Source organism: Actinoalloteichus hoggarensis, assembly GCF_002234535.1.
GTDB lineage: Bacteria > Actinomycetota > Actinomycetes > Mycobacteriales > Pseudonocardiaceae > Actinoalloteichus_A > Actinoalloteichus_A hoggarensis.
The window spans coordinates 803704-860736 of record NZ_CP022521.1 but is presented as its reverse complement, the minus strand read 5'-3'; the positions used below and the strand labels follow the sequence as shown (position 1 = coordinate 860736).

At 71.4% G+C, this 57033-nt stretch carries 51 protein-coding genes, 1 pseudogene and 1 CRISPR repeat array (2 of these 53 cut by a window edge); of the genes and pseudogenes, 25 read left to right on the top strand and 27 right to left on the bottom strand.

The annotated features are described in order from the left end of the window. Window positions 1-570, top strand: partial view of a DNA recombination protein RmuC gene (rmuC, locus tag AHOG_RS04005; RefSeq protein WP_093940150.1) — the 3' portion only. 414 nt of this gene lie to the left of the window's left edge; the window shows 570 of its 984 coding nt (coding positions 415-984); its start codon lies off the left edge, out of view; its stop codon occupies window positions 568-570. 51 nt (window positions 571-621) lie between these two features. Further along, a complete protein-coding gene (locus AHOG_RS04000) occupies window positions 622-1662 on the top strand; it encodes a DUF6542 domain-containing protein (RefSeq protein WP_311770177.1) in 1041 nt (346 codons plus the stop codon). A 1054-nt stretch (window positions 1663-2716) separates the two neighbouring features. Here the strand turns inward: AHOG_RS04000 and AHOG_RS03995 are convergent. Then, window positions 2717-3691 carry a 4-hydroxy-3-methylbut-2-enyl diphosphate reductase gene (locus tag AHOG_RS03995; protein ID WP_093944132.1) on the bottom strand — a complete coding sequence of 325 codons (975 nt, stop codon included), beginning with the start codon at window positions 3689-3691 and terminating at the stop codon, window positions 2717-2719. 165 nt (window positions 3692-3856) lie between these two features. Between AHOG_RS03995 and AHOG_RS28250 the strand changes: the two genes are divergently transcribed. The 4 genes from AHOG_RS28250 to AHOG_RS03975 are packed head-to-tail and all read left to right on the top strand — an operon-like array spanning window position 3857 to window position 6685. Further along, window positions 3857-4690, top strand: coding sequence for a lipid droplet-associated protein (locus AHOG_RS28250; RefSeq protein WP_157736619.1), 834 nt, complete (start codon window positions 3857-3859; stop codon window positions 4688-4690). Next, window positions 4687-5991 carry an exodeoxyribonuclease VII large subunit gene (gene xseA / locus AHOG_RS03985; RefSeq protein ID WP_093940148.1) on the top strand — a complete coding sequence of 435 codons (1305 nt, stop codon included), beginning with the start codon at window positions 4687-4689 and terminating at the stop codon, window positions 5989-5991. Before AHOG_RS28250 ends, xseA begins: the two co-directional genes overlap by 4 nt. Window positions 5992-6044: 53 nt before the next feature. Continuing rightward, complete coding sequence (locus AHOG_RS03980; protein WP_245856549.1) at window positions 6045-6422, top strand: sugar ABC transporter substrate-binding protein; 378 nt, start codon at window positions 6045-6047, stop codon at window positions 6420-6422. 32 nt (window positions 6423-6454) lie between these two features. Next, window positions 6455-6685, top strand: a complete 231-nt coding sequence (locus AHOG_RS03975; protein WP_281258092.1) for an exodeoxyribonuclease VII small subunit — start codon at window positions 6455-6457, stop codon at window positions 6683-6685. Between the two features lie 1070 nt (window positions 6686-7755). Here AHOG_RS03975 and AHOG_RS03965 read toward each other — a convergent pair. The 3 genes from AHOG_RS03965 to AHOG_RS03955 all read right to left on the bottom strand — a co-directional run bounded on the left by AHOG_RS03965 (window position 7756) and on the right by AHOG_RS03955 (window position 10532). Next, complete coding sequence (locus tag AHOG_RS03965) at window positions 7756-8655, bottom strand: hypothetical protein (protein ID WP_093940146.1); 900 nt, start codon at window positions 8653-8655, stop codon at window positions 7756-7758. Then, complete coding sequence (locus AHOG_RS03960) at window positions 8652-9278, bottom strand: RNA polymerase sigma factor (protein ID WP_093940145.1); 627 nt, start codon at window positions 9276-9278, stop codon at window positions 8652-8654. Before AHOG_RS03960 ends, AHOG_RS03965 begins: the two co-directional genes overlap by 4 nt. A gap of 651 nt (window positions 9279-9929) precedes the next feature. Further along, window positions 9930-10532, bottom strand: coding sequence for a DUF4245 domain-containing protein (locus AHOG_RS03955; protein WP_093940144.1), 603 nt, complete (start codon window positions 10530-10532; stop codon window positions 9930-9932). Window positions 10533-11001: 469 nt separating this feature from the next. Here AHOG_RS03955 and glpX point away from each other — a divergent pair, with 469 nt between their 5' ends. The 4 genes from glpX to AHOG_RS03935 all read left to right on the top strand — a co-directional run bounded on the left by glpX (window position 11002) and on the right by AHOG_RS03935 (window position 14501). Next, window positions 11002-11997 carry a class II fructose-bisphosphatase gene (gene glpX, locus AHOG_RS03950; protein ID WP_245856826.1) on the top strand — a complete coding sequence of 332 codons (996 nt, stop codon included), beginning with the start codon at window positions 11002-11004 and terminating at the stop codon, window positions 11995-11997. Window positions 11998-12260: 263 nt separating this feature from the next. After that, window positions 12261-12518 (top strand): hypothetical protein, encoded by a 258-nt coding sequence (locus tag AHOG_RS03945; protein ID WP_157736618.1) that lies wholly within the window; start codon window positions 12261-12263, stop codon window positions 12516-12518. Window positions 12519-12718: 200 nt separating this feature from the next. Beyond that, window positions 12719-13204 (top strand): trypsin-like serine protease, encoded by a 486-nt coding sequence (locus AHOG_RS03940; RefSeq protein ID WP_093940141.1) that lies wholly within the window; start codon window positions 12719-12721, stop codon window positions 13202-13204. 430 nt (window positions 13205-13634) lie between these two features. Continuing rightward, window positions 13635-14501 carry a S1 family peptidase gene (locus tag AHOG_RS03935; RefSeq protein WP_157736617.1) on the top strand — a complete coding sequence of 289 codons (867 nt, stop codon included), beginning with the start codon at window positions 13635-13637 and terminating at the stop codon, window positions 14499-14501. Between the two features lie 45 nt (window positions 14502-14546). Here the strand turns inward: AHOG_RS03935 and AHOG_RS03930 are convergent, their stop codons facing one another. Continuing rightward, window positions 14547-15533 carry an NAD(P)/FAD-dependent oxidoreductase gene (locus tag AHOG_RS03930; RefSeq protein WP_093940139.1) on the bottom strand — a complete coding sequence of 329 codons (987 nt, stop codon included), beginning with the start codon at window positions 15531-15533 and terminating at the stop codon, window positions 14547-14549. 110 nt (window positions 15534-15643) lie between these two features. Between AHOG_RS03930 and AHOG_RS03925 the strand changes: the two genes are divergently transcribed. Then, window positions 15644-17068: a class II fumarate hydratase gene (locus tag AHOG_RS03925; protein WP_093940138.1), complete on the top strand. Its 1425-nt coding sequence runs from the start codon at window positions 15644-15646 to the stop codon at window positions 17066-17068. Window positions 17069-17153: 85 nt separating this feature from the next. Here AHOG_RS03925 and AHOG_RS03920 read toward each other — a convergent pair whose 3' ends face one another. Further along, window positions 17154-18278, bottom strand: coding sequence for a glycerophosphodiester phosphodiesterase (locus AHOG_RS03920; protein WP_093940137.1), 1125 nt, complete (start codon window positions 18276-18278; stop codon window positions 17154-17156). 350 nt (window positions 18279-18628) lie between these two features. Next, window positions 18629-19921 (bottom strand): DMT family transporter, encoded by a 1293-nt coding sequence (locus AHOG_RS03915; RefSeq protein ID WP_093940136.1) that lies wholly within the window; start codon window positions 19919-19921, stop codon window positions 18629-18631. A 46-nt stretch (window positions 19922-19967) separates the two neighbouring features. On the opposite strand from AHOG_RS03915, the gene pdxR reads away from it, so the two are divergent. From pdxR to AHOG_RS03900, 3 genes are all read left to right on the top strand, one after another. Further along, entirely contained in the window at window positions 19968-21482 is a 1515-nt protein-coding gene (gene pdxR, locus AHOG_RS03910) for a MocR-like pyridoxine biosynthesis transcription factor PdxR (RefSeq protein WP_093940135.1), read from the top strand. After that, the gene (locus tag AHOG_RS03905; RefSeq protein WP_093940134.1) at window positions 21443-22882 is read left to right on the top strand and encodes a GuaB1 family IMP dehydrogenase-related protein; all 1440 of its coding nucleotides are present in this window, start codon (window positions 21443-21445) and stop codon (window positions 22880-22882) included. Before pdxR ends, AHOG_RS03905 begins: the two co-directional genes overlap by 40 nt. A 135-nt stretch (window positions 22883-23017) precedes the next feature. Beyond that, entirely contained in the window at window positions 23018-23302 is a 285-nt protein-coding gene (locus AHOG_RS03900; protein ID WP_281258072.1) for a phage portal protein, read from the top strand. Between the two features lie 267 nt (window positions 23303-23569). Here the strand turns inward: AHOG_RS03900 and phoH2 are convergent, their stop codons facing one another. Together phoH2 and AHOG_RS03890 are read right to left on the bottom strand one after the other, a co-directional pair. Next, on the bottom strand, window positions 23570-24937 hold the full coding sequence (phoH2, locus tag AHOG_RS03895; RefSeq protein ID WP_376700063.1) for an RNA 5'-3' helicase PhoH2: 1368 nt from the start codon (window positions 24935-24937) through the stop codon (window positions 23570-23572). Window positions 24938-25406: 469 nt separating this feature from the next. Then, window positions 25407-26651 (bottom strand): DUF885 domain-containing protein, encoded by a 1245-nt coding sequence (locus AHOG_RS03890; RefSeq protein ID WP_093940131.1) that lies wholly within the window; start codon window positions 26649-26651, stop codon window positions 25407-25409. Window positions 26652-27232: 581 nt separating this feature from the next. On the opposite strand from AHOG_RS03890, the gene AHOG_RS03885 reads away from it, so the two are divergent. Then, window positions 27233-27493 (top strand): hypothetical protein, encoded by a 261-nt coding sequence (locus AHOG_RS03885; RefSeq protein ID WP_169725806.1) that lies wholly within the window; start codon window positions 27233-27235, stop codon window positions 27491-27493. A 362-nt stretch (window positions 27494-27855) separates the two neighbouring features. Next, on the top strand, window positions 27856-28509 hold the full coding sequence (gene trhA / locus AHOG_RS03880; protein WP_184451004.1) for a PAQR family membrane homeostasis protein TrhA: 654 nt from the start codon (window positions 27856-27858) through the stop codon (window positions 28507-28509). Between the two features lie 172 nt (window positions 28510-28681). Here trhA and AHOG_RS03875 read toward each other — a convergent pair whose 3' ends face one another. Continuing rightward, on the bottom strand, window positions 28682-29281 hold the full coding sequence (locus AHOG_RS03875) for a hypothetical protein (RefSeq protein WP_169725805.1): 600 nt from the start codon (window positions 29279-29281) through the stop codon (window positions 28682-28684). Window positions 29282-29366: 85 nt separating this feature from the next. Beyond that, the gene (locus AHOG_RS03870; protein ID WP_093940130.1) at window positions 29367-31469 is read right to left on the bottom strand and encodes a thioredoxin domain-containing protein; all 2103 of its coding nucleotides are present in this window, start codon (window positions 31467-31469) and stop codon (window positions 29367-29369) included. A 231-nt stretch (window positions 31470-31700) separates the two neighbouring features. Between AHOG_RS03870 and AHOG_RS03865 the strand changes: the two genes are divergently transcribed. Then, window positions 31701-32267: a Uma2 family endonuclease gene (locus AHOG_RS03865; RefSeq protein ID WP_093940129.1), complete on the top strand. Its 567-nt coding sequence runs from the start codon at window positions 31701-31703 to the stop codon at window positions 32265-32267. A gap of 182 nt (window positions 32268-32449) precedes the next feature. On the opposite strand, the pseudogene AHOG_RS28245 reads toward AHOG_RS03865, so the two are convergent. Next, window positions 32450-32596: pseudogene (locus AHOG_RS28245) on the bottom strand (DUF255 domain-containing protein); the annotation flags it as partial. Window positions 32597-32838: 242 nt separating this feature from the next. Between AHOG_RS28245 and AHOG_RS03850 the strand changes: the two are divergent. Next, window positions 32839-33717 (top strand): spermidine synthase, encoded by an 879-nt coding sequence (locus AHOG_RS03850; RefSeq protein WP_169725804.1) that lies wholly within the window; start codon window positions 32839-32841, stop codon window positions 33715-33717. A 926-nt stretch (window positions 33718-34643) separates the two neighbouring features. Here AHOG_RS03850 and AHOG_RS03845 read toward each other — a convergent pair. The 4 genes from AHOG_RS03845 to mca form a co-directional block, all read right to left on the bottom strand. Continuing rightward, the gene (locus AHOG_RS03845) at window positions 34644-37229 is read right to left on the bottom strand and encodes a polynucleotide kinase-phosphatase (RefSeq protein ID WP_093940125.1); all 2586 of its coding nucleotides are present in this window, start codon (window positions 37227-37229) and stop codon (window positions 34644-34646) included. Next, on the bottom strand, window positions 37226-38698 hold the full coding sequence (locus tag AHOG_RS03840) for a 3' terminal RNA ribose 2'-O-methyltransferase Hen1 (protein WP_093940124.1): 1473 nt from the start codon (window positions 38696-38698) through the stop codon (window positions 37226-37228). The genes AHOG_RS03845 and AHOG_RS03840 overlap by 4 nt, the downstream gene beginning before the upstream one ends. 142 nt (window positions 38699-38840) lie before the next feature. Continuing rightward, window positions 38841-39182, bottom strand: a complete 342-nt coding sequence (locus AHOG_RS28240; protein ID WP_157736616.1) for a hypothetical protein — start codon at window positions 39180-39182, stop codon at window positions 38841-38843. Further along, a complete protein-coding gene (gene mca, locus AHOG_RS03830) occupies window positions 39179-40060 on the bottom strand; it encodes a mycothiol conjugate amidase Mca (RefSeq protein ID WP_093944126.1) in 882 nt (293 codons plus the stop codon). Before mca ends, AHOG_RS28240 begins: the two co-directional genes overlap by 4 nt. 143 nt (window positions 40061-40203) lie before the next feature. On the opposite strand from mca, the gene AHOG_RS03825 reads away from it, so the two are divergent. Further along, a complete protein-coding gene (locus AHOG_RS03825) occupies window positions 40204-40683 on the top strand; it encodes a DUF4307 domain-containing protein (RefSeq protein WP_184450990.1) in 480 nt (159 codons plus the stop codon). A gap of 178 nt (window positions 40684-40861) precedes the next feature. Then, window positions 40862-41350 carry a transcription elongation factor GreA gene (gene greA / locus AHOG_RS03820; RefSeq protein ID WP_184450988.1) on the top strand — a complete coding sequence of 163 codons (489 nt, stop codon included), beginning with the start codon at window positions 40862-40864 and terminating at the stop codon, window positions 41348-41350. 344 nt (window positions 41351-41694) lie between these two features. Here greA and AHOG_RS03815 read toward each other — a convergent pair whose 3' ends face one another. Further along, window positions 41695-42195, bottom strand: a complete 501-nt coding sequence (locus tag AHOG_RS03815; protein WP_093940122.1) for an Lrp/AsnC family transcriptional regulator — start codon at window positions 42193-42195, stop codon at window positions 41695-41697. 159 nt (window positions 42196-42354) lie between these two features. On the opposite strand from AHOG_RS03815, the gene hppD reads away from it, so the two are divergent. Next, on the top strand, window positions 42355-43554 hold the full coding sequence (hppD, locus tag AHOG_RS03810; RefSeq protein WP_093944124.1) for a 4-hydroxyphenylpyruvate dioxygenase: 1200 nt from the start codon (window positions 42355-42357) through the stop codon (window positions 43552-43554). A gap of 662 nt (window positions 43555-44216) precedes the next feature. Here hppD and AHOG_RS03805 read toward each other — a convergent pair. The 3 genes from AHOG_RS03805 to ilvA all read right to left on the bottom strand — a co-directional run bounded on the left by AHOG_RS03805 (window position 44217) and on the right by ilvA (window position 48139). Continuing rightward, window positions 44217-44786, bottom strand: a complete 570-nt coding sequence (locus AHOG_RS03805; RefSeq protein WP_093940121.1) for a hypothetical protein — start codon at window positions 44784-44786, stop codon at window positions 44217-44219. A 638-nt stretch (window positions 44787-45424) separates the two neighbouring features. Further along, the gene (locus AHOG_RS03800; RefSeq protein WP_093940120.1) at window positions 45425-46294 is read right to left on the bottom strand and encodes an AraC family transcriptional regulator; all 870 of its coding nucleotides are present in this window, start codon (window positions 46292-46294) and stop codon (window positions 45425-45427) included. A gap of 642 nt (window positions 46295-46936) precedes the next feature. Beyond that, the gene (ilvA, locus tag AHOG_RS03790) at window positions 46937-48139 is read right to left on the bottom strand and encodes a threonine ammonia-lyase (RefSeq protein WP_093940118.1); all 1203 of its coding nucleotides are present in this window, start codon (window positions 48137-48139) and stop codon (window positions 46937-46939) included. 180 nt (window positions 48140-48319) lie between these two features. Between ilvA and AHOG_RS03785 the strand changes: the two genes are divergently transcribed. Together AHOG_RS03785 and AHOG_RS03780 are read left to right on the top strand one after the other, a co-directional pair. Then, window positions 48320-48580: a hypothetical protein gene (locus AHOG_RS03785; protein ID WP_157736615.1), complete on the top strand. Its 261-nt coding sequence runs from the start codon at window positions 48320-48322 to the stop codon at window positions 48578-48580. A 319-nt stretch (window positions 48581-48899) separates the two neighbouring features. Then, window positions 48900-49769: an SMP-30/gluconolactonase/LRE family protein gene (locus tag AHOG_RS03780; RefSeq protein WP_093940116.1), complete on the top strand. Its 870-nt coding sequence runs from the start codon at window positions 48900-48902 to the stop codon at window positions 49767-49769. 487 nt (window positions 49770-50256) lie between these two features. Next, window positions 50257-51077: a CRISPR direct-repeat array (repeat unit 28 nt; unit sequence GAGCCATCCCCGCGCGTGCGGGGCCGAT). A gap of 221 nt (window positions 51078-51298) precedes the next feature. Here the strand turns inward: AHOG_RS03780 and AHOG_RS03775 are convergent. The 4 genes from AHOG_RS03775 to AHOG_RS03760 all read right to left on the bottom strand — a co-directional run bounded on the left by AHOG_RS03775 (window position 51299) and on the right by AHOG_RS03760 (window position 52695). Then, window positions 51299-51781, bottom strand: coding sequence for a hypothetical protein (locus AHOG_RS03775; protein ID WP_093940115.1), 483 nt, complete (start codon window positions 51779-51781; stop codon window positions 51299-51301). Between the two features lie 100 nt (window positions 51782-51881). Beyond that, complete coding sequence (locus tag AHOG_RS03770) at window positions 51882-52079, bottom strand: hypothetical protein (protein ID WP_157736614.1); 198 nt, start codon at window positions 52077-52079, stop codon at window positions 51882-51884. 26 nt (window positions 52080-52105) lie between these two features. Next, on the bottom strand, window positions 52106-52492 hold the full coding sequence (locus AHOG_RS03765; protein ID WP_093940113.1) for a hypothetical protein: 387 nt from the start codon (window positions 52490-52492) through the stop codon (window positions 52106-52108). Continuing rightward, window positions 52489-52695, bottom strand: a complete 207-nt coding sequence (locus AHOG_RS03760; protein ID WP_093940112.1) for a hypothetical protein — start codon at window positions 52693-52695, stop codon at window positions 52489-52491. The genes AHOG_RS03765 and AHOG_RS03760 overlap by 4 nt, the downstream gene beginning before the upstream one ends. 152 nt (window positions 52696-52847) lie before the next feature. On the opposite strand from AHOG_RS03760, the gene AHOG_RS03755 reads away from it, so the two are divergent. Together AHOG_RS03755 and AHOG_RS03750 are read left to right on the top strand one after the other, a co-directional pair. Beyond that, entirely contained in the window at window positions 52848-53711 is an 864-nt protein-coding gene (locus tag AHOG_RS03755) for a helix-turn-helix domain-containing protein (protein ID WP_093940111.1), read from the top strand. A gap of 2 nt (window positions 53712-53713) precedes the next feature. After that, window positions 53714-53905 carry a DUF397 domain-containing protein gene (locus AHOG_RS03750; RefSeq protein ID WP_093940110.1) on the top strand — a complete coding sequence of 64 codons (192 nt, stop codon included), beginning with the start codon at window positions 53714-53716 and terminating at the stop codon, window positions 53903-53905. Window positions 53906-54034: 129 nt separating this feature from the next. Here AHOG_RS03750 and AHOG_RS03745 read toward each other — a convergent pair whose 3' ends face one another. The 3 genes from AHOG_RS03745 to AHOG_RS03735 all read right to left on the bottom strand — a co-directional run. Then, window positions 54035-55189: a mandelate racemase/muconate lactonizing enzyme family protein gene (locus tag AHOG_RS03745; protein WP_093940109.1), complete on the bottom strand. Its 1155-nt coding sequence runs from the start codon at window positions 55187-55189 to the stop codon at window positions 54035-54037. Between the two features lie 92 nt (window positions 55190-55281). Further along, complete coding sequence (gene arfA, locus AHOG_RS03740; RefSeq protein WP_093940108.1) at window positions 55282-56811, bottom strand: arabinosylfuranosidase ArfA; 1530 nt, start codon at window positions 56809-56811, stop codon at window positions 55282-55284. 153 nt (window positions 56812-56964) lie between these two features. Then, on the bottom strand, window positions 56965-57033 hold the 3' end of the coding sequence (locus AHOG_RS03735) for an arabinan endo-1,5-alpha-L-arabinosidase (RefSeq protein WP_245856547.1). It continues 1047 nt past the right edge of the window; only the last 69 of its 1116 coding nucleotides appear in the window; its start codon lies off the right edge, out of view; its stop codon occupies window positions 56965-56967.

Sequence of the window (57033 nt, the reverse complement as noted above, 5' to 3'; positions counted from 1 at the left end):
CGGGAGCGGGCCGATGCACTGCGCGTCCATGCCCGCAACATCCGCGCCAGAGCCGCGGAACTCGCGGGACGCGAGTACCAGCGCTGGGCCGACGCCGTCTATGGAGCCATCATGTTCGTCCCGTCCGACGCCGCCGTGGTGGCCGCCCTGGACTCCGACCCCCACCTGTTGCGATGGCTGCTCGACCGCCGCGTCTTCCTCTGCGGCCCGACCGGCTTCGGCGTGCTGGCCTCCGCCGCGCTGTTCTCGGCCACCGAACGAGCCCTCGCCGAGGACGTCGAACAGGTCCGACGCCAGGCGGCAGCGGCTCATCGCTCGGCAGGGGCCGCCGTCGACGCGGTGAACCTCTCAAGCACCCATCTCCAGAGATTCCTGTCCGCGCGCAGGCGGGAACTCGATGCCCTGGAGAGCTTTCGGGCCGCTACGGAGCCGTTGCGGGAGGCAGCCGCGAGTCCCACGGAACTGGCCTCGGTGCGACGCGATGAGACGGTCGCCGCCCTGATCCCGGCCGAACGGCGGTCGCCGCCGTCCACACCGCACGAACCGATCGGCTCGAATGGGGACGGCTGATGAATCCGGACTGAACGGCCAAGGACGACATTCACCCGACCTGCCGGGCCGGTGAAGTCCCAGGTCCGACCGAATCCATACGGTGAACAGATTACGGTGGACGCCGTGAGCGCCTCCCGCGACCGTGAACAACTGCTGTCTGCCGACGAAGAGCCGACAGAGATCCCTTGGGCCGAGCGATCGGCGTTTCGTGACTCCCGAGGTATCACCTGGTGGATGGCGATCCTGGTCGCGCTCGGCTCGACCTTGATCGGCACCCTCGCCGACGTGCTGTTCCTCGACGGTCCCCGGCTCGTGTCCCAAGTGATCTACGCCCTGGGCTGTGTACTGGCCGTGGCGTTGGTCCAGCGGCAGAGTCTGTTCGGGCCCATCGTCCAGCCGCCGCTGATCATCGGGGTGTCCTTCCCGCTGATCCTGTGGCTGACCGCCGGTCCGACGGCCGGCGACATGACGAGGATGCTCGTGAGGCTGAGCATGCCGCTGATCAACGCCTTCCCGGTGATGGGAATCACCACCGTGCTCACCGTGGGCATCGGTCTCGCCCGTTACTTCCTACAGCGGGAACCGCTGCGAGATGCGGAGGCCGAGCAGACTCCGACCGGAAAGAAGACCACGGACGCGGGCAGGCGCCCCGCCCGAGAGGCTGGTCGACGCGCGGACCGCTCGGAGACGTCGAGTCGAGCCGGGGCGGCGGGCTCCGCCTCGTCGAAGGCCAGGGCCGAGGGCAAGGGCAGGTCGGCTTCGGAGGCTCGGTCGGCGGGCCGTTCCGGCGGCGGGGCGAGCACGGCCCCGAAGGGGGCTCGTGCGTCCTCAGACAAGGCAGGGGCGACCCGGCGACCGAATCGGCCTGCCAGGCCGCGGGATGGTGAACCAGAGGAACGGCGTGGTGACGATTCTCGCTCGTCCGCGCCCCGCCGGACGAGCGCGGCGGGCAGGCCGCAGGGCAGTCGTGCGGCTCGCCCGGAGCCGCGGGCAGGCCGGCCCGCCCGCGCGCCCCGGGAATCGGACGAGTTCGACGGGCCGTCGGGCGGGCGCGGCAGGCCGGAGTCTCGGCGACGGCCGCCCCGCCGCCGAGACGATCTAGACGACTGAGCAGAGGGCTCGGGCGCGGCCTCGTCTTGTCGGCCGGTCTGGTCGACCGGGCGGCTTCTTCAGTCGCCCGGCCGCGCCGACGTCCCCGACGACGGCCGCCGGAACCGAGCCGCACCGGCTCGGACGCCTGGAGAACACCGCGTCGTCGGTGCTCCTGAGTCCATCCGACACAGGGCGTCCGGTGCCACAGGCGGCGTGCGGGGGCCGACGGTCCACGCCACGCAGGACATGGTGTCCGCTGGTCTCGGCCTCGGCGAATGGTCCGCCTGACCGATCAGCGGCGAACCGGTCGCTGGATCTCGCTCATCGGTACACCTTCAGCGAGGCGGTTCGGGGAGCCGACATCCGACGGGCCTGCGGCCTCGGCATCGCTGCACACCACGGCGGGACCTCACCGGCGCGACCCGTGGTTTCCGCGCCGAGCCTCACATCGATCGGCGGACGCACCTCTCATCGCGGACTCCTCCGAACCCGGCGGCCTCACCAGTCGACGAACGCGAGCCATCGGCCCGACGCCGATGTCGCAGGACCGCCGGTGCGCATCCGTCCTGCCGGAGTCAGGCCTGCTCAGTGCCTCGGGTGCGCGGATCGACGGCCGCTATGGCCATCGTCTGACAGCCTGCCCGGTAGCCGACAAGCGAGCACCTGAGCAGCCGCCTTCTCGGGGGTCTGCCCGCCGGGCGCAACTGGCCGAGCGGGATCCCCGGCCGGACCCGGACACGCGACCCGACACTCCGCCCGCCCGCCCCGGCTGCGCGGGGCCGGGCCCGACCGAGCCGGGCCGAACCGCGACCCGGCCGGACCGCGACCCGGCCGGACCGAGGCAGTGCGAACCGAACCGAACGGGCCGAACCGAACCGAACCGGGCCGACCCGAACCGGGCCGGAACCGGCGCGCCATCGTCGTGAGCGACACGCACGCGGCCCACCGGCACCCGGCCACAGGACACGAACGACACAGGGCACAGAGCGGAACGGCAGGGACGGTCGAAGGGACTCACCCCGCCCACGAACGAGCCCGGCAGTCCCGGCCCGGCAGCCGAGCCTCGGCGGCCTCAGCGAACGTCGGACATCGCCTGCCGGAGCTCTCGAGGCAGCGCGAAGGTGATCTTCTCGTTGGCGGTCGTGACCTCCTCGACCTCGCCCCAGCCACGCTCCGCGAGGTAGTCCAGGACACCAAGAACCAGCACGTCGGGCACGGAGGCGCCGCTGGTGACTCCGACGGTCGTCACGCCCTCGAGCCAGCTTTCGTCGATCTCGTGCGCGAAGTCGATCAGATGCGCGGCATCGGAGCCGGACTGCAGCGCGACCTCGACGAGTCGCTTCGAGTTCGACGAGTTCTGCGACCCGACGACCAGCACGAGTTCGCATTCGGCGGCCATCGCCTTCACGGCGACCTGCCGGTTCTGGGTGGCGTAGCAGATGTCGTCGGACGGGGGGTCCCGCAGCTCCGGGAAGCGTTCCTTGAGCTGGTCGACTCGCTCCATGGTCTCGTCGACGCTCAGGGTCGTCTGCGACAGCCAGATCACCTTCGACGGGTCGCGGACCTCCACCTTGGCCACGTCCTCGGGCCGATCGACGAGCTGCACGTGGTCGGGAGCCTCACCCGCGGTGCCCTCGACCTCCTCGTGCCCCTCGTGGCCGATCAGCAGGATGTCGTAATCGTCGCGGGCGAAGCGCCGAGCCTCCTGATGAACCTTGGTCACCAGCGGACAGGTGGCGTCGATGGTCCGCAGGTTGCGCCGTTCCGCCTCCTCGTGGACGGCGGGCGAGACACCATGGGCGGAGAACACCACGAGGGCGCCTTCCGGGACCTCGTCGGTCTCGTCCACGAAGATCACGCCACGATCCTGGAGCGTCTGCACGACGTGCTTGTTGTGCACGATCTCCTTGCGGACGTATACCGGGGCGCCGTAGGTGTCGAGGGCCTTCTCGACGGTGATCACCGCGCGGTCCACGCCCGCGCAGTAGCCACGTGGCTTGGCCAGCAGCACACGTTTACGGGCGGTCGTCTCGGCCTGCTCCTGCATCGGCTCGCCGGCCGGCTGCGCGGAGGAGGCTTCTGGCGTCGAGGCGGTCATGGCCCCAGCCTACGGACCTCCCCCGGTCGAGCCCACCCAGCCGCCCGGCGGCGAGGGTGCCGGATTTGCCGGTTCGCGCTGTGCAGCCACGCCCACCTACGGCACGCTGGGAGCATGACGAACTTGCCACTACCCGTTCGGCTGGCCGCGGGTCTGGCGGTGACCGCCGTCGAGCAGGCCCGCAGGCTCCCCGAGCAGCTGGCGGGACTGCCGGTCACGGTGGTCAGTCAGGCGCTCTCCCTGTCGATGCGGGTCCAGCAGCAGGTGACCGAACTCGCCATCAAGGGCGACGAGGCACTGTCCGGACTGCAACCGCCCGAGGAGAATCCCGAGTGGGCGACCTTCGACGAGGATCTCCCCGGCGATGATGTCGCCGATGACGTCTCGGCGGCGGACCGACGCTCCACCGCTTCCGCATCCGAGGACGGGCGCGCCGGTGGCAGCGGCGCCGACGACGGCGACGATGCGGACCTCGGTGCCGCCGGCCCCGCTGAGATCACCCTGCGCGATCCCGTCCTCGGCGACGCGCCTGCGGCCCGCGGCCGTGCCTCGGCGGGTAGACGCTCGGCCGAGCGCAGACCGGCGGCGGCCGAGCCGACCGCGGCCGGACCGGCGGCCGACCGCGGCTCGGCAGGCGGCCCGCGCGGGACCGAAGCCGATACCAGGGGCCAAGCCGTTCTCGCGTCCGACGACGTGGAGGCGCCGAGCGGCGATTCCACTCCCGCCCGTTTCGTGGGGGCCGTGGTGCCGGAGGAGGACTCCGCGCATCCCTCCGATGCGCCGGTCACGGGCTACGACGCATTCAGTCTCGCTCAGCTTCGGGGCAGGTTGCGCAGCCTCTCGCCGGAGCAGCTACGCGCGCTGCTCTCCTACGAGCGGGCCGGGCGGGCCCGGCCCGCCTATGTCCGAATGCTGTCGAACCGCCTGGTCACGGTGGGCGCCGAGTGACGCCGTCGCCTGAGGTCCCCGGTTCCAGCGGCTCCGCATCGCAGGCACGTGCCGCTGCCGCCCCGCCCACCTCCCCGAGCGAGCCATGGCCGGTACGCACCGTCGCCCGCAAGATCTCCGACTGGGTCAACCGCCTCGGCTCGGTCTGGGTGGAAGGGCAGATCACTCAGATCTCGGCACGTCCCGGCACGGGAACGGCGTTTCTGACGCTGCGTGATCCCGCTGCCGAGGTGTCGCTCACCCTGACCTGCCCCGCCGGGCTGGTGCGGTCGGCGAGTCCGCCGCTGACCGACGGGGCGCGGGTCGTCGTGCACGGTCAGCCCACGTTCTACCTTGCCAGGGGCACGCTGAGCCTGCGGGTGGACGAGATCAGGGCGGTGGGCATCGGCGAGCTGCTGGCGCGCATCGAGCGGCTGCGGAGGCTGCTCGCGGCGGAGGGCATGTTCGACCCGGCGCGGAAGCGACGGCTGCCGTTCCTGCCGAACAAGGTCGGCCTCATCACCGGCCGTGCCTCGGCCGCGGAACACGACGTGATCACCAATGCCACCGCACGTTGGCAGTCGGTGCGCTTCGAGGTGCGCAACGTCGCGGTGCAGGGAACGACGGCGGTGCCGCAGATCGTCACGGCGCTGCGGGAGCTGGACGCCGACCCGGCCGTCGAGGTCATCGTGCTGGCCCGAGGCGGAGGCAGTGTGGAGGATCTGCTGCCGTTCTCGGACGAGACACTGTGTCGTGCCGTGGCCGCCTGCCGGACGCCCGTGGTCAGCGCGATCGGCCACGAACCGGACACCCCGCTCGTGGATCATGTCGCGGATCTTCGCTGTTCCACGCCGACGGGTGCGGGAAAGCGGGTCGTACCGGACATGGCGGAGGAGGTCGCCCGGATCAGTCTGTTGCGGGACCGCGGTCGCCGCGCGCTGCACGGCTGGGTGGACCGGGAGACCCGACTGCTGACGTCGCTGCGGAGCAGACCGGTGCTGGCGTCTCCCCTCGCGCCACTGGCACACCGGGCGCAGGAAGTGGCAACATTGCGCGAGCGCGGCCTACGTGCGGTGCTGACGGGGTTGTCGACCGCGGAGTCTGGTCTCGATGCGACCCGATCCCGATTGACCACTCTCGGACCCGCTGCCACATTGGCTCGTGGTTATGCGGTCGTACAGCGTGTTGACGCGGATGGAGCTGCCGGGGTGCTCACATCCATCGCCGACGCCTCGCCGGGAACGGTGCTGCGGGTGCGGGTGGTCGACGGCGCGGTGCGAGCCGTCGTGACACAACCGACCGACAGCGGTGACCGGAGGTAGTGGTGCCCTACCCGGCGAGCAAGCCCACCTTTCTTCCCCTCACCTTGGCTGCGGTGAGAACCTCGATGCCCGGCGCCGACAACCCCGGGCGGATGCCCGAGGACGACACGGTACGGCGTAGAGCCGAGGCGGCCGACCTGGCGGCTGCCGACTGCTGGGTGGGACTGCTCGCCGGGTGCGACTCCCCGGCGCGGCGTGATCTGAGCGCTCATCTGCTGGCGTTATCAGCCGCGCTGGCCTCGGCCGCGGGCGGGGATCGCTGGAACGACTCCGCGCACGGGCTGCGGGTGGCCGCGGCGACGCGGCGCATCGGTGCGGCGGTCGACGAGGGCGACGGCGAGGAGTTCGCGGAGGCCGTGAGCGGTTACGACCAGACGGTCGCCACCGCGGTGGTCTCCCTGGGCAGTCGCCTGGGAAGCTCGACGGTGTGAGCGAACAAGAGGAGCGGTCGACGGCCGCCGCCGTGGAGCCGGACGCGGAGCAGGCCGCGATGGGCTACGAGCAGGCCCGGGACGAGCTGGCCGACGTGGTGCGCAGACTGGAACAGGGCGGGCTGTCCTTGGAGGAGTCCCTGGCCTTGTGGGAACGCGGCGAGGCGCTGGCCACCGTCTGCGAGCGTCGGCTCGCGGGTGCGCGTGACCGTGTGGAACGTGCCCTCGCCTCGGTGACACCCCCGGAGGACTCCGAGAGCTGAACTCCGGCAGGCGACACGGCAGGCGATCAGGCGCCCGGCTCGTTCCGCGGACTCGGACGTCGCATCGCCGAGGCGGCGATCCCTGTCGGCCGGTCCATGCCGCCCGGGGTGCCGTCGCGGCGCGCCCGGCCGGCTGTCGGTTCGTGCCTGTCGCCGGTCCACCCCCGCCATCGGGCCCCGCCCGCCCTGGATCGGGACAGGTGCCCTCGGCCGCCCGCCGCGGTGGTCCTGCTGCGAGCACGGCAGGCAGCCACACCGAGGACACGGGGCGGGGAGGTCGAGAGGCCGAGCACCCCGGAATGAGTGCCTCGATCCCGGGCGCGGAAAGCCGTGCCGGGCACGCGACCCGACGAGCCGTCCTCGTCCGGCCGCCCCTCGGCGTTCTTCGGATCACACCGAGCACCGCAGGCTCCCGCGACACCAGCGGATCGCCGCCAACCGCCGCGATCGCGCCGCCCGCCCTCGCCCGACGACACGCGGCGCCACCGCCGCGCCGACCGCCGTTCCCTCCGCTCGTCCAAGCCTGCAAGCCGCTCGTCCGCGGTGCGCCGCCACGCACGAGACGCCGGATCACCCGGCCCGCGGCGACGGTCCACCACCGGACGTGCCCCGCCCGCCGAGCGACCGCCCCCGGACACGACGCCGTGGCCTCGGCGAGTCGCTGCCCCGTCCACCACGATGAGGACGGGCCGCCGCTCGGCGAGGCCGTGGACGGCGTTCCGCTCGAAGCCGTCGAGCTCTCCCAGGCGGGCCATGCCGGTGTGCGCGTGCGGCGATGACACGCGACCCGAACTCGCCCCGGTCGATCGCCCCGTCGACGCGGCGTGCACGTCGACACCGGCTTCGATCCCCACGTCGAACAGGCCGCGCCGGGGTGCCTCGACGATCGCGTGGACCGACGCGACCAGACCGCCGGAGACCAGTGCCGTCCCGAACGGGTCGGGCTCCGCGATCCTCGCCACGGCAGCACCGCCGGCGTCACGCCGGACAGGCTCGCGGCGGGCTGCTACGCCTGCCGCGAGCCGACACCCCCGGTCAGCGTCGCCGCTGGGAGCCCGGTTTCCTCGTGGTCAGCTCGCGGGCCTGGTCGCGACGACCTCGTCCGTCTCCACCACGACGTCCTCGTCCAGACCGTCGTCGGGGTGCTCACCCAGGCGGCCTTCCGACACCTCCTCCGTGTCCGAGATCCCGTCCTCGCCCTCGGGCGGCAGCTGATCCGCCGGAATCTCGATCTCCACGCAGGGCAGCACCTCGCCGTCGCCGGTCGCGATCGAGAGGCCGCTGACGTCGTCGGAGCCCGTCGTCTCGATCACCAGCGACCGGCCGTCGCGGAATTCGGCGGGGTCGAGGGTGAAGGCGGCGTAGGTCTGTCCGTCCTCGTCCGTCCCGATCTCCACCACGGTCCCCCCCGACGGGACGCCCCCGGTGGGGATGTCGCCACCGAACGACTCGAACGACTCGCCGTCGGCGCTCCACTCGGCTGCCATGCCTCCGCCGGTGGAGGCCCCGCCCTCCTCGTCGACGCCGCCCACCGCGGCGCTCGTCGGCTCTTCTGGACCGTCGCCGCCCGGCATGTCGTGTGCGGCGAAGCGGGGCTGCCTGCACATCATTCCTTCGGGGAGGTAGTCGACCGTCGCCGGAATCCCCGCCTCGGCGAGGGCACCTTCCAAGCCGTCGGCGTCGCGGAGATCGGAGATCTCGATGCGCACCATGCCGTCGTCCTGTTCGTCGACGGCGAACGCCGCCGCTCCGGCGCCGCCGACAGTGAGCATCAGCGCCACGGCGCCGGTCGTGCCGACGGCGGTGAGGCCCGCGGCCGCCAGCCGGGGGCGGCCGAGTCGGGCGGCGAGACCGCCCGTCGACGCCGCGGCGAGCGCGGGCTGCCGGGCGGCCTGTTCGGAGACCACCTGCTTGAGCTCGACGAGAAGGCGCTCTTGGAACCGGCCGGTCCCGTTTCGATCGCTGCTCATGTCCGTACCTCCGTTGCGGTGTGGTTCGTCGCGGTGTGGTTCGTCGCGGTGTGGTTCGTCGCGGTGGCATGCGCCGTCGAGGCGAGATGGCCGCGCATCCGGCGGCGGGCGCGGTGCAGGCGCACCCGTGCCGCGACCGAGGAGATGCCGAGGGCCTTCGCGGCGTCGGAGATCGACAGCCCGTCGAGGGCCGTCAGTTCGAGGACCGCCCGCTCGCCGTCGGAGAGTCCCTGCATGCCGCGGGCGAGCCTGCGTGCCGACGCCGCGGCGTCGATGCGGTCCACGAGCGCGGCGATGTCGTCCTCGTCGACCAGTGCACGACCCGCGATGCGGCTGACCACGGCCGTTCCCCGTGCTCGACGGCGCCGGTCGGCCGAGACGACGTTGCGAGCCACGCCGAACAGCCAGGCGGCCTCGTTGCCACGACGGGCCTGGTAGGTGTGCGCCGATCGGATCACGGCCAGGAACACCTCGGCGGTCAGGTCGGCCGCGAGGTGCGGATCGTCGACGCGGCGGACGATGAACCGCTGGACCGCGTCCACGTGTGTCCGGTAGAAGGCCTCGAAGGCGTCCTGATCATGCGATATTCGTATGAGATCCCCGTCGGATCGCTCTGCTGTCATTGCGTCACCCGATCGCCGTGGCCATTGACGACAGTTCTTGGTCGCCGACGGCGTCGGCGTTACCCCGTCACGCGGAGACCGTCGAGCGGCGCCACGACGGCGGCGTCCGCGAACCCGGATCGCGGCGCGATCTCGGCAGAGGGTGCCCCGTTCCGATGAGCGGATGACCTCCGGGCCGGTTCGCGGCGGGGCAGCGCGGTGCGGCGGGGGCCGCAGGCAGCGGCAGCGCGGCGCGGCTGGCCGGCTCGGGTGGGGGGTGACGCACGCGGCGGGCCGCAGGGCCGTCCGGCCCCGATCGCCGGCCCCTTCGCACCACCGGCGCGCCGCTGGACGCGGCGCCGAGCCGGGCGACTCGGCCCGACGGGACTCTGCAACGCCGAAGGGTCCGCCGCGCCGGGCACCGTCCGGGGTGGGCACCGTCCGGGGTGGGCACCGTCCGACGCGGCCTTCTCCGGGCGGCGCCCTCCGGTCAGGCACGGCCCGGGTCAGGCCCCTCCGGCCAGGCGCCATTCACGCAATCATCATCCGGCGGCCCAGAGCCGTCACCGGGCGGGCGGGACCGAGCCCGTCCCTGGAATCCCGGTCACGGGGCACCGGCGACCGCGCGGCCGCCCGAGAAGACCTCGCCCGCTCGAACGACCTCGCCGGCGCTCACCGCGCGGGCAGGACCTCCGCCTCGACGACCGCCTCGGCCATCACCTGGAAGTCGGTCTCCGTCGCCGTCCCGGTGAGCAGGATCCGACTGCCGTCGACCTCGGTCACCCACACCGTCTCATCGCGTTCTCCGAGGTAATGGACCCAGTCATGCCCGGCGGCGGACACCATGCCCTGGCCCACCGCCGCCTGCCGCGTCTCATAGGCGACGAGTGTCCCCTCGTCCGCGTCGGACTGTGACAGGCGCAGGTACGATCCGTCGGAGGTGAGCCAGCCGATCCGGACGGCCTGCACACCGGCGGGATCGATCTCGTTGACCCGCAACGTGGTGGCCTGCCAGTCCTCGGGCAGCTCGGGCTGCCGCACCGGGAAGTCGACCCGATCGACCGCGCGCCCCAGTCCTGCGGCGACGTCGACGGTCGGCGCCGGAATGTCGGCCGGGTCGGGTCCGGTCGGGTTGAACGAACACCTGCCGAGCAGCCCGGCGCCCAGCAGGATGATCGCCGCGAGGATGAGCATCGATCCGACCATGTCCTTGCCGGTCAGCGACGCCCGGTTCGGCTTCTGCAGCGGCGGCGGGGTCGTCTTCGGCGCGGTCACGCCCCCATCGTCTCAAGTGCCGACGAGGCGGTCCGGCCCCGGTGCCTCCCGAGGGCGGTGCCCGGGCCCGCGGCGGCGCGCCGTCGAACAGCGTCGGCTCGGCCGGGCGAAGGTGTGGCCAGGGCAGGCTCGACCCGCGTCGCGGCCGCCGGCACGGCGACGGCCGCTACCGTCGAGCGGAACCGCAGGTCACCCGGTAGGCGGACCCCCGAGACGCGAGCAGGCGACGCCCGATCGGGGCAATCGTGCCCCTCGGTCGAGTGGGGAGCGACACCTTGTTCGATCCACTGCCGCGTCGGCCCCCACGCCCCGGTGATCTCTGCCAACATCGTTACTCCCCCTGCTCTGCAATCGAGCGGGAACCGCCATCCCGGGAGACGCCATGAGCACGCCGCCGCCCGCAGTGACCCAACTCGCCGAGCCGGACCCGGCCGCGCCCCGCCGAGAGGCGCCGGATCGTAACCTCGCCATGGAGCTCGTTCGGGTGACCGAGGCGGCGGCGATGGCCTCAGGTCGCTGGGTCGGCCGGGGCGACAAGATCGGCGGCGACCAGGCCGCCGTCGACGCGATGCGCAAGCTGATCGGCACCGTCTCGATGCGCGGCGTCGTCGTGATCGGCGAAGGGGAGAAGGACGAGGCCCCGATGCTGTTCAACGGGGAGACCGTCGGCGACGGCAACGGACCCGACTGCGATGTGGCGGTGGATCCGATCGACGGGACGACCCTGATGGCCAAGGGCATGCCCAACGCCCTCGCCGTGCTGGCGGTCGCCGAGCGGGGCGCGATGTACGACCCCTCGGCCGTGTTCTACATGGAGAAGCTGGCCGTCGGCCCGGAGGCGGCCTCGTCCGTGGACATCGCGGCCCCCGTCGCGGAGAACATCCGCCGAGTGGCCAGGGCGAAGCAGATCGGCATCTCCGACGTCACGGTGTGCATCCTGGATCGGCCCCGTCATCAGGACCTGGTGCGTGAGGTACGCGAGGCGGGCGCCCGGATCAGGTTCGTCTCGGACGGCGACGTGGCGGGCGCCATCGCGGCCGCCCGACCCAACACCGGGGTCGACCTGCTGCTGGGCATCGGGGGGACGCCGGAGGGCATCATCGCGGCGGCGGCGCTGAAGTGTCTCGGCGGGACCATGCAGGGCAGGCTCTGGCCGAAGGACGACACGGAGCGGGCCAGGGCCGTCGAGGCCGGTCACGACCTGGACCGCGTGCTCGAGACCGACGACCTGGTACGCGGGGACAACGTCTTCTTCTGTGCCACCGGCATCACCGACGGAGACCTGTTGCGCGGAGTGCACTACCGCGCGGGCGGCTGCACCACGCAGTCGATCGTGATGCGGTCGAAGTCGGGAACGGTCCGCCTGATCGACGGGTATCACCGCATCGGCAAGCTGCGCGAGTACGCCTCGGTCGACTTCGGCTCGGCGGGCGAGCAGCCGGACTACGAGGCCCCGCTGCCCTGAGCGAGTCGACGCGCATCGCGCCCGGGCGGTCTGCGGCCGTCGTCACCGGGATGGTCACCGCGGGACGGCCCGGCCCGCCCGGCGGAGGGCGGCGGGGGCAGTCGCCCGAGCCCTTGCGGCCGACCGGAACGAACCGCGTCACCGCCTCCGACGACGCTCCTCGGATTCAGCGCGGAAGATCGACAGAACCGGTTTCATCCGTTCCTCCACCGGGGACCTCAGGCGGCACGACGCTCTTTGCCCTTCGAGAATCTGGAGGACACATGACGCAGGCAGCATCGTCTCCCCGTTCGCAGGCAGGAACGGTGACCAGCGCTCGGGTCTGTACGATCATCAGCTTCGTCCTGGCCGCCGTCGCGACGCTGTTCTTCCCGATCGTGTTCGGCCCCGCGGCGATCATCCTGGCGGTCGTCGGCTACGCCATGGGTGACAGGTCCCTCGCGAAGTGGGCGATCCCGGCCGCGATCGCGGCCACCATCCTCGGATTCGTGCTCGGCGCGATGGTGTTCGCCGCCGCCTGAGCAGGCCGCCGGCGCAGCACCCGAGCGCGGCCGGTTCGACACCACGATGGGAAGCCGGGTGCGCCGGTCGAGATGGACCCGGCGCCGCCGGATGAGCGGCGCCGTCCGAACCCGTCCACGACCGCTTGTTTGCGACGCCAACCAGGTATTTACCACCTCTTCGACGCTGGGCGCACCGTTCGCCCACGAGAAGAGGTTTCATGCGACTCCGAAAGTCCATCGCGGCGCTGTTCGCCGCCGCCGTCGCCCCCGTCCTGATCGCCACGGCGGGACCGGCGGCGGCGACCGAGGAGATCCGCCTCGACATGGACATCGCGCTGCTCCGCTTGGAGAGCCCGGTACCCGGCGCCCAGCCCATCGCCTTCCAGGCCCGGCGCCCCGCCGACGACCAGTACGGCCTCCTGCTCGGATGGGGCCGGCGGTGCGCGGAGCCCGGCGGCTGCGGCCAGGCCGACATCCTCCAAGAGCTGGACACCCTCATCGACGATCGGATGGACTGTGCGTACGGATTCAACGCCGAGACCGAACCGTGCCACCTGTCGGCCGAGGGCACCGGCCCGTGCTACGGCGACTCCGGCGGCCCGCTGCTGGCAGAGTGGGGCGGCTTCACCTACCTGGCGGGAGTCACGGCCCGCATCGGTTACCTCGGTGAGGACGGCGGCGCGCCCGCCTGTGCTCAGGCGTGACGATCGCGACCGACGTCGGCGCGCACTACAGCTGGATCCAGTCGCACCTCCGCGTCCGACCTCCGGATGCCCGTCGCGTGACGGCCGCCGTGCTCCGGTGGTCGTCACGCCTCGGTCGCGCGACGGCGGGGTGTGGGCAGCCCGCCGGAAACGGAGCCGCGGCGATCAGGGCATCGGCCGGTCGCGGCGTGATCTCATTCGCGCGGACCGCGTTCCCGTCGACGCGCACCGGGCGTGGTCGCCGGAATCACCGGCCCGCTCGCCGACGAGGCCTGGGACGAGGATGCCGGACATGGCGGTTCCCGGCCGAGGACGGACGGCACCCCGGCCCCGGGCCGCAGTATCAGGCTCCACCCGATTGCGACGCCAACCAGATATTTACCGACCTCTTCGACGCTGGGCGCACCGTTCGCCCACGAGAAGAGGTTTCATGCGACTCCGAAAGTCCATCGCGGCGCTGTTCGCCGCCGCCGTCGCCCCCGTCCTGATCGCCACGGCGGGACCGGCCGCGGCATCCGAGGACGTGGACACGAGTGGTACGCCGGTCGCCGAGGCCGACACGCTGATCTCGGATGCGGACCGCGTCGAGACGATGGTCGTCGGGGGTCGGGACGCGACCCAGGACTACCCGTTCATCGCGACGCTGATCCGCCCCGACGGCTCCCTCGGCTGCAGCGGCAGCCTCATCGACGAGGAATGGGTCGTGACGGCGGCGCACTGCGTCTACGGCGGCAGGGCCGACGGCAACAGCCTGCGCGTGGGCAGCATCAACGGCCACGAGGGCGGCACCGTCGTCGACTTCACCGAGATCGTCATCCACCCGGACTACGACGACTCCGAGGTCACCCGGATCGACATGGACATCGCGCTGCTCCGTCTGGAGAGCCCGGTGCCCGACGCTCAGCCCATCACGCTGCAGGCGCGTCGTCCCGCCGACGACCAGTACGGCCTCCTGCTCGGCTGGGGCCAGCAGTGTGCGGAGCCCGGCGGCTGCGGCCAGGCCGACATCCTCCAGGAGCTCGACGTCCTGATCGACAACCGTCTCGGCTGTGAGAGCGGCTTCAACTCCGAGACCGAGCTGTGCCACGTGGCGGCCCACGGCACCGGCCCGTGCTACGGCGACTCCGGCGGCCCGGTGCTGGCGGAGCGGAGCGGCTTCACCTACCTGGCGGGCCTCACCGCGCGGATGGGTTACCCCGGCGTGGACGGCGCCTCGCCGATCTGCGGCCAGGGCGTGACGATCGCGACCGACGTCAGCGCGCACTACAGCTGGATCCAGTCGCACATCCGCGTCTGATCCGCACCTGAGTCCGGCGTGACGGCCGCCTTGTGTCGGCGGCCGTCACGCCTGCGTGGAATGACCGGGAAAGAGGTGTGCGGCGGGATCGAGCGCGACGGCGATGTTGTTGACCGCCGTGGCGGCCTCGCCGAATCCGGTGGCGATCAGCCGGACCTTCCCCGGATAGGAGGTGACGTCCCCGGCCGCGTAGATCAGTTCCCTCGACGTCCGCATGGTGCTGTCGACGGGAATGGTCCGCTGTGCGACGTCGATCCCCCAGCTCTCGATGGGACCGAGGTCCGCGACGAATCCCAGCGCGGCGATCACCCGTTGGGCGGGCAGGGTCCTGATCTCACCGTCGGCGAACCGGATCACCACCTCGCTGAGCCCGGCGGGTCCGTCGACCAGTTCGGCGACCTCCGCGTCGGTGATGATCGACACACCCCGTTCCCGGACGTCCCGCACCATCGCCGGATGAGCGCGGAAGCGAGCGCGCCGGTGGACCAGGGTGACGCTGCGGGCCAGGGGATGCAGCGCCGCCGCCCAGTCGAACGCCGAGTCCCCGCCGCCGACCACGACGACGTCCTCGCCCTCGTGTGTCCTGGGCTGCGGCACGAAGTGCAGCACCGAGCCGCCCACCCGCTCCCCGGCGCCCGGCAGCGGCCGAGGTCGGAACTCGCCGAGGCCTGCCGTGATCAGCACGGCCCGCGCGTCGATCAGCACCCCGTCGGCAAGCCCCATGCGAAGTCGACCGTCCGGCAGCGTGAGCAGCGTGCGTGCCTGCCTGCCGAGCAGCCAGGTCGGGGCGCCCGAGTCGGCCTGGGCCACGAGCGACGCCACCAGATCACGGCCTCGGACGGCGGGGAGGCCCGCGACATCGAAGATCATCTTCTCGGGGTACATCGCCGTGATCTGTCCACCCGCCTCGGGCAGCGCGTCCACGATCGCCACCGACAGTCCGCGGAATCCCGCGTAGTACGCGGCGAAGAGCCCGGCGGGCCCCGCGCCGAGCACCAGCAGATCGACCTCGTGGCCGTCATCCGCCGCCATCGCCGCTCCGCTCCGCGCCGGCCCCCGGCACTGTGGTGTGGGCTACATCCAGGCTATGTGTCGGACGTCGCGGTGCCCACCGATGCACCCAACCGGTACAAACAGGAGCCATGACAGAGCAGCAGAGTGGCGCTCCGGCCGACGGCGGCGAGTTCCGCATCGAACACGACACCATGGGCGAGGTCCGGGTGCCCGCCGAGGCCCTGTGGCGGGCACAGACCCAGCGGGCCGTGGAGAACTTCCCCATCTCCGGTCGCGGCCTGGAACGCGCCCAGATCCGAGCGCTGGGGCTGCTCAAGGCCGCCGCGGGCCGGGTCAACGGCAGGCTCGGCGTGCTCGACGCCGATCTCGCCGAGGCCATCGCCGAGGCGGCGGGCGAGGTCGCCGACGGGCTGCACGACGCACACTTCCCGATCGACGTGTTCCAGACGGGCTCCGGCACCTCGTCGAACATGAACGCCAACGAGGTCATCGCGACCCTCGCCACCCGGCGCGCGGGGCGTGACGTTCACCCGAACGATCACGTCAACGCCTCGCAGTCCTCGAACGACACGTTCCCGACCACCATCCGGGTCGCCGCGACCGAGGCGGTCGTCACGGACGTGATCCCCGCCCTGGAGCACCTGGCGGCGACGTTGAGCAAGCGCGCCGACGAGTGGGCGCAGGTGGTCAAGTCCGGCCGCACCCACCTCATGGACGCCGTGCCGATCACCCTCGGTCAGGAGGCGGCGGCCTGGGCGGCCCAGGTCCGCTACGGCATCGAACGCCTGCAGAGCAGCCTGCCGCGGCTCGGTGAGCTGCCGATCGGCGGAACGGCCGTGGGCAGCGGCCTCAACGCTCCGGCCGGATTCGGCGCGGCGGTGTCGCACGAGCTGGCCTCCGTCACGGGGCTGCCGTTGACCGAGGCCCGCGATCACTTCGAGGCGCAGGCCACTCAGGACGGCGTCGTCGAGGTCTCCGGTCAGCTCAAGACCGTCGCCGTCTCGCTGTTCAAGATCGCCAACGACCTGCGCTGGCTGGGCTCGGGGCCGAGGACCGGCCTGGCCGAGCTGCGGCTGCCCGACCTCCAGCCCGGCTCCTCGATCATGCCCGGCAAGGTCAACCCGGTGATCTCCGAGGCGACCATGATGGTGGTGGCGCAGGTGATCGGCAACGACTCCGCCGTGACCTTCGCGGGCTCGCAGGGCAACTTCCAGCTCAACGTCATGCTTCCGGTGATCGCCAGGAACGTGCTGGAGTCCTGCAGGCTGTTGGCGTCCGTGGCCCGGCTGCTGGCCGACAAGGTCGTGGCGGGCACCGAGGTCGACGAGGATCGCGCCAAGGAGTACGCGGAGTCCTCGCCGTCCGTGGTGACTCCCCTGAACCGCTACATCGGCTACGAGGAGGCGGCCTCGATCGCCAAGCAGTCCCTCAAGGAACGCAAGACGATCCGCGAGGTGGTGCTGGAGCGGGGCCACGTCGAGGCGGGCCGACTCACGCTGGAGCAGCTCGACGAGGCGCTGGACGTGCTGCGGATGACCAACAGCACGCGCTGACCGCCGTCCGCTCGGTTCGACGGCGAACGGGCCGGTCATGGTCTGCGCGGCAGATCCGACCGGCCCGTGCGCCGCGCCGACGTCCTCAGCCTCGGCCGCCGCAGTGGCCGTGGCGATAGCGCTTCGGCAGTTCGAAGCCGTGCTCGGCCGCCACGGCGCGCAGCCGTCGCGGATAGTCGGTGATGATGCCGTCCACCCCGTCGTCGATCAGCTTGTGCATCGTCGCCGTGTCGTTGATCGTCCACGGCACGACCGTCATGCCCGCCTCATGGGCCTCCTCGACGAGTTCCCTGGTCGTGAAGGGCACGTAGTCCGGATCGCCGACGCCGCCGTGCTGCGGGGTGCCGTGCACCGGGGACAACGCGCTCGCGCCGAAGGATCGGGCCGCCTGAACGGGGCTGCCGTCGAAGTCGTCGATGTCCAGGCCGCCCAGCCACGGTGACCGGCCGGGCTCGCCGACCTGCAGGAAGTTCGGCTCGGTGAGCGCGATCAGCGGCAGCCGGGGCTCGACCCGGCGCATCAGCATCAGCGCGCCCCAGTCGAAACTCTGGATCGTGGTGCGGTGCAGCATCCCGGCCCGGCGGATCTCGCGGGCGGCGACGCGGACGAACTCCTCCCGAGGCGCGGTCTCCTCCGGGGCCCCCGCCTCCACCTTGGTCTCGATGTTGAAGCGCACGTCGTGCGCCCCGCAACGGCGGACGAGCGCGAAGACCTCGCGCAGCGTCGGCATCATCTCGCCGGGTGCCGGCCGCTGCTCCGGGTAGTCCGGGTGGGTCTGCGATCCGCAATCGAGGGTGCGCACCTGAGCGAAGGTCAACGTGTGCACGTACCTTCCCGCGTAGGGGAAATCCGGATCGCCTTCGAACACCGGCGCCGTGTCACGACACCTGGCCGGGTTGATCAGTCGGTCATGGGTGACGACCTCGCGCCCGTCCGCGGTGATCTGAATGTCGAGTTCCAGCGTCGTCACGCCGATGCGCAGGGCGTTCTCGAACGCCGGCAGCGTGCCCTCCGGCAGGTAGGCCATCCCGCCGCGATGCGCCTGGATGTCGAAGTCCCCGCGATGAGGTGGCCCCGCGAGGTCGACGTCGGGAACCGCCTGCGCGGCGGGAGCGACGGGGGCCGGTGTGGCGGCGGCCTGTCCGATGCCGGAGGTGAAGAGCACCGCCCCGATCAGCAGTGATGCCGTGAACGTGGATGTCCGGACCATCGACCAGTCCCTTCGGGTCGTCCCGGCGCCGCGGGCCCGCCGCGCCTGTCTGTCTCGAGCGTGGCAGGGCCGTCCGACACGGAGATGGACGTCGGGTTAGCGGAGTACGACGTCCCTGCCGCGCGGTGCCTGCGGCGGGCAGGCCGGCGCGGCCGGACATACGTCGGAGACGGGACCGGAGATCGCCCGCCGCAGGAGCCGGTGGCGACCCGCCCGGCGCACGCGACTCGGCCTGCCGGGCATCGCTCGCCGCCGGTCCCCGCCCCGGCTGCCCTCGGCGGCCCGGCCGTGTCCTCGACCTCGCGTCGCCGCGCGTGCGCCGTCCTTCGGACCGGGAGGTGTTCGAGTCGTCAATCCTCCGATGCCGAATCCGCTTCGGCCCGGATCGGGGCCGCACCGGCGCCCGGGCGCCGACCGGTCCGGTGCCCCGGACGTCGTGCGCCCAGCCCCAGGACGCAGCCCACGGCCACCAGGCACGCGCCGAGCACCGCGGCGGCGGTGAGACCCTGCATGCCGAGCAGCACCGCCGCCGTCAGCCCCGCCACCGGCATCGCACCGATCAGCAGCGAGGCGCGATCGGCGCCGACGATCGACACACAGTGGAACCAGCAGGCGAAGGCGACGGCGGTGACCAGAACGCCCAGCACCAGCAGGGCGGCCGTCTCGGTCACCTCGGGGATCCGCCAGGTCGACGGCCCCTCGACGACCACGCTGACCAGGCCCGCGCCCACCCCGGCCAGCAGGCAGGCGTACGCCGCCGTCGCCATCGCGCCGAGCCGCCGCACGGGCCCGGCGGCGAGCAGGGTGAAGGAGGCCTCCCCCACGAGGGCGAGACCTGCCAGCAACAGCCCGGGGCCCTGCCAGGAGCCGCCGCCGGAGAGCACCGCGGCGCCCGCCACCACCAGCACCGCGCCGAGGACGACCCGGCCACCAGGTCGGCTGCCCGCCGCCAGCGGGGCGAGCACGCCGATCAGCAGCGGCGCCGCCCCGACCACGGCGGCCACCAGGCCGGGATCGGCATGCCGCTGGGCGAGCAGCACGAGGATGCTGAAGCCCACCATGCCGGTCGCGGCCACCGCCGTGAGCGCGAGAAGGTCACGGAGACCGGGGATCGGCAGGCCTGCCGTCCGGCGGCCCGGCCCCCGGACGGGGGCGACGTGCGGGGGCTCGGGACTCGCCGACGCCCCGGACGGCGGGCCGACGGACGGCGCCCGGCCGGACGACGGCCCGGCAGGGCGCAGCCGCACGGTCGACGGGGGGCCGTCATCCGACTCTCGGACGTCCGGTACCCGCGGACTCGGCGAGCGAGAAGCCGGTGTGCGAGGACGCCACGACCACCGACGCGGCCGACGGCTCGACGGCCCGTGATTCCGCGGCCCGGCGGCGACGCGCCGCGCCGTGGTCCCTTCCGCCGCCTGCCGTCCCGCCGACACCCGCTCACGTGACAGCAGCCACCCCGACAGACAGGCGGCCCCGATCAGATACCGCAGGGACTGAGCGGCGAAGAGCGGATAGTCGTCCAACAGCCCGGTGACCGGCACGGAGCCCCCGACCAGGACGATGCCCGCCAGACCCGCCGCGATCGCCACGCCGGGCGACGGGGACTGGCCGCGGGCGGGGAAGGACGGCATTCCCGACGTCATGGCAGCAGCGTCTCCGGAAAGCGGTCCAGAGATAAGGTCCACTCTCATGCCTGCGGACTGGACCACCCTGCGCGAGCTGCTGCTGCCCGAGATGTCCGAGGCGACCCGAGGACGTCGGGAGCGGACGCTGACGGAGGCCCTGCGAAACGGCATCCGCGTCGGACGACTCGCCGCCCGGACCCGGCTGCCGTCCAGCCGGGATCTCGCCGCTCAACTCCGCCTCGCCAGAGGAACCGTGACCAGCGCCTACGCCCAGCTCGTCGCCGAGGGATACCTGATCGCCGTCCGCGGGTCGGGCACCTCGGTGGCCGAGATCGTCGACCGGCGCGCCGAACCACGGGCCGCCGTCGACCCGCAGGCTCCGCCCGGGGCCTGGGACCTGCGGCCCGGGCTGCCCGCGCTCGCCGCCTTCCCCCGCACCGCCTGGGTCTCGGCGGTGCGCGCCGGACTCGCCGAGCTGCCGGACGCGGACCTCGGCTATCCCGACCCGGTCGGCCTGCACGCCCTGCGTGCGGAGTTGGCGGCCTATCTGGGACGGGTGCGCTCCGTGCACGCCGACCCGGCCGAGGTGATCGTCACCAGGGGCGCCGCCGAAGGGTTCTCACTGATGGGGGCCTGCCTGGCCGGGCGTGGACATCGAGAGATCGCCGTGGAGAACCCGGGGCACCCCGGCCAGCCTCGCCTGTTCGCGGAGGTCGGCCTGTCCGCGGTGCCGATCCCCGTCGACGAGGACGGGCTTCGCGTGGACCTGTTGGCCGAGACGACCGCGCGCGCGGTCCTGGTCACTCCGGCCCACCAGTTCCCACTCGGCGTGGCACTGGCCCCCCACCGCAGGCTGGCCCTCGTGGAGTGGGCTCGCCGGGTGAACGGGCTGATCCTGGAGGACGACTACGACGCCGAGCACCGCTACGACCGCGCCGCCATCGGGGCGATGCGCTCCTTGGCGCCCGATCACGTCGCCTACCTCGGCAGCGTGTCCAAGACGCTGGCCCCGGCCCTGCGTCTCGGCTGGCTCGTGCCGCCGCCGGACGTGCGGGCCGAGGTCGCGCGCGTCAAGCTGCTGCGTGATCTCGGCTCCAGCACCATCGACCAGGCCGCGTTGGCCCGTCTCCTCCGCGATGGCGGCTACGACCGGCATCTGCGCCGTACCCGTCGCCTCAACCGACATCGCCGGGACGCCCTGGTCGACGCGCTGACCCGCTGTCTGCCGGACTGGCGCGTGATCGGCGTGGCCGCGGGCCTGCACCTGGTGGCCGGGCTGCCCGACGGCGTCGACGACACGGAGCTGAGCGAGGCCTTGGCGCGGGCGGGGGTGACCGTTCCGCCACTGACCGACTATCTGCGCGATCCGACGAGAGCGGCCCCGTTCGCCGGTCTGGTCCTCGGCTACGCGGGCCTGACCCCGGACCGGCTGCGTGCGGCGGTGCGGGTCGCCGCGACCGTCTACCGGGGCCGGGCCACGCAGGCGCAGGCGGCCCGCGACGCGGGCCCCGAGGCGGCGACGGCCCGTAAGCTGCCGGTGTGCAGTTCCTCGACGGACACCGCCCCGCCCATGACCTGACCTACGACGACCTCTTCCTCGTGCCACGGCGCTCCGAGGTCGAGTCCCGCTTCGACGTGGACCTGTCGACGTCGGACGGCACCGGGACGACGCTGCCGCTGGTGGTGGCGAACATGACCGCGGTCGCGGGCAGGCGGATGGCCGAGACCGTCTCGCGGCGCGGTGGTCTGGTGGTGCTGCCGCAGGACGTGGCGCCCGCGGCCGTCGCGGAGATCGTCGACTGGGTCAAACATCGGCATTCCGTGTGGGACACCGCTCTGGTGCTGCGCACCGACGACTCGGTGGCCGACGCGCTCAACCTGCTCCCCAAGCGGGCACACGGGCTGGTCGTGATCGTCGACGACGACCATCGACCGGTCGGCACCGTGGACGAGGCGGCCTGCACCGGCGTGGACCGGTTCACCCGACTCGGCGAGGTGCTCGACACCGAACTGGTCGTGGTGTCCACCGGCACCGAGCCGAGAGAGGTCTTCGACCGGCTGCACGGCAGGCAGGCGACCGCCGCGTTGTCGGTCGACGCCGACGGCCGACTCGTCGGTGTGCTGACGGGCCTCGGCGCGCTCCGCGCGGGGATCTACCAGCCTGCGCTCGACACGGCGGGCCGCCTCCGGGTCGCCGCGGCCGTCGGGGTCAACGGCGACGTGGCCGCGAAGGCGGCGGCACTACTCGAAGCCGGTGTCGACACCCTCGTCGTGGACACCGCACACGGACACCAGGAGAAGATGCTCGGCGCGCTGCGGGCGGTGCGCGCCCTGGACCCGAGGGTGCCGGTGGCGGCGGGCAACGTGGTGACCGCCGAGGGCGTCCGTGATCTCGTCGAGGCCGGGGCGGACATCGTCAAGGTCGGCGTGGGCCCGGGCGCGATGTGCACGACGCGGATGATGACCGGCGTCGGCAGGCCGCAGTTCTCCGCCGTCGCCGAATGCGCCGCCGAGGCCCGCGCCCTGGGCAGGCATGTCTGGGCGGACGGCGGCGTCCGGCATCCGCGTGACGTCGCGCTGGCCCTGGCGGCGGGCGCCGCCTCGGTGATGATCGGCTCGTGGTTCGCGGGCACCTACGAGTCTCCGGGCGATCTGCGTCGCGACGAGTCGGGCCGGGCCTACAAGGAGTCGTTCGGCATGGCGTCCAAGCGCGCCGTCGGGGCTCGTACGCGCGCCGACAGCGCGTTCGACCGCGCACGGAAGGGCCTGTTCGAGGAGGGCATCTCCAGCTCGCGAATGCTGCTCGACCCGAAGCGCCCCGGCGTCGAGGATCTGATCGACGAGATCTCCTCCGGCGTCCGCTCCGCCTGCACCTATGCGGGCGCGCACACCCTGGAGGAGTTCCACGAGCGGGCGCTGCTGGGCATCCAGTCCGCGGCGGGCTTCGCCGAGGGCCGCCCGCTGCCCGCGGGCTGGTGAGCAGGGCGCCTGCGTCGACCCGGCCGCCGCGCCTCGTCGCCGGCGGATTCCGTCCGGGTCCCCGTCGGCGTGGTTCGTCGCGTCCCCGTGTGCTGATCGAAGTCGTCGGAGCGGCTGGGTGATCGGTGGAGGCAGGTGGTCATCGGGTGGCCGCGTCTCATTGTGGACTCCCTGCACGAGCGGATGGACATCACCGGGTTCCGCCTGCCCGGTGCGGAGTCTCGGCATGAGGAGTTGTGGCGGGTCTGGCAGGTCAACGGCCTGGACGAGGGATACCAACAAGCGCACGTCGACGCGCTGGTGATGCGCCGTTCCTTCGTGATCGTCGGCAGCGACGAGAACGATCCGGCCACACCGTTGGTGACGGTGGAGTCTCCGCTTCAGGTGTTCGGGTGGTGTGCTGATCGGTTGGCGCGTTGAACGGGTGGTGCGCTGAAGGGGTGCGTGCTGAACGGACGACGTGCCTGCCCGCGCGTGCCGCCACCCGACCGTCCGGGCAACCCCGGCTCTCAACCCGCGATCTGGCTACCCACGACCCCACAGCCCGGCCACCCGCGTACCGCCGCCGGCCTGCGGGATCGCGGCGGGCCGCTCCCGCCGCAGCCGGCCGCGGCGCCGGCCTCGCCCCCGCCGCACGTGACGCCGACGCCCCGACGGGCACCGGCGTCACGACGGAAGCACTCCCGACTAGAGCGGTGACGCCTCCTCCAGCATCTCGGTCACCAGTGCCGCGATCGGCGACCGCTCCGAACGGGTGAGGGTGACGTGGGCGAACAGCGGATGGCCCTTGAGCTTCTCGATCACCGCCGCGACGCCGTCGTGCCTGCCGACCCGGAGGTTGTCCCGCTGCGCCACGTCATGGGTGAGCACCACCCGTGAGTTGGCGCCCAGCCGCGACAAGACGGTGAGCAGCACGTTGCGTTCGAGGGACTGCGCCTCGTCGACGATGACGAAGGAGTCGTGCAGCGAGCGACCTCGGATGTGGGTCAGCGGGAGGACCTCCAGCATCCCCCGATCCACCACCTCGTCGATCACGTGCTGCCCCGCCAGCGCGCCGAGGGTGTCGAACACCGCCTCGGCCCACGGCTGCATCTTCTCGCTCTCGCTGCCGGGCAGATAGCCGAGTTCCTGTCCGCCGACGGCGTAGACCGGTCGGAAGACGACCACCTTCCGATGCTGGGACCGTTCCAACACCGATTCCAGGCCGGCGCACAGCGCCAGTGCCGACTTGCCGGTGCCCGCCCGGCCGCCCAACGACACGATCCCGATCTCCGGATCGAGCAGGAGATCGAGGGCGATCCGCTGCTCGGCCGAGCGACCCCGCAGCCCGAACGCCTCGCGATCGCCGCGCACCAGTCTGATCCGCTTCTCCGCCGTCACCCTGGCCAGTGCGCTGCCCGTCCCCGAGAGCAGCCGGAGTCCCGTGTTGCACGGCAGGTCCCGCGCCTCGTCCAGATCCACGACCCCCTCCTTGAAGAGGGAGTCGATCAGCTCGTGCTCGACGTCGAGATCGGCCATACCGGTCCATCCGGACGGCGCGACGTTCTGCGCCCGGTACTCGTCGGCGACCAGGCCGACCGAGGCGGCCTTGACCCGAAGCGGCATGTCCTTGGTCACCAGGGTGACCCGCCTGCCTTCCGCGGCGAGGTTCAGCGCGCACGCGAGGATGCGTGCGTCGCCGGAGTCGGTGCGGAAGCCGGGCGGCAGGACCGAGGGATCGGTGTGGTTCAGTTCGACGTGCAGCGTGCCGCCTGCCTCCCCGACGGGGATCGGACGATCGAGCCGTCCGTGCCGAAGCCGCAGGTCGTCCAAGAGCCGCAGCGCCTCGCGGGCGAACCAGCCCAGTTCGGGATGGTGCCGCTTGCCCTCCAGCTCACTGATCACCACCAGCGGTAGGACGACGGAATGCTCGGCGAACCGGGTGGTCGCCCAGGGATCGGACAAGAGGACCGACGTGTCGAGCACGTAGGTGGCGGTGCGATCCTTCGTGCGGGTCCCGCGCGTGCGGGTGGCCCGCTTGGCGGGTTCGGCCGTCACCTCCGAGGTGTTCGACACACTGCTGGAGGTACGGCTGGCGGACCGCCTCGAAGAACGGGGTGCAGTCACGGCAACTCCCTAGCGACCACGGCGACGCGGCCGCATCTCGGTGGGCCGGGTGCGCTCGGCGACCGTTCGGATACGCCGTCGTCGTCCACGGCGGACGCCGACGGCGACCAGGCCGCCCCCTGTCCGCCCCGAACGACCGGATCGACAGGCTTGAGCGCCTGCGATCCGCTGTCGTACCCGTCAAAGCCACGACGTGAGCCTCCCGGGGCGGGCCGCCTCCGTCACGACTCGCCTCTTCGGACGCTACCTCTGGTCGTCGGCTTCCGGCACGGGCCACACAGGTGATTCGGTCGATGGACACCCGCACGCTACGTGCAGGCCGAACCAGGGCAGGAATCCGTTCGGACAGGCCCGAACAGGTGAAACAACGCACTCGTTGCGGGCACAAGCAGCCGTCGTGCGGCAGACGCCCGTTCCCTCACCACCGCCCGGCGTCGGACTCGTTCACCCGTTCGGCCGCCGCCGTCTCCGACCGGACGGACTCCGGCACCATGGCCTCGTCCAGGAGTCTCAGATATCGGGAGGCCACGGACTCGGCGGCGGGCCGCCACTCCAGCCAGCCGCGCAGCAGCCGAGCGCCCTCCACGTAGGTGGTGGTGTAGGCCCGCCACAGCGGATCGGCGAGGAACCGCAGGGACTGCCGGGCCCGGTCGTCGGAGATCAGCAGCCAGCGGCGCAGGAACGCCACGACCTCGTCCTCGTCCGCGCCCCGGTCGTGGAGCATCAGGGCCGCGTCCTGCCGCACGCCGAGCAGCCCGGCCCTGGCCGTCTCGACCCGTTCGACGAGCTCCCCCTCCATCCGCAGACCGAGGTCGGCCATGATCTCGGCCGTCCACGGACCCCAGCCGGGGCCGACGAGGGCGTGCAGTCCGAGATCGGCCAGCCCCTCGGCCATCAGGCACTGCGGCGTGTTGACCAGGAAGACGGCGTGCTCCGCGAAGCCCTGTCCGCCGAGCAGGCCCGCCTCCTTCCGACAGTGCTCGGTGTGGTGCCCCGGGTAGGGCTCGTGGGCCACCAGGTGGGCCAGGTGCGCCATCCGATGGCCCAGATCGGCGTTGATCACGACCTTCGACCGGTAGTCGCCGAGGTAGTGGTTGAAACCGCTCCACGGCTTTCCGCCGACCACCTGATACTCGACCCGTTCCCCGTCCGGGAGGCCGTAGCGGCCGCGGACCAGTTCTCGCAGCGCCTCGGAGAGCTCCACGACGCAGCCTTCGAGTCGACGCGGTGGGATCTCGTCTCGCCTGCGAAGCTCGCCGAGGCGATCGGACAGCGCCCCTCGCCCCGGCAGCAGCGCGTCCAGTTCGACGTGGGCGGCCCGATACGCGTCCTGGTCGCCGGGCGCGATCCTGACCTGGAAACACGCCTCCACCTCGTCGACGAATCCGACGGGTTCTCCCGCCAGTCGACGCGCGGAGCATTCGAGGGCGGTGAGCTGGGCGGCGAGGAATCGGATGCGGCTCTCCGCGAGACCTGCCGAGGACAGTTCGGCGCGTAGCCGGGCCGCCTGTACGGCGAGCACGCCGGGCACGGGCCTCGGCTCGTCGTCGACCTGACGCCGAAGCCGAGGATCACCGGTGTAGGCGTCGACGAATCCCTCGACCAGCCGGTCGAAGCGCAGCCCGAGAAGCAGGTACTCCCGCACGAGCCGACTCGCGTCCATGGACCGGAGAGCCTACGGTCCGGTGGGCCGCTTCCACGAGACAGGCCTTATACCAAAGTCATCACGGTGCCGCAGATCTCGGCCATTCGATCTTGACCAGCTTCGATCGACGACGTCAGGGCATCACCACGCCGACCACCTGCGCTTATCACTATCGAGTGAAACGTCACCCTCTCGCGAATATGCACTCTAATGAGTTCACCCCTTCGCGTGATCTTCGCCGTCGCCAGAATCGGGTTTCACACAATAGTGTGACTCGGTTTCCCATTCCCGGAAAGCACCTAGTAGCTTTCGTCCTCGACAGACAACACCGGTCTCACGGCTTGACTGTGAAATCGGACCCCGAAACCGGTCGCCGCGAGTAGCTCGGAGACCGAAAACGCCTGTCACGGATCTCAGAGCGGGTGTGACCCGCCGGTTTCCAACGGCGGGAACCCCGCATCGCCGGTCACGGCGATCCTGGCGGGGACTGCGGAATCGCGAGGTTCCGCCGCCCGAGTCGTCTTATCGACACTCGGGTGACGGTGCACCGGGAATCTCGAGTCTCTCGACCATCACGATTACGAGGAGAGTGAATCCAAGTGCTGAAGAAGGCAGGCGCTGTCGCCGCTGCTGCAGCCGGACTGCTGATGCTGGCTCCGGCCGCTCACGCGGGCAGCTACGACAACGACGGCATCAACATTCTCAACGACAACCAGCTCAGCGTGCTGCCGATCCAGCTGTGCGGCAACAACATCGCGATCCTGGGTGTGATCGTTCCGATCGCCTCGCCGCAGATCAGCGACTGCGTCAACGCTCCGCTGACCAGCGACGTGGGCAACCAGACCTACATCGACGACTGAGTCGTCGCCGTACGGGGCGTCGGGCCCGCGGGCCCGGCGCCCCGTCGTCGTGTACACCGGAGCTCCGCCTCGCCCCCCGCCTCGATGAGCGGCTCGTCACCGCCGTTCGTCCCGAAGGCAGCAGGCTCGACGCACTCACACGTCCGCTCCACCGCCGGTCCACGTCCGGTCGACCGCCGCATGCGGCGATCAGCACGGGCCGAGGAGCCGTCGAACAGATCGCGAGCCCCGCGGGCATCCGTTGAGCCTCCTGCGACGATCCACTCGCCCGTCGGCGATCGCAGCCGCAGGCGTGGCGCCGCCCACACGCTACCGCCGCGTAACCTACGGTCCCGTAACCTGAGGCCGTGACCGCATCGACCATGCCGAAGCCCCTGGTGAAGCCTCGGATGCGCGGCTGGATTCACTTCTGGTCCTTCTTTACCGCCCTGCTCGCGGGTGGCACGCTGATCGTGATGGCCGCGACGACGGTCTCCGGGCGTGCGGCGGCATCGGTGACCGTCTACGTGTTGACGGTCCTCGGCCTGTTCGGCGTCAGCGCCCTGTATCACCGCCGTCACTGGGCGAGCGCGTCGAGCAGGGCCTGGATGAAACGTCTCGATCACTCGATGATCTTCCTGTTCATCGCGGGCACCTACACGCCGTTCGCCTTCCTGGCGTTGTCCCCCGACACCGGGATCGTCGTGCTGTCGGTGATCTGGGGCGGCGCGGCGGCGGGCGTCGCCCTGAAGCTGCTGTGGCCGCACGCGCCCCGGTGGGTGGGCGTGCCCATCTACATCGGGCTGGGCTGGGTCGCCGTGTTCGTCATGCCCGAGATCGGTTCGAACGCCGGGATCGCGGCGCTCGTGCTGCTGATCGTCGGCGGCGTGTTCTACACGGTCGGCGCGGTGTTCTACGCGACGCGCTGGCCGGACCCCTGGCCGTCGGTCTTCGGCTATCACGAGTTCTTCCATGCGACGACGGTGGTCGCGGCCCTCTGCCACTACGTGGCGATCTGGCTGGTGCTGTACGCCTGATCGACCGCGACAGGCCGTCGGTCGCCTACGCGCGGCAGACACCGATCCGATCCGTTCTGTACCGACGGCGACGCTCCGGCCCGCGGCATGGGCGGTGATCGCCCGCGGGTCCGTGCCCGGACCCGGCCGCGGCGTGGGGACGGCGGCCGCCCCACGCGTCCCCACGCCGTGATCAGCCGAGATCCGGCCCCTGAGAGCGGAGCTTCTCGACCTCCGCCATGGCCTCACGCAGCTCGCCGAGCCACTCGTCGGCATGCTCGCCGACCAGCCGCACCGCCCAGGCCAGCGCCTCGGAGCGGGAGCGGGCGACTCCGGCGTCGACCAGGGTGTCCAGCACCAGCCGCTCCGACTGGCGCAGCCGGGTCATCACCGGCACCGAGACGGTCGTGAACTGCTCCTCGGTGCCGCCGAGGCGGGCGCCCCACGCGACCTTGCGGCCGTAGCGGTGTTCGGCCTGCCGGGCGATCTCGATGCGATCCTCCCTCGTCTGCTCACGAAACCGGGCGATCCGGCCCGACTCCGCGGCACCGCGTGCCGCATCGTCCGAGAACTCCTCCTCCAGCGCGGGCAGCTCGCCGATCAGCAGGATCTCCTCGCGGTCGATCGTGAGCGCGGGCGCCCCGACGAACCAGCCGTCGGGAAGCCTGCCCGCGAACCAGGCCGCCGCGTCCGAGGTCGACGGCAGCTCGGCCTGCTGCCACCCGCCGCGGCCGCGCCCCGAGCGATGGCCGGGGCCGCCGCCCCTACCGTGCGGGGCGCGCCCTACGGCCATGAAACGTGCGTACATACCAACCCCCGTTACTCGAATTACTTGATTACACCTCTACTAACGTGCGGGTCGGTCACCGTGTTCCCGATCAACGGGTGAGGGCGGCACTGAGTTCGTCGGCGCGCGTCATCGGCAGGTCACAGACGTAGCCCCGACACAGGAACACCGCTGAGGCGCCGTCGACGGGTCCGCGGCCCGCGAGCAGCGGGACGCCGGGGTCGTCGCCCCGCCCGGCCACCACCACCGTGCCGCCGGGCGCCAGCGAGCGGGCGATCGACACCAGCTCCGCGCCCCGATCGTCCGCAGGGGCGACGGCCACCGCGATCTGCAACGGACCCGCGATGAGAGCCTCGGCGACCGTGAGCCAGTGCCCCGCGAACCGCGGGCTGCGGGCGACGAGCACCCCGGCCCTGGCCATCGCCTGTTCCGCCGCGGCCCGGTAGGCGCCGGACCGAGCCGGGTCGGTCAGCACCGAGGCGGTCACCAGGGCCTCCGCCACCGACGACGCACCCGAGGGACTCGCGTTGTCGCCGGGGTCCGACGGCCTGCGCACCAGGCTCTCCGCATCGTCGGCGGTGTCGTGGAAGAGCCCCGCGACCTCCGGATCGGCGAAGCGTGCCAAGGCCACGTCGAGCAGGGCCTCGGCCTCGGTCAGCCGGAGAGCGGCGCCGGTGGCCTGATGCAGGGCCAGCAGTCCCTGGGCCAGGCAGCCGTAATCCTCCAGCACTGCCCTGGCGCCGCCCGCCGTCCCGTCTCGCGAGCTGCGCAGCAGCCTGCCGTCGACCACATGCAGTCGCAGGAGCAGGTCGGCGGCCTCGTCGGCGGCCCGCACCCACTCGGGCCTGCCGAGCGCCGCGCCCGCCTCGGCCAGCGCGGTGATCGCCAGGCCGTTCCACGCGGTGACGACCTTGTCGTCCCTGGCAGGCTGCGGCCTGCGATCGCGGGCGGCCCGCAGGGCGCCCCTGATCCGCCGCCAGCGTGCCTCGGCACCGGGCTCCGCGTCCCCGGGCGGGCCCGCGTCGGCGGACCCGCCCGAGTCGGCGTTCGGGTCGGCCCCAGAGCCGGCTCCGAAGGCGGCCCCCGGGTCGGCCAGGAGACGCAGCGTCGAGCTGCCGTGCTCGAAGCTGCCCTCCGGGGTCACCGCGAGCAGTTCGGCTGCCCATCGACCGTCCGCGTCGCCCAGCACCTCGATCAGCTGATCCGGCGTCCAGACATAGGTGAGTCCCTCCACCCCGTCGGTGTCGGCGTCCAACGAGGCGGCGAACCCGCCCTCGGGCGTCCGCAGCTCGCCCAACAGGAACTCGGCCGTCTCCACCGCGACCCGGCCTGCCAGTGCCGAACCGGTGCGACGGGCCAGATGGGCGTACACCCGCAGCAGGAGCGCGTTGTCGTAGAGCATCTTCTCGAAGTGCGGCACGACCCAGCCCGCGTCCACGCTGTAACGAGCGAATCCGCCCGCGAGCTGGTCGTACAGGCCGCCACGCGCCATCGCGGCGCAGGTCCGCTCGACGAGGCGCAGCGCATCGGGGTCGTCGGTGCGCTCATGATGCCGCAGCAGGAACTCCAGGACCATCGACGGCGGGAACTTCGGCGCGCCGCCGAAGCCGCCGTGGGCGCCGTCGAAGGACGACGTCAGGGCGGCCACCGCCGCCACGACGGTGCTCTCGTCGACCGCGGCGGCCGGCAGCGGCGCGGTCTGCTCGGCCAGCCCCGCCACGATCCGCCTCGCCGCCTCGCGCACCTCCCCGCGCCGCTCCTGCCAGGCCGCCGCCACAGCGTCGACGAGCTGCGGGAACGAGGGCAGGCCCGGATGCGGTGTCGGCGGGTAGTAGGTGCCGCAGTGGAAGGGCTCGCCCTCCGGAGTGAGAAAGCAGGTCATCGGCCAGCCGCCGCTGCCGGTCATCGCCTGCGTCGCCGTCATGTAGACGGCGTCGACGTCCGGCCGTTCCTCGCGGTCGACCTTGACGTTGACGAAGTTCTCGTTCATCACCGCCGCGACCGCCTCGTCCTCGAAGGACTCGTGCGCCATGACGTGACACCAGTGGCACGCAGAGTAACCGACCGACAGCAGAACGGGCACATCGCGCCGTTTCGCTTCCTCGAATGCCTCGGGTCCCCACGGCCACCAGTCGACCGGGTTGTCGGCATGCTGAAGCAGATAAGGCGAGGTCACACCAGCCAACCGGTTCATACGACCCAGCCTCTCACGCCGACACGGTCCTGCCGGTTCGGCCCGCAAGCCCCCGCCCTACTTGGCCGATCTGCACTCATGCGCCATCACGTGGTGAATGCGGATCGCCCCTTTTGCGCCCCGGTCGCCCGGCGGACACTGAAGGCTCTACCCCGATCCAAAGCCGGTGCCCGAATGGAAGCGGGCAGTACGCTGAGTCGAGCAGCACCGCATCCTCGAAGGAGGTACTTCATGACCGCCGAGATGGTGGCGCCCGCGTGGATGCACACGCAGATCAGCGCGGAACAGTACGACTCCTGGTCCGAGGAGCAGTGCGCCGGCATCGAGATCGTGGACGGGATGGTCGTCGTGAGCCCGAGCGCCTCCAAGCGGCACAACCGGCTGGCCCGAATCCTGGCCAATGCCCTGGACGCCGCCGCGGGCCCGGACTGGAACGCCGACACGGACTTCGACGTCCGTTTGCAGGACGTTCCGCTCACCAACCGCCGTCCGGACGTCACCGTGTACCGGGCGGAGACCATCGACCTCACGCCCACCCGTCCCGAGCACGTGCTCCTGGTCGTCGAGGTCGTGTCCCCGGGGTCAGAGACCACCGACCGGATCGTGAAGGTGGACCAATACGCCAAAGCCGGCATCCCCTTCTACTGGCGCATCGAGCAGGCCGCCACCGGCGTTCCGATCGTCTACACCTACGTCCTCGACCCCGCCAACAGGGCCTACCGGGACGGCGAGGTGTTCACCGGCACCGTGAAGGCCACCGCGCCATTCCCTGTCACGGTCGACCTTGGGGCCCTGTGAGCAACGAGGAATCGTCGCTGGCGGATGGTGGCGTACTTCTCGGGCCCCCACTCTGGTGAGGCGGCCAGCTCGGCCTCCACCCAAGCGTCGATGCTTGCGTCCAGCTGCTCATCGTATGTGTCCCTGCGGTTACCTTCTGGCAACACCCCAGGGCAGGACTACCTTGTTGTGTAAGTTCACTGACACCAGTGGCAGGCGGCGTAACCGACGGAGAGCAGCACCGGCACCTCGCGCCGCGCCGCCTCCGCGAACGCCTCCTCGCCCCAGGGGTACCAGTCCACGGGATTGTCGGCATGCTGTTGCAGGTAGGGACTCGTCGCGTCAGCCAAGCGGTTCGCCGTGCGACCTACTGTGGCAGCCTGCGGCGGCGGGCCGCAGCGAAGCCGCGATCGACGTCCGCGACTCGGTCGGGCCGCGGGCGCCGTCCACAGCCGATCGGGTTCATGCCCCGGCGCGGCGATTCCGCAGGCCGCCTCGGCGGCCGAGGCAGCTCCCTCGGCCGTCAAGCCACGGCGGCGGCCGGGCCGCGGACCGGGCAGGCCCACCCGATCGGATGCCGCACACTGGGCGGATGAAGTCGGGACGAGCGGCCGCCAGAGGCCGGGCACGGTGGACGGCCGACGTCCGAAGCGCGGCGGTGACCGGCGGCGAGGCCGTGCTGCGGCCGGACTCGGACCGCCGCGACGCCTGGACGCTGCTGGTGGACGGCACTCCGCAGTCGCACGTCGACCTCGGCGACCCGAGTTACCTGCTCTTCGAGTACGTCCGACGCCTCGGGCACGTGGTGGACCTCGCGGGCCCGGTGGGCGCCGCGCTCGACGTCGTCCACCTCGGCGGCGGCGCCCTCACCCTGCCGCGTTACGTCGCCGCCACCCGGCCGGGCTCCCGCCAGCGAGTCGTGGAGTACGACGAGGCGCTCACGGAGTTCGTCCGCGCCGAACTGCCCTGGGACAAGCGGGCCCGAATCCGGGTCAGCGGCGCCGACGCACGGGAGTGGCTGTCTCGGCAGCGGCCGGACACGGCGGATCTGCTGATCGTGGACGTCTTCGCGGGGGCCCGCACACCCGCCCACCTGACCTCGGCGGAGTTCGTCGCGGCGGCGGCGGACGTGCTGCGCCCCGGCGGCGTCTTCGCGGCCAACGTGGCCGACGGCCCGCCGTTGTCCTTCGCCCGCAGGCAGGCCGCCACGCTGCGCTCGGTGTTCGGCGAGGCCCTGCTGATGGCCGAGCCCGGCCTGCTGCGCGGCAGGCGCTTCTCGAACCTGGTCCTGGTCGGCTCCGCGGCGCCGCTGCCCGTAGCCGACCTGACCCGGCGCACGGCGGGCGATCCGACGGCGGCACGAGTGGTCGAGGGCGCGGCCTTCGACGGCTTCGTCGGCACCGCCGTCGCCGTCACCGACGCCGACGCCACGGCATCGCCGCTGCCACCCTCGGGAGTCTTCGGGCGGTGAGTCAGGCCGAGAACCGGGCGGGCCCCGCCGAATCACAAGCGATCCGCGCCGCCGAGGCCCCTACTCCGTGGCTTCGGGTGTCTCGGTCCCACCAAGGTCAGCCAGACGACACGCTGCGCGGGATCCGGCGATCTCCGGCCCGACCGCCCGCGGTCGCCTCGTACTGCCCCTGGTCGGGTGCTCGGCCCTGGACGGCCCGGGTCGAGAACTCACCGCGCAGTCGATGCCGTCGGTCAGGCCGTGCTCCGGACGCGTCGGCCGAGAGGACGACCCAGGCTTCCCAGGTGTTCGACGGCGCGTCCCGACACGGCTCCTCTCACCCTTTCGCTGCTTCTGACGTGGCGAACCGGACAGGTCACCCGTCCGGGCGCCGGGGCGGTGCCGCGCGACACCACGCCTCCCCGGCACTGCTCACATCTCCATCTCATTCGGCACGGGACCGAAGTCGCCGGCCGACGGACCGGACGATCGAACGGACGGCTCGGTCCGTGTGGCCGAACACGGCGGACGACCGCGGTCGCCTTCCACTCCCGTACCGTCTGCGCGACCACCGTCCATCGGCCGACCCCGGCCGATTCCCGAGGAACTCGGCGAGAGTCCTCGACGAAGTCTTGGCCGGAATGCTCGGGAAGAACATCCGCCCCCGGAAACTCGGTAACCGCCACCCCCGCCGACGTCGACGCATCCCGTCGTGACAGCAGGCCCCATACGGGGCGGGCAGCGTCGAGCGCACCCTCCGCCCTGCTCTCGGCCCGGTCTTCTCGGGTCGGCAGCAGATCGGGTCCGACTCGTCGGCGGACCCGCACGTCGCCTTCGGCAGCCAGCCCGGCCACGGCCCCGCGATCACACCGCAACTCACCCCATCGCACGTCAGAGGCCATACCGAGGTTTCCGAACCATTTCGGAAGAAGCCGCTCTCCGCCCGCTCACAACCTCGGATCGACCGGGTCGGACTCCAGCGCCAGTACGGCGAAGGCGCACTCGTGCACCCGCCACAGCGGCTCCCCCGCCACGAGCCGGGACAGGCCCTCCAGACCGAGCGCGTACTCCCGCAGCGCCAGCGACCGTTTGGTGTCCAGCTTCCGATCCCGCAGCCGGGTGAGATTCGCGGGCTGGAGGTAGTCCGGGCCGTAGACGATCCGCAGGTACTCCCTGCCGCGCACCTTCAGCCCGGCCTGCACCAGTCGATCCTTCGCCCTGGTCAGGTTGGCGGCGGGCTTGACGACCATCCCCTCCCCGCCCTCGGCGGTCAGCGCCGTCCACCAGGCCGCGGCCGCGTCCACCGAGGCGGCATCCTCGAGATCCGCCTCGACGCGGCCGGTGGCGTGGAACGTCCCCGGCACGGCGGCCGCCAGCCGATCCGCGACGGCCAGGTGCCAGGCGTGCGGCCGGTCCTCGAAGGTGGCACCCTCGGCGGCCAACAGCTGGAACGGCGCCAGCCGGACGTCGTCAAGCCCCGTCATCGGCACGGTGTGGCGGCGGTAGACCGCCCGGAACGCCTCGGCGTCCGAGACACGCCGCCGGGTGCGGACCAGCAGGTCCGTCACGTCGGCGCCGCGCGCCGCCGCGGCGGAGAGCGTCGCGACGGCGGCGGGCAGGGCCAGTTCGGCGGCGGCGCCGACGGCGGCGAAGTCGTCCCGGATCAGCTGGTCGGCCTTGGCGTTCCAGGGCAGCAGCTCGGCGTCGAACAGCAGCCAGTCGCTCGCCCGCTCCGCCCACAGCCCCGCGGCGTCGCAGGCCAGCCGTACCCGGTCGAGCAGGCGTCGGGTGTCCGGCGGATCGAAGAAGGACCGCCCCGTCCTGGTGTAGACCGCGCCCGCGACCTCCGCCTGCTCCGTGTCGCTCATGCCGAAGCGCGTCCGCGCCGTCTCGGCGTCCCGACACACCAGGACCACGGCGCGGGAACCCATGTGCTTCTCCTCGCAGATCACCCGGCGCACCCCGGCGGCACGGTAGGCCGCGAACGCCTCGTCCGGATGTTCCAACAGGTCGGAACGGGCCGACGTGGGCGAGGGAGCCATCGTCGGCGGCAGATACGCCAGCCACCTCGGGTCGAGGGAGAACCGGCTGATCACCTCCAGCGCCGCGGCGGCCTGCTCCTCGCGAACGGTCACCCGACCGTGATGGGCGGTCTGGACGGCTCGCCTGCCCGCGACGTCCTCGATCCGCAGGACGTCGGGTTCGGACCGCCCCGGGACGGCGGCCGCGGCGGCCTCGACGGCGGCCGAGCCCGAGGACGGCGGCCGGACCGGCTCGTACCAGACCCGTTCGGCGGGCACCGAGACCAGCTCGCGTTCGGGATACCGCAGCGCGGTCAGCCTGCCGCCGAACACGCAGCCGGTGTCCAGGCAGAGCGTGTTGTTCACCCACTCCGCCCGCGAGACCGGCGTGTGCCCGTAGAGCACGGTCGCCGAACCGCGATAGTCGTCCGCCCACGGATACCGCACGGGCAGCCCGAACTCGTCGGTCTCGCCGGTGGTGTCCCCGAACAACGCGAAGCTGCGCACCCGCCCGGAGGCCCGGCCGTGATAGCGCTCCGGAAGGCCGGCGTGCGCCACCACGAGCCGCCCGCCGTCCAGCACGTAGTGCGCCACCAACGAGTCGCAGAAGCTCCGCACCCGGGCGCCGAACTCCGGCGGCTCCTCGGCGAGCTGGGCCAGCGACTCGGCGAGTCCGTGTCCGGTCGACACCCGTCGTCCCTGGAGCGCGCGCAGCAGCTTCGCCTCGTGATTGCCCGAGACGCACAGGGCGGTGCCGTCGGACACCATGCCCATCACCAGACGCAGGACGCCGGGGGTGTCCGGCCCTCGGTCGACGAGGTCGCCGACGAAGACCGCCCGCCGACCCTCGGGGTGATCGGCGCCCACCGCGCGGCCGTCGGAGTCTCGGCGGACCCGGTAGCCCAGCTCGCCGAGCAGCGCCGTCAGCTCCGACCGGCAGCCGTGCACGTCGCCGATCACGTCGAAGGGCCCGGTCTCGTCGCGACGGTCGTTGCGCAGCGGCTCCAGGACGATCTCGGCGTCGGCGACCTCCTCGGGGCTGCGCAGCACGTGCACCCGCCGGAAACCCTCCCCGGCCAGGTTCTTGATCGACCGGCGCAGCTCGGCACGGTGTCGACGCACCACGTCCGCGCCGAAGTCGCGATCCGCGCGGTCGGCGTTGCGTCGGACGCAGACGCCCTCCGGCAGGTCCAGCACGACGGCGACCGGCAGCACGTCGTGCTCCCTGGCCAGCCGCACCAGGCTCGCCCTGGCCTGCCGCCGCACGTTCGTCGCGTCGATCACCGTGAGCCGTCCGAGCGCCAGCCGGACACCTGCCACGTGATGGAGCGCCTCGAAGGCGGGCACCGTCACCGACTGATCGTTCTCGTCGTCGCCGACCATGGCGCGGAAGGCGTCGCTCGCCAGGATCTGCGACGGACGGAAGTGGGTCCTGGCGAAGGTGGACTTGCCGGAGCCGGTGGCGCCGATCAGCACCACGAGCGCGGTCCTCGGCAGTGCGAGCGTGCTCATGCCGACGCCCCCTCTCGCGCCGCGGGCTTCGCGGCGGCCACGGTCGGGCGGTCGTCCTGCCTGCTGAACACCGCGAGCTGGGTGACCGGGCCGAACTCCGGATGGATCTCCCCCACTTCGCCGAAGCGGACGCGGTATCCGTGGCGATGACAGACCTGCCGCGCCCAGGCGGCGAACTCGGCCCTGGTCCACTCGAACCGGTGATCGGCGTGGCGGAGGCCCGCGGGCGTCAGCGTGTCGAACAACGGGTTGTACTCGATGTTCGGGGTGGTCACCACGACGGTGCCCGGCCGCGCATGTCCGAAGACGGCGCGGTCGAGGGCGGGCAGCCGCTCCGGGTCGACGTGCTCGACGACCTCGACCAGGGCGGCGCCGTCGTAGCCGACGAGGTCGTCGTCCAGGTAGGTGAGAGCGGACTGCCGCAGGGCGAGCCGCTTCCGTCGGGACTCGGGGAGGCGGTCGACGCCGATCCGTCGTTCGGCGATCCGCAGCGAGCGCATCGACACGTCCACGCCGGTGACCGCCGTGAAGGCCGGGTCGGCCAGCAGATCGGCCACCAGCTCTCCGGTGCCGCAGCCCAGGTCGAGCACGCGGCCCGCGCCCGCCGCTCGAAGCGCCGCCGCCACCGCCTGCCGCCGTCGTCGCGCGTGGTCGCCGCGTCGCGGACTCCCGGCCGCGGGGCGGTCGGCGGCAGGATCGGGCGCCGGGTCCTCGGGCACCGGATCCTCGGGCACCTCGTCGGCGAGGCCGCCCAGCGCCGAGGCCACGTAGTCGCCGCGATGCGCCAGATACCGAGTGGTGATCAACCGCCGTTCGGGATGCCCGGCGAGCCAGCCCGCGCCCGCGCGCAGCAGCTTCTCGACCTCCTGCTCGGCCACCCAGTAGTGCTTGGCCGCGTCCAACACCGGCAGCAGCACGTACAGCTGGTTGAGGGCGTCACCCAGGCGCATCGAACCGGTCAGCCGCAGCCGGGCGTAGGGCGCGTCACCCCAGGCGGGCAGGTGCTCGTCCCACGGCGGCGTCGTGCTGTCGACCTGCCAGCCCAGCGGGGCGAACAGCCGCCGCGGCAGATCGGCATCGCCCCGAACGGGCAGGGCGGGGACCTCGATCTCCAGAGGCAGCACGCTCTCGGCCAGCTCCGGCCGGGCATCGCAGCGGCCCCGCATCGCGGTGCCGAAGACCGAACCCAGTGCGACCGCGAGCATCGACGAGGCGGCATAGGGCCGGTCGTTGACATAGGAGCCCAGTCCGGCGGGTCGTCCGCCGTTCCGGCCCGCCCGCCGGGCCAGGGCGATCGGGTCGACCTCCAGCAGCAGCGCCGCCGTGCAGGCCTCCTCGTCGGCCCTGGGATAGAACACGTGGGCCGAGCCCGCGGACACGGGGAAGCTCTGCACCCGGTCCGGGTGTTTGTGCAGCAGAAACCCGAGGTCCGTCGCGGGCTGGTAGGTCGTGGTCACGGTGAGCAGCACCGCGCCATCCTCGCGCAATGGACCAGGCGAGCGCAGCCGGTTATCCCCTGCCGGCGCCCGCCGCCCGTGTGCGGCCGACCTCGGCGCGACGGCCGCCGCCACTGCCGGCGCCCGGTCGGGAGCCCGCAGTGGCGGCAGGTGGTCAGTCGGAGTCGCGACCCCCGGCGGCCCGGCTCGTCACACCGTCCGCCCGGTCCGCCGACGTCGCGACCCGAGCGGACTCCGCGGAGCCGTCGGTCGACGAGCCCGGCGAGGTCGAGCCCTCGGCGCCCTCCGCCTCGCTCTCGGGCGGGTCGAAGCTGGCGGGCAGCCTGCGCAGGTGCCTGGTCATCGAACGGACCAGCAGCCCGACCGCGATGAAGAAGAGCACCAGCAGCACGAGGCCCACCGGGGACGACTTGCCGAAGTCCTCACCCTGCCCGCCCGGGTCGTCCACGCCGAAGGCCAGCGCCGACCACACGAGCGCGCCCGCGCCCGCGATCACACCGTCACCTTCTCGTACACGCCCGCGAACAGGTCGTCCTCCGGGAGGGTGGCGTCGACGAGGGACCGTACGAGCTCGTACTCCTCCGTCGGCCACACCTCGCGCTGGACGTCCAGCGGCACCGCGAACCATCTGCTGTTCGGGTCGATCTGCGTGGCGTGGGCGGTGAGGGCGGCGTCACGGGCCTCGAAGTGCTCCTCACACCGCACCCGAGTCGTGACCCGCTCCATCACGTCGGGCCGCGAGGCGTCCCAGTTCGCCAGCCACTCGCCGTACGGCGACTCGATGCCGCGCGCGATCAGCTCCTCGTGGAACGTCGTCATCTTCGCCCGCGAGAAGCCGTGCGAGTAGTAGAGCTTCTTGGGCTGCCACGGCTCGCCCGCCGTCGGGAAGCGCTCCGGGTCGCCCGCCGCGTCGAACGCGGCCATCGACACCTCGTGGCATCGGATGTGGTCCGGGTGCGGGTAGCCGCCGTTCTCGTCGTAGGTCACCATCACGTGCGGTCGGAATTCACGGACCACACGAACCAGCGCCTCGGTGGACACCTCGAGATCGACGAGGGCGAAGCAGCCCTCGGGCAGCGGCGGAAGCGGGTCGCCCTCGGGCAGACCCGAGTCGACGAAGCCGAGCCACCGGTGCTGGACACCGAGGATCTCCGCGGCCGCCGCCATCTCCTGGCGGCGCACGGCCGCGATGTTCTCCGCGATCTCCGGACGTTCCATGGCCGGGTTGAGGATGCTGCCCGCCTCACCACCGGTACAGGTGACGACCATCACTTCATGACCCTCGGTGACATATCGCACCAGGGTCGCCGCGCCCTTACTCGATTCGTCATCCGGGTGAGCATGCACCGTCATCAATCGCAGCTTCTCAGCCATGGTGCGACCGTCGTCCCTCCTGCAGGTGTAACCGCCCCCTGCGAGCAGCCTCACAGGGCGGTCCGGGGATACTCGTCAACGCGAGCAACAATGCCATTGTTCCCGCCGTCTCCGACGATCCGCACTTGAGGTATGCATAGGCCGTGAACGACACCCCGCCGTCGACGACGCCGCGCCAGCGGCCAGTGGGCCGCTACGGCGCACCCGCCCGCCGTCCGTCACGTCGCGTGTTGATCGTCTCGCTCGGCGTCGCGGTGGGCATCGGTTTGGTCGCCTCGATCGTGGCGTATCGGAACTTCGGCGCCCAGCCCATCCGGGGCGAGCACACCGCCTTCGAGATCACCTCGGACGACTCGATCGAGCTGAGCTTCCAGGTGCACCGAGACGACCCCGAGCGACCGGCCGTGTGCGTCGTGGAGAGCCGTGCCGAGAACGGCGACGAGGTGGGCAGACGCGAGGTCTACGTGCCGCCCGCCGAGGGCTCCGCGAACCACACCACGACACTGCGCACATCGCAGCGGCCGGTGATCGGCGAGGTGTTCGGCTGTTCGTATGAAGTGCCGGAATACTTGATCGACTCTGCGCTGACTCCGCCGGGAGGGGGGATGCGGCCAAGCGGGTGAACCCCAGCTCACAGCATGGCCCGACGCAGGAATTCGAGCGACGGGCCCCTTTTGGCGTGCTAACCTCGAAGCACAGCACGGTCCCCTGGTGGGCCGTGTTTTTCCGTATCCGGCCGGTGCAGCCGGATGACTGCGGACGGGCTGGCGCCTGTTCGGGACAGAACGAGGAGTGGTGACCGTGAGCGACACCCAGGTGACCTGGCTTACCCAGGATTCCTTCGACAGGCTCAAGCAGGAGCTTGACGACCTGATCGCGAGCCGCCCGGTCATCTCCGAGAAGATCAACGCCGCCCGCGAGGAAGGCGACCTCAAGGAGAACGGCGGCTACCACGCCGCCCGCGAGGAACAGGGTCAGCTCGAGGCGCGCATCCGACAGCTCCAGGAGCTGCTGCGAGTGGCGAAGGTCGGCGAGACGCCCACCGAGTCCGGCGTGGCGCAGCCCGGCATGATCCTCACGGTCCGCTACGAGGACGACGAGGACACCGAGACCTTCCTGCTCGCCACGCGCGAGGAGGGCGGCGAGGGCAACCTCGAGGTCTACTCGCCGTCGTCGCCGCTCGGCCAGGCCCTGTTGGACGCCAAGGAGGGCGAGACCAGGGAGTACGAGCTGCCCAACGGCGGCACGATGAAGGTCACCCTCGTCAAGGCGGTGCCCTACGCAGCCTGACCGCCACACCATGATCGCCTCGGGGCCGTCTCCCGTTCGGGAGGCGGCCCCTCGATCTGGCGGGACCGGTTCTCTCGGCCGCGTTCGACCGGCGTGCGGCGTCGAATCGGAGGACGCCTTCCCGGGGGCGCGAGGGCGGACCTGATCGAGCCGTCGCCCGCGCCGCTCGGCCCCCGCTGCCCACGGCCTCCGGTCGTCGCCCGTCCGACGCGGTGATATATCGGCGGCCCCGGCTCGGCTGCGTCGGGCCGACAGCGCGGCGGCGTTCGATGCCGTCGACGCGCGGGGCCGACACCCGCCCGCACCCGCGCGGAACCACGCCCACGGCGCCGAGGGGCGACCGGTCAGCCCGTCTCGGCGTCGCGGACCAGGCGTTCCAGCAGTGGACGGACCCGAGGTGCCACCGGGGTCGACAGCGCGATCGACGTCGACGTGCGCCGCACCCACTCGACGCCCACCATCTCGTCGATCACCCGTTGAAGGTCCTCGTTGGATCGGGCGACGATGCGGACGAGCAGGTCACCCTGTCCCGTGGTGGCATGAACCTCGCAGACCTCGTCGAGCTGAGTCAGCCGTTCGGCGACCTCCCCCCGCCTGCCCTGCGCGATCTCCAGGATGACGAAGGCCGTCAGGCCGTAACCCATCGCGGCGAGGTCGATGCGCGGTGGGAAGCCCGTGAGCACCCCGCGTCGTGTGAGTCGCTCCAGCCTGGCCTGCACGGTGCCCCGCGCGACCGAGAGCCGCCGGGCGCACTCCAGCACGCCCAGTCTCGGTTCGTCGGTCAACAACAGCAGCAGCCGCGCGTCCAGGGCGTCGAGCGCGTCGTCTTCTCCACCGCGACTCAAGGCGCCTCCTCTGAGCAGATTGCTCGAACGTCGACGAGCCGAACCGGGCCCCACTGGACATTCTGTATAGCAGGAGGCGCCGCTATTGCTCAGCCTGCGAACCCGCTCCCATGCTGGCTGTACCGCAGATCGGATTCGACGGCCGTGACGGAGGACCCCGTGACCGAGATCCTGGATCAGCAGAGCAGCATCGACGACGTCAGCTACGACCAGCTTCGCCAACTCGTCGGACTCGTCGACTACGACGAGAGCCGCGACCCCTTTCCCGTCAAGGCCATGGACGCCGTGGTCTTCGTCGTCGGCAACGCGACGCAGAGCGCGCTGTTCTATCAGGTGGCGTTCGGCATGGAGCTGGTCGCCTACTCCGGGCCGGAGACCGGCAACCGCGATCACAAGGCGTACGTCCTGAAGTCCGGATCGGCACGCTTCGTCCTGCGTGGCGGGGTGTCCCCGGACAGCCCGCTCCTGGACCACCACCGCGAACACGGCGACGGCGTCGTGGACCTCGCCTTGGAGGTCGCCGACGTCGACAAGTGCATCGCCCACGCCCGCAGGCAGGGCGCCACGGTGCTGGTCGAACCACAGGACGTCAGCGACGAACACGGCACGGTCCGCACCGCCGCCATCGCCACCTACGGGCAGACCCGCCACACCCTCGTCGACCGGTCCCGCTACACCGGCCCGTACCTGCCGGGCTTCGTCAGCAGGACGGGCACCCTGGTACGAGCGGCGGACGCACCGAAACGCCTGTTCCAGGCCGTGGACCACTGCGTGGGCAACGTCGAGCTGGGTCGGATGGACGAGTGGGTGGCGTTCTACAACCGGGTCCTCGGCTTCGTGAACATGGCCGAGTTCGTCGGCGACGACATCGCCACCGAGTACTCCGCGCTCATGAGCAAGGTGGTGTCCAACGGCAACCATCGCGTGAAGTTCCCGCTGAACGAACCCGCCGTGGCGCGGAAGAAGTCCCAGATCGACGAGTATCTGGAGTTCTATCAGGGCGCGGGCTGCCAGCACATCGCCCTGGCCACCGGCGACATCCTCGCCACGACCGACCGGATGCGCGCGGCGGGCGTGGAGTTCCTGGACACCCCCGACTCGTACTACGACGACCCCGAGCTGCGGGCGAGGATCGGCGAGGTCCGGGTTCCGATCGAGGAACTGAAGCGGCGACGCATCCTGGTCGACCGGGACGAGGACGGCTACCTGTTGCAGATCTTCACCAAGCCCGTGGGCGACCGGCCCACCGTGTTCTACGAGCTGATCGAACGGCACGGCTCGCTGGGCTTCGGCAAGGGCAACTTCAAGGCCCTCTTCGAGGCCATCGAACGCGAGCAGGACCGGCGGGGGAATCTGTAGAGGTTCGGGCGCCGGGCGGGCACGGGCACGGGGCGGGCGTCACGGTGATGTACCGGCCCCGGCCCGCGCCTGCCGTATACCGGTGCCGCTCGAAACGGCCCTCGGCTTTGCTACGAAGCCGCAGGCTCCGGCGTTCCGTTCGGCCAGATGCAGGGGGACGAGGCACCGAGGGAAAGGTCGCCTTGCACACTGGATGCGATCGACATCCGGAAGCCGTTGTCAGGATGCTCGACGGAGATGAATTCGTCGTCCGGCCTCGGTCACTCAATACGAGATAACCGTCCTGCCGCCAGGATTGAAATATCTCCTCGCTCACAGTCGCATTCGCGTCGACCGACAGGCCCCGAATCCAGTACTTCTTCGAGACGAAGATCCGATCTTCGGGCCGCCATCAGTCGGGTCGAGGCATGGGTAGGAACCGCCCATGTTCGCCTCCAGCGTCGGCGATGATGACAGCGCGGCAATCACTGCCTCAATCCTCGAGTCGACTCGGCCTCCGACAGCTTCCTCACTCATCGTCGGACGCATGGGTTCGATCCTCTCGGAGATCACGTAGGTGATGACTGCCAGGACGAGAACACCAAGGGACGCGATGACCACCACCCGAGCCTTGGGCGTCATCTCGACCGCTCCCCGACGATTGTCCGAACACCGAGAATGCCTTACCCGAACTTTCCCCGAAATCCACAATTCGCTGCCATATCAACTAAAAACATAGCGGCATAGGTCAAGACCTTCACCGAATACGCAGTCGGAGCACGAGTCTCCAAAACACAAGACCGCCATACTACGTCAGCGGCGATGGTCTCCCGTGCCTCGTCGCGTATCCGCTCGGCGTCCGCGAAGAACTCGTCCCACCGCGTCCCCTGGTGGCCCGGCCCTCGGGACGGACCGCTCAGGCTGCCGTCGTCGTGCACCGAGATGCCTGCCTCGCCTGCCCGGCGCACGGCGTCCAACAGCCGTTCCCGCGCCGTCTCCGTCCGGTCCGTCAGCTCCCGCAGAATGGGCGGGATGCGCGTCAGCGTCTCGGCGGCCTCGGCGAACTGGTCGTGCAGCCGTCCGAAGTGGCCTCGGGCGGCCTCGGCGGCCCCTTGCCAGCCGTCCAGCTCGGCGATCCTCCCGACCAGGTCCTCTGCCTGACGGCCCAGTCGTACGGCGTGATCGGACCAGTTCTCGGCGGCCTTCTCGAAACGGCCCGGCTCGGCACGGCGCAAGTCTGCGAACGAGACCATCCCGCTCTCTCTCCCCTGTCCTGTCCCGCCGCGGGGAACGGCGCGGCTCGGCCTCACACCGCGACGACGGCCCCGCTCGACTCCGCTGTCACTCCACGACTGTCACTCCACGACTGTCATTCCACGACGAACGAGATGCGTGCCGCCTCGTCCAGACGCAGGTACTCGTCGGCGTTCTCCTTCAGCAGCCCGCCGCCCGCGGCGGTGCGGGCGCTCAGCGTCTCGATCGCCGCCTGCAGCGTGTCTCGGCGTCGATCAGCGTCGTGCTGGCATCGAATCCCTGGTTGCCAGACTCACCAGCGCGTCGCCGGTGGCGCGTAACGCCTCCGGATCGACGTCGAAGCCCTCGGACACGTCCCGCCTCCCCCGCGATGGATGCCTCGACCGACACGCACGGTTGCAACGGCGTCACGGACAGGGCACTCGTTCGCGGGACCTGCTGCCGAAGTTCGAGCGAAATCCACCCGTCCGGCAGAGTCGCCGGGGCGTTCCGCATGGTGCCCCGGCGACTCCGCCCGCTTTGCCGACGCCGTCCCGCACCCGGCGCGCGGCGCGACACCGGCGCCAGGCCCCGCGTCACCCAGCACCCGGCACCCAGCACCCGGCACCCGGCACCCGATGCGCGAGGACCCGGCGACTCAGGCGGCGGACTCGACCGCCAGCCAGAGTTCGACATCGGCGTGGGTGCCCTCGTCGTCGTGGTAGTCCGCCCGCACGAGCTGCGGCACGGGCAGGAGCCGGTAGGGGTTGGCGGGCAGCCACTCCCCGCCGACCGACCGCCACAACGCCTCCAACGTCACCGGGAACGGTCCCGACGCGGTGAACACCGCCCAGGTGTGGGCCCCGATCGCCAGTTCGTCGTACCCGGCCGGGGCGGGCCGGTTCGTCGCGGCACCCAGGTAGTACTCGGCCGCCATGCCCTCGACGAGTCCGGTGCCGTCGACGTCGTTCCAGACGGACAGGCTGCCCTGGGGCTCCTGATCGGACAGCTCCTCCAGGGTCGCCCAGACGGAGTCGGGCAGCGCACGCACGAACCGGTCGAGCTCCGGGCTGCCGCCTTCGAAGACGACCGTGGCGCGGGTGCTGCGTCCGACGATGCGGAACGCGGGCTTGACGACGATGCGGTACTCCATGTCTGTTCTCCCGTCGATGCTGAGGTGGAAGGACAGTCGGGGCTGGGATCGCAGTACCGCGCCGGGACGGCGTGCCTGCACGGGTCCGACACCGTGGACGGCGCGGAACGCGCGGGCGAAGGCGTCGGCCGAGGTGTAGCCGTAGCGCACGGCGATGTCCTGCACCGCCTCCTCGCCTTCCCGTACGGCGCGGGCGGCCACGGTCATCCTGCGTCGGCGGATGTACTCCGACAGCGGCATCCCGGCGAGCACCGAGAAGACGCGGCGCAGCTGATACTCCGACGTCAACGCTGCTGCCGCCGCCTGCCGTACGTCGACCTCCCCGCCTTCGAGGGCTTCCTCGATGACGTCCAGCGCCCGATTCCACAGCTCCATGTCCCCGTCCTTTCCTGAACGCCTCCGAGCGTGGCCGACTCGACGGGCTCGGGTCCGTCATCCGATGCCCGGAATCGTCGGGTCGCCCGCGCGGCTCGGACACCGCCGCCAGGCGCGTCCGCTCACCAGGGTCGGGGTTCTCGACACCGTGGTCCGCCGGGGACGACGACGTCCACACCCGACGACACCACGGCGGCGGCTGCCCGCACCCGGCCGTGTGTGGTGGTGCCGGTCGACAGCGGCCCCGTTCTGCCGCATGCCGGCGCGCCTGCCGACAGGCGGCGACCGGTCGGTGTGCGGCGACGTGGTTCGAGGTTGCCGAACACCACGCGGACGATCCACCGCGCTCCGCCGCCTGCCGTGATCCGCGCCGCGCTCCGCCGCACCGCGAGACGTCATCCACACCCGCCCCGCCGTCGCCACGGCCCCACCACGGTCCGCGGATGCGGTCGGTTCGCCGGGATGGCCGCGCGGTCCGCCGCGGCCCGACGACGCACGGACGCGCGCCGGTCGCGCAGACGAGCCGAGCAGGAACCGGCCGAGCCGGGTCCGTCGTGATCCCAAGCCGGGCAGATCACGCGTGATCCCAAGCCCGGCCGATCCCGCACGCGAACCCGCGCCGACCCGCGGGCGTCCCGAATGTCAGAGCAGGATCGTGTGTCCCGCGCCGAGGCGTTGGACCACCTCGCGCCGATGGTCGGGGCCCCGCGTCTCCAGGTTCAACGCCACGTCGACCTCGCCGATGGCCAGCGCGCCGGAGATCCGGGAGTGCGACACGTCGATCACGTTGGCGCCCAAGGCGCCGACCTCGGTGAGCAGGGCGGCCAGCGAACCGGGGCGGTCGGGGATGCGCACCTTCAGGGCCAGGTAGCGGCCGCCCGCGGTCATGCCGTGCTGGATGACGTGCAGGAGCAGCAGCGGATCGATGTTGCCGCCGGAGAGGACCACGGCCACCGGCCCCTCGAAGCGGCCGGGGTGGTCGAGCATCGCCGCCACACCCGCCGCCCCGGCGGGCTCGACGAGCATCTTGGCGCGCTCCAGACACAGCAGCAGCGCCCGCGACAGCGACTCCTCGCTGACGGTGATCACGTCGTCGACGAGTTCGGCGACGTGGCGGAAGGTGACCACGCCCGGTTCGCCGACGGCGATGCCGTCCGCCATGGTCTGCATCTCGGTCAGCCGGACGGGCGCGCCCGCGGCCAGTGAGGCGGGCCAGGCGGCGGCCTTCGCCGCCTGCGCCGCGATGATCCGCACGTCCGGCCGCTGTGGTTTCACCGCCGCCGCGATGCCCGCGACCAGGCCGCCGCCGCCCGCGGCGACCACGATCGTCCGCACGTCGGGCAGCTGTTCGAGGATCTCCAGGCCCACGGTGCCCTGACCGGCGACGACGTCGTCGTGGTCGAAGGGATGGATCAGCTCGGCCCCGGTCCGTCGGGCGTGCTCCATCGCCGCGGCCAGGCTCTCCTCCAGCACCGCACCGACCAGCCTGACCTCGGCGCCGTAGGCCTTGGTGGCCGACATCTTGGGCAGCGAGGCCTGCTCCGGCATGAAGACCGTGCAGGGGATGCCGAGCAGCGAGGCCGCCAGGGCGACGCCTTGGGCGTGGTTTCCGGCGCTGGCCGCCACCACGCCCCGCGCCCGCTGCTCCGGTGAGAGGTTGTGGATGCGGTTGTAGGCACCTCGGATCTTGAACGAGCCGGTGCGTTGGAGGTTCTCGCACTTCAGGTGCACCTCGGTGTCACACCGATCCCCCAGGGCCCGCGAGGGCCGCAGGGGAGTCTCGCGAACCACCCCGGCCAGCAGGCTCCGGGCGGTCTTGATCCGATCGACGCTGACCAGCTCCATGGCCGGCCATCCTGCCAGGCGTTTCCGGCGACAGGGGGCGAGCAGGACGTGAATCACCCGACGTCGTCACCGCCTGCCATACATCACCCGATGGTGGGTAGCGATGAATAGTCACGAGTACGCTTCTGAAGAGTGATCCGCGGGCGAGCGGGTCGGACCGCGACGAGGAGAGGAACGGCGGTGTTCGGGGCGAGACAAGCCGGAGTGTCCTCCCTGGTGATGAGCGTGCTCGCCGCCACTGCGCTGACGGGTGCCGCGTTCTTCACCGTCTCCAGGGTCGACTGCGACCGGGCCCCGCGCTACGAGGAGCGGCACGGCGTCACGGAGTTGGTGGACTCCTGCCTGACGGCCGAAGACCTGCCGGCTCCGCCCCGGTTTCGCGACCGTGCGGGCTGGACCGACCGGGACGAACCGAAGGCTCCGTCCGACCTGCATCGCTGATCGCCCGCCGACGTCCGACCTTCGGGTGCCGGACTGTCGCCCGCGGCTGTCCCCCGACTGCGCCGAGTCCCCCGCCGATCGCGCGACGCGCCGGGCGGGCTCCGCGCCGCTGAGCCGACCGGCCGCCGGCGGGGCGTCGCCTCGGGTCTGTGGCGGGCATGGCGGCCGCCCGGGGTCTCCGTTGCACGGCTGTGCCGATCGCGCCGCGCCCCGCGACCTCGTCGTCTCCCTCTACAGTGCCTGTACGGGTGATCTCGACGGACACCGTCGTCGATCGCCTGCCGAATCGTGCGGCGTCGACGAGTGAGGACGAGGACAGATGAAGGCGACGACGGTCACCGGCCCCCTTGCCCATCACGGCGAGGGCCCGGTGTGGAATCCCCAGCGCGGCGTCCTGCACTGGGTGGACATGCTCGCGGGCGGGGTGCTGACCAGCGATCCGAGCTTCGAGAAGGTCGACAGGACCGAGGTGGGCGAGGTCGCCGCCGTGGTGCGGCCGGTGCGGGACGGCGGTCTGGTGGTCGCCGTCGAACGCGGCTTCGCGCTGATCCCGCCGGACTCCGATCGTCCGGAGCGGCTGCCCGAGGTGTGGTCGGACCCGTCGGTGCGGATGAACGAGGGCGGCTGCGATCCGCAGGGCCGCTTCTACGTGGGGTCGATGGCCTACGGCGCGACGCCGGATCGCGGGCGGCTGTTCCGGCTGGACCCCGACGGCTCGGTCTCGGTGGTGCTGGAGCCGGTGACGATCTCCAACGGTCTGAACTGGAGCCTCGACGGCGAGACCGTCTACTACATCGACACCCCCACCGGCCGGGTCGACGCCTTCGACTTCGACTCAGGCGCGGGCGAGTTCCTGAATCGTCGGCCGTTGATCGAGATCGACTCCGAGCACGGCTCGCCCGACGGCATGGCGATCGACGCCGACGGCAGGCTGTGGGTGGCGTTGTGGGGCGGCTCGGCGGTGCACTGCTACTCGACGAACGGGACGCTGGAGGAGGTCGTGGAGCTGCCGGTGCGGCAGGTCACCGCCTGCGCGTTCGGCGGCGACGCCCTGGACACGCTGTACATCACCACCTCCCGCGACGGCCTCAGCGATCCGGAGGCCGACGCGGGCGCGTTGTACGCCGTGACGCCGGGGGTCACGGGCGTGCCGGTGCTGCCGTTCGCGGGGCTCACCGGGCGGGAGTGACGTCAGGATCGGCGGGGTCGGCGGGGTCGGCGGGTTCGGGCGGCCGGCTCGTGGGTCGAGTCGCCGACCGTCGGCGACTCGACCCGGTCGATTCGGGTCGGCCGGGTCGGGTCGGGTCGGCCGGGTCAGGTCGGCCGGGTCGGGTGGTTCTTCGGACGTCTGCCTCCGTCGGTCCTTCCGCAGGAGCGTCGTCCCGGCGATGCGAGCGTCCTCCGATTCCCGGAGTGACACGGCCTGCCCGGGCCTGCCGTCAGGGCAGACGTCTTCGGGCAGACCGCCGGTCATGGCGCGACCGTCATCGTGCCGCGTCCTCTCCCCATCCGAGGCGGTACTCCGCCGACGTCCGCGCGACGGGTCGTGTGCCTGCGACGACGTGCTCGGCGAAGACGGGCGTGACGAGTCCGATGAGAGGCCAGCACCTACCTACGCGGCACGCCACGCCACGGCGGTAGCTGTCGTGTCGGAACAGCTCCGGCCGTTCCTCGGTAAGCCATCCCCGCGTGCGCGGGGCCGATCTCGTGCGACCCCACAACGTGTCCCGGTACACGGAGCCATCCCCGCGCGTGCGGGGCCGATCGTCCGCGCCGCCGCGAGGTTGGTGGGCCACCCGAGCCATCCCCGCGCGTGCGGGGCCGATCCGGCGCGTCATCTCGGCCAGAGAGCTCTCCGCGAGCCATCCCCGCGCGTGCGGGGCCGATGAGCACCGCGACATCGACGACGGCGGCCCGATCGAGCCATCCCCGCGCGTGCGGGGCCGATAACAGGAAAAACCCCCGGCCGGGTGGCTGCCCAGAGCCATCCCCGCGCGTGCGGGGCCGATGGTGTCCATCGCGGGGTCGTCGGCGGGGAGGCCGAGCCATCCCCGCGCGTGCGGGGCCGATCTTGGTGCGGCCCCGCTTGTCTGCCCGGAGCTCGAGCCATCCCCGCGCGTGCGGGGCCGATCTTCGGTCAGCAGTGTCATACCGAACGACCTTCGAGCCATCCCCGCGCGTGCGGGGCCGATCCGGGTGCCGGGGCCGGTCCGATCCGCAAGTACGAGCCATCCCCGCGCGTGCGGGGCCGATATGGTCGACACGGCCAGCGGCGCCCGCGAAGAGGAGCCATCCCCGCGCGTGCGGGGCCGATCCGGCAGGGCTCGGGAAACAGCCCGCCATCGTCGAGCCATCCCCGCGCGTGCGGGGCCGATCGCCACCACCCCCGCGAACACGCCGTGCCGCCCGAGCCATCCCCGCGCGTGCGGGGCCGATCGCCACCACCCCCGCGAACACGCCGTGCCGCCCGAGCCATCCCCGCGCGTGCGGGGCCGATACTTCTTGACCTGGGCGTTCTCCGGCCGCAGTGCCTCGAAAATACCAGTTGCTCAGCGTAGTCTTCGCTCTCACCGCGTGTTCGCGGGCCTCCGCGTCCGATCGGCTTCCGGCCTGCGCCGCCGTGAATTCGTTCCCAGCCGTGTACGACGACGCCGACCATGACGGATGTCGAGGCCTGCCCCGAGTCGGGACCGTGCGGCGGAAAGAGACGCGGCGAGATCAGGCGGCGGTGAGCACGTGTCTCGATAACGAGGCGAGCAGGCAGCGGGTGCAGGGGGCTCCGGCACCGGGCGCGAGTTGTTCCAGCTGATCGCCGAGGTGGAAGACGGTGCGGCACAGGCTGGTCATCGTGGTGGCGGTGAGGCCTTCGACGTCGACGATGTGGACCGGCACGGTGCCGACGCGCCGAATGTAGAGGCGTGGCCGGGCATGGGCGGGGCGCGGGCTCGGCTCGTCCCAGACGATCGCCTGGCAGTCCGCGCAGTCGACGACCTCGGCGGGCACGCCGGGCAGCATCTCCTCGGGAGCGGGCCCGATGGTGACCGGGACTCCGCACAGGGCGAGTGCGTCCTCGCCCGCGATCGGAACGGTCTCGCCGATGTCGACGAAGATCGCATGGCGCTGACACACCAGTCCGACCGTGGGAGGCGCGACCTGTTCTATCAGCCGGGGCTCGTCGGCGGTCCCTCGTTCCCGAGTCATCGCGCTCCTTCGGTGATCGCCAGGATGTAGGGCCGGACGCGGGCTGCCTGCGCGGGCAGCAGCGCCGTGATCCGCGTCGTGCGGGTGTGTCGAGGTGCGATCATGGCGCGGCCACCAGCACGAGGCGGGGCTTGCGCGACGCGGCCAGACAACCGGGGCATCGCTGCTCGTCGTAGTAACACTCGTGAATCGGCCTGCGGTTCAGCGCGGCGAAGGACGCACCGCCGCACGCAGGCCGAAGGACGACGACGTCGCCGCACCGCTGCACGGTCCCGTGGTGGGTGTCGTGCTGTCGCACCGACCGGACGAACCACTCCGGCCCCGTCACCGCCGCGCCGCCTCGGTGACGGCGTCGCGCAGCAGATCCGCCAGGGCGGGGAGTCGGACGGCGGCCACCCGCCAGCGGCCGAGCATCGTTCCGTGCTCCAGTACGGAGATCTCGACGCCCGTACCCGACGGTCCGGCACGGAGAGCGCGGGTCACGCCCTGCCACCACGCCGCCCACTCGCATCGGGTGCCCTCGGCGCAGGCCTCGATCAGCTGCCCGGCGACGGCCCTGGTGATCTCCGCCCCGACCCTGCCGCTGTGCGCGCGGCTGCCCTCCAGCGCGACCACCCGGCCGACCGCGCCGACGGCCAGCACGGCGCGATGGCTGCCGAGGAAGCCCACCCACTCCGCCGGGATCGAGCGCGGGCCGCACGCCGCCGTCACGACGACGCCCCCGCGTCGAGCGTCCCGGCGAAGGCCGTGCGGTAGCCCGACGGCGGCCGGTCGGCGGCGCAGCGGGCGAGGATCGAGGACACGGACACCGTGCGCGAGCGGCGAGTCCGGGGCCGAGGGGTCAGGTAGCCGTAGGCGGCCGGCGGGAAACCGCTGGTGAGGAGCGTCAGGCCAACGACGGTGAGGGCGGTCATGAGGCGTCACTGTGCCTGGCGGCGATGCAGCCGAGAAACCGTGAAGTGTGCATATTCTCGATCATGACAAGATAAAACCATGACTTGTGGGATATCCCAATGTCTCGATCGGGTGATCCAGTGCGGGACTGAGCTCTCCTACGCTGATCGCCATGAGCCGAGCGCGATCCCGAACTAACCGAACCGCCCGATCACGAGGGCTGGCGGCAAGTCTCCATCGCTCGCGCACCGACGCAGGGATGACGATCGACGACGTTGCCGCCCGCACTCCCGATCTGTCCCGCTCGACCATCGGACGAATGGAGACTGGCGAACGCGTACCCACTCCAGAAGAAACAGCCGTATTGCTCGCCGCGATGGGAGTCGGTGGTAACGCCGCGTCGTACGTGATGGACCTCGCTCGGCGGGCGAGCGAGAGTCACTGGTGGGAAGGGGACAGACCAGGGCTGTCACCGCTCATGCAGTCGTGGATCGATTGGGAGGATCAGGCCAGCGGCATCGTCGAATGGACATTGGACGTCGTGCCGGGGCTGCTGCAAACGGCGGAGTACGCGCGGCAACTCGCAGGAGCATGGGCAAGCCGCCCAGCAGAGATCGAGGCGCGGGTTGCGACCCGTATGGCACGTCAGACGCTGTTGTCCCGAGACACGGTGAGTTATGACGTCGTCATCGACGAAGCAGTTCTTCACCGGCCGATCGGCGGCGCCACGCTCCTCGTCGATCAACTGCGGCATCTGATTCGCACGGCAGAGCGACCGAACATCAGCTTGCAGGTGTTGCCCACGGCGGCGACCGTTCGAGCGCACCGCGGCTTGATCGGGTCGTTCATCGCGTTGCAGTTCAGCGAGAAGGATGACCCGCTCGTACAGATCGAGCACATCTCATCAGCCGTCATCGTCGATGATCCAGCCGAGGTGGAGGCCCACCTGGCAGCGCACTCTACGCTGACCGAAATGGCGATGAGCCCGGCCGAGTCCGCCGACCTCATCCGGCACGTTGTGAAGGAGATGGAGTAGTCATGGCTGACTTACAGCCCGCCCTGTCTGCCTGGCGCACCGCGAGACGGTCCGGCGGCGAGAACTGTGTCGAGGTCGGGCTCGGTACGGGCCTAGTCGGCATCCGAGACACGAAGAACCGCGACGGCGGGACGCTCGTCGTCGACCAGCACACCTTCGCCGCCTTCGTTGCATCCGTGAAGTGCGCGTACTGATCGCACCCTCGGTCGTCAGACAGGCAGCCGGCACCCCGAGACCGATGCGGCCGTGGCGACGGGGCGCACCAGAAACGCACTCCATCGCCACGACCGCTCACCGACGATCCGGCTGAAACCGCCCGTGAGTTACGACGACACCGTGTCCCGCCGCTGCCATCCTTCCTTGAACAGGTTGAAGTTCACCTTCTGTCTCGGGTGCTCCGCGACGGCGTCCAGGTCCAGTTCGATGCCCAGGCCGGGGCCGGTGGGCAGGGCGAAGTAGCCGTCGACGACCTCGGGGTTGCCCGGCGCGACGTCCTTGACGAAGGAGTCGGCGAAGTCGTTGAAGTGCTCCTGGATCTTGAAGTTCGTCGTGCAGGCGGCCAGATGCAGGTTGGCCGCCGTGAGCACCGCGCCGCCCACGTTGTGCGGGGCGACCATCATGTGATGCGTCTCGGCCGTGGCGGCGAGCTTCTTGGTCTCCAGGATCCCGCCGAAGTGCGAGATGTCCGCCTGGATGATGTCGGCCGCCTGCAACGCGAAGAGCTGTCGGAACTCGTGCCGGGTGTGCAGCCGCTCCCCCGTGGCCACCGGGGCCTCGGCCGTCGCGGAGAACTTCGCCAGCGCCTCGATGTCGTCCGGCGGGGTCGGCTCCTCCAGCCACGCCGGGTCGTACGGCCGCAGCTGCCGGGCGATCCGGGACGCCGTGGCCGCGGTGAAGCGGCCGTGCATCTCCACCAGCAGCTCCACCTCGGGGCCGACGGCGTCGCGCACGGCCTCGACCAGTGCGATGGAACGCACGGTCTCGGCATGGTCCAGCTCCATCCGGCCGGGGCCGAACGGGTCGAACTTCAAGGCCTGGTAGCCGTACTCGACGACCTTGCGGGCGGCGGCGTGGAACTCCTCGGGCGTGCGCTCCACGGTGTACCAGCCGTTGGCGTAGGCCTTGATCTTGTCGCGCACCGCGCCGCCCAGCAGCCGGTACACCGGCTGGTTCAGCGCCTTGCCGATGATGTCCCAGCAGGCCATCTCGATGACGGCGATGCCGGACATGACGATCTCGCCCGCCCGGCCGTAGTCGTTGTGGTACATCCGAGACACCAGCGATTCGATGTCGAACGGATCGCTGCCCAACACGTGGTTCTCGACGGCCTCGGCAAGGTAGCCGATCAGCGCGTCGGTGTGGTTGAGCATCCGCACCTCACCGACGCCGCGCAGCCCCTCGTCGGTCTCCACGATGACGTAGGTCAGGTTCCGCCACGGCGTGCCGAGCACGGCGGTGCTGACGTTGGAGATCTTCACTGACACCCTTCTCCTTCTCGCGCGACGGCGGCCCGACCCTTCGGGCCCCGGCGCGTCGACGACTCTGGTGACATGCCCATGACGGCCCCTGCTCAGCCGCCCAGCCGGAGGACGTTCCAGGACAACGGCGGCAGCACGGCCGTCAGCCGCCCCTCGGCGACCGCGGAGCCCTCGCGCGTGGTGGGACGCACCCGGTCGGGCTCGGCGAGGGTGTTGCTGGCGTGCCGGTCGGCGTCGGCGAGCACCCGGTGCTCCAGCACGCGGACGTCGCCGAGGTTGCGGACGTCGACGGCCAGCTCCAGCTCGTCGGTGGTGGACCGGTTCACGGCGAAGACCGTGGTCGTGCCGTCCTCGCCCTGCACGGCGGTGGCGTGCAGGAGGTCGACCTCGCCGTACTTCGCCGTCTCGTGGGTGGAGCTGGTCGGCTCGACGCGCAGCACCCGACCCCGACCGTGCTTCGCGGCGTCGGCGAAGGGGTAGAAGCTGCTCTGCCGCCACGCCGGGCCGCCCGGCTCGGTCATGATCGGGGCGATGACGTTGACCAGCTGGGCGAGGCAGGCCGCGGTGACCCGGTCGCAGTGCCGCAGCAGGGCGATCAGCAGGCTGCCGACCACGACGGCGTCGGTGACGGTGTAGTTGTCCTCGATCAGTCGGGGCGCGACCGACCACGGCTCGGGCTTCTCGTCGGGCTGGCGCGACTGGTACCAGACGTTCCACTCGTCGAAGGAGATCATCAGCTTCTTCGAGCTCTGGAGCTTCGCCGCGACGTGGTCGCTGCCCGCGACCACGCTCTCGATGAAGTGCTCCATGTTGACGGCCGAGGCCAGGAAGCTGTCGACGTCGCCGTCGAACTCCTGGTAGTAGGCGTGGCAGGAGATGTAGTCGACGTACTCCCAGGTGTGGCCGAGGACCGTCTCCTCCCAGTGGCCGAAGGTCGGCATGCCGGAGTGCGAGCTGCCGCAGGCCACCAGCCGCAGGTCCGGGTCGACGAGCCGCATCGCCTTGGCGGTCTCGGCGGCGAGCCTGCCGTACTCCTCGGCGGTCTTGTGGCCGATCTGCCAGGGGCCGTCCATCTCGTTGCCCAGACACCACAGCCGGATGTCGAACGGCTTGTCGTCGCCGTGCGTACGGCGCAGCTCGGACAGCTCGGTGCCGCCGGGGTGGTTGCTGTACTCGACGAGCTGCCGGGCCTCCTCCACGCCTCGGGTGCCGAGGTTGACGGCCATCATGGGATCGACGCCGGTCTTACGGGTGAAGTTCATGAACTCCGACAGGCCGAACTGGTTGGTCTCCACCGCGCGCCATGCCTGTTCCAGCCTGCGCGGCCTCTCCTCGGCCGGGCCGACCCCGTCCTCCCAGCGGTACCCGGAGACGAAGTTGCCGCCGGGATACCGGACGAGGGTGACGCCGAGTTCCCTGATGAGTTCGAGAACGTCGGTGCGCAGCCCGTCCTCGTCCGCCGTCGGGTGCCCCGGCTCGTAGATGCCGGTGTACACGCAGCGGCCCATGTGCTCGACGAAGGAGCCGAACAGATGGGGGTGCACCTCGCCGACGGCGAAGTCGGGGTGCAGCGTGAAGGAGGCGGTGGCAGTCGCCGAACCGGACTCGGTGGGGTTGCGCATGGCTGCCTTTCCGTTTCGTGGGTGACGTGGTGCCGGTGGTGCTCGTGGTGCTCGGTGCTCGGTGCTCGGTGTTCGTGGCGCCGGTGATGCGGGATCGGGGCGGACGCGGAACGGGTGCGGGCCGCACCGAGGCTGCCCGCACCCGCGCCGAGATCAGTAGACGTACGGCCAACCCTGGTCATCCCAGCCGAGGAGGTTGACTCCCAGCCGTTCGATGCCCGA

Excerpts from the sequence above, each read along its gene's own strand:
- AHOG_RS03995 (WP_093944132.1), bottom strand. The coding sequence starts at position 3,691 with ATGCAGGAGCAGGCCGAGACGACCGCCCGTAAACGTGTGCTGCTGGCC.
- AHOG_RS28250 (WP_157736619.1), top strand. The coding sequence starts at position 3,857 with ATGACGAACTTGCCACTACCCGTTCGGCTGGCCGCGGGTCTGGCGGTG.
- AHOG_RS03965 (WP_093940146.1), bottom strand. The coding sequence starts at position 8,655 with ATGAGCAGCGATCGAAACGGGACCGGCCGGTTCCAAGAGCGCCTTCTC.
- AHOG_RS03960 (WP_093940145.1), bottom strand. The coding sequence starts at position 9,278 with ATGACAGCAGAGCGATCCGACGGGGATCTCATACGAATATCGCATGAT.
- glpX (WP_245856826.1), top strand. The coding sequence starts at position 11,002 with ATGGAGCTCGTTCGGGTGACCGAGGCGGCGGCGATGGCCTCAGGTCGC.
- AHOG_RS03945 (WP_157736618.1), top strand. The coding sequence starts at position 12,261 with ATGACGCAGGCAGCATCGTCTCCCCGTTCGCAGGCAGGAACGGTGACC.
- AHOG_RS03940 (WP_093940141.1), top strand. The coding sequence starts at position 12,719 with ATGCGACTCCGAAAGTCCATCGCGGCGCTGTTCGCCGCCGCCGTCGCC.
- AHOG_RS03935 (WP_157736617.1), top strand. The coding sequence starts at position 13,635 with ATGCGACTCCGAAAGTCCATCGCGGCGCTGTTCGCCGCCGCCGTCGCC.
- AHOG_RS03930 (WP_093940139.1), bottom strand. The coding sequence starts at position 15,533 with ATGGCGGCGGATGACGGCCACGAGGTCGATCTGCTGGTGCTCGGCGCG.
- AHOG_RS03925 (WP_093940138.1), top strand. The coding sequence starts at position 15,644 with ATGACAGAGCAGCAGAGTGGCGCTCCGGCCGACGGCGGCGAGTTCCGC.
- AHOG_RS03920 (WP_093940137.1), bottom strand. The coding sequence starts at position 18,278 with ATGGTCCGGACATCCACGTTCACGGCATCACTGCTGATCGGGGCGGTG.
- AHOG_RS03915 (WP_093940136.1), bottom strand. The coding sequence starts at position 19,921 with ATGACGTCGGGAATGCCGTCCTTCCCCGCCCGCGGCCAGTCCCCGTCG.
- pdxR (WP_093940135.1), top strand. The coding sequence starts at position 19,968 with ATGCCTGCGGACTGGACCACCCTGCGCGAGCTGCTGCTGCCCGAGATG.
- AHOG_RS03890 (WP_093940131.1), bottom strand. The coding sequence starts at position 26,651 with ATGGACGCGAGTCGGCTCGTGCGGGAGTACCTGCTTCTCGGGCTGCGC.
- trhA (WP_184451004.1), top strand. The coding sequence starts at position 27,856 with ATGCCGAAGCCCCTGGTGAAGCCTCGGATGCGCGGCTGGATTCACTTC.
- AHOG_RS03875 (WP_169725805.1), bottom strand. The coding sequence starts at position 29,281 with ATGGCCGTAGGGCGCGCCCCGCACGGTAGGGGCGGCGGCCCCGGCCAT.
- AHOG_RS03870 (WP_093940130.1), bottom strand. The coding sequence starts at position 31,469 with ATGAACCGGTTGGCTGGTGTGACCTCGCCTTATCTGCTTCAGCATGCC.
- AHOG_RS03865 (WP_093940129.1), top strand. The coding sequence starts at position 31,701 with ATGACCGCCGAGATGGTGGCGCCCGCGTGGATGCACACGCAGATCAGC.
- AHOG_RS03850 (WP_169725804.1), top strand. The coding sequence starts at position 32,839 with ATGAAGTCGGGACGAGCGGCCGCCAGAGGCCGGGCACGGTGGACGGCC.
- AHOG_RS03845 (WP_093940125.1), bottom strand. The coding sequence starts at position 37,229 with ATGAGCACGCTCGCACTGCCGAGGACCGCGCTCGTGGTGCTGATCGGC.
- mca (WP_093944126.1), bottom strand. The coding sequence starts at position 40,060 with ATGGCTGAGAAGCTGCGATTGATGACGGTGCATGCTCACCCGGATGAC.
- AHOG_RS03805 (WP_093940121.1), bottom strand. The coding sequence starts at position 44,786 with ATGGTCTCGTTCGCAGACTTGCGCCGTGCCGAGCCGGGCCGTTTCGAG.
- AHOG_RS03800 (WP_093940120.1), bottom strand. The coding sequence starts at position 46,294 with ATGGAGCTGTGGAATCGGGCGCTGGACGTCATCGAGGAAGCCCTCGAA.
- ilvA (WP_093940118.1), bottom strand. The coding sequence starts at position 48,139 with ATGGAGCTGGTCAGCGTCGATCGGATCAAGACCGCCCGGAGCCTGCTG.
- AHOG_RS03780 (WP_093940116.1), top strand. The coding sequence starts at position 48,900 with ATGAAGGCGACGACGGTCACCGGCCCCCTTGCCCATCACGGCGAGGGC.
- AHOG_RS03775 (WP_093940115.1), bottom strand. The coding sequence starts at position 51,781 with ATGACTCGGGAACGAGGGACCGCCGACGAGCCCCGGCTGATAGAACAG.
- AHOG_RS03760 (WP_093940112.1), bottom strand. The coding sequence starts at position 52,695 with ATGACCGCCCTCACCGTCGTTGGCCTGACGCTCCTCACCAGCGGTTTC.
- AHOG_RS03755 (WP_093940111.1), top strand. The coding sequence starts at position 52,848 with ATGAGCCGAGCGCGATCCCGAACTAACCGAACCGCCCGATCACGAGGG.
- AHOG_RS03750 (WP_093940110.1), top strand. The coding sequence starts at position 53,714 with ATGGCTGACTTACAGCCCGCCCTGTCTGCCTGGCGCACCGCGAGACGG.
- arfA (WP_093940108.1), bottom strand. The coding sequence starts at position 56,811 with ATGCGCAACCCCACCGAGTCCGGTTCGGCGACTGCCACCGCCTCCTTC.